At 43.5% G+C, this 57,671-nt stretch carries 49 protein-coding genes (2 of these 49 only partly in view); 17 read left to right on the forward strand and 32 right to left on the reverse strand.

Translation table 11 applies throughout. The annotated features are described in order from the left end of the window. From ubiA to AC0L46_RS08685, 7 genes are all read right to left on the reverse strand, one after another. Positions 1–191: the 5' portion of a 4-hydroxybenzoate octaprenyltransferase gene (gene ubiA, locus AC0L46_RS08655; RefSeq protein ID WP_473502962.1), read on the reverse strand. It extends 664 nt beyond the left edge of the window; 191 of the gene's 855 nt are visible here — the first part of the coding sequence; its start codon is at positions 189–191; the stop codon falls past the left edge of the window. Continuing rightward, a complete protein-coding gene (locus AC0L46_RS08660) occupies positions 188–739 on the reverse strand; it encodes a chorismate--pyruvate lyase family protein (protein WP_473502964.1) in 552 nt (183 codons plus the stop codon). The genes ubiA and AC0L46_RS08660 overlap by 4 nt, the downstream gene beginning before the upstream one ends. Before the next feature lie 15 nt (positions 740–754). Continuing rightward, positions 755–2,026 carry an HDOD domain-containing protein gene (locus tag AC0L46_RS08665; protein ID WP_473502966.1) on the reverse strand — a complete coding sequence of 424 codons (1,272 nt, stop codon included), beginning with the start codon at positions 2,024–2,026 and terminating at the stop codon, positions 755–757. A gap of 95 nt (positions 2,027–2,121) precedes the next feature. Then, positions 2,122–2,901, reverse strand: coding sequence for an amino acid ABC transporter ATP-binding protein (locus AC0L46_RS08670; protein ID WP_347983611.1), 780 nt, complete (start codon positions 2,899–2,901; stop codon positions 2,122–2,124). A gap of 22 nt (positions 2,902–2,923) precedes the next feature. Further along, the gene (locus AC0L46_RS08675) at positions 2,924–4,024 is read right to left on the reverse strand and encodes an amino acid ABC transporter permease (protein WP_414682137.1); all 1,101 of its coding nucleotides are present in this window, start codon (positions 4,022–4,024) and stop codon (positions 2,924–2,926) included. Positions 4,025–4,034: 10 nt separating this feature from the next. Then, positions 4,035–5,210, reverse strand: coding sequence for an amino acid ABC transporter permease (locus tag AC0L46_RS08680; RefSeq protein ID WP_473502968.1), 1,176 nt, complete (start codon positions 5,208–5,210; stop codon positions 4,035–4,037). A gap of 117 nt (positions 5,211–5,327) precedes the next feature. After that, a complete protein-coding gene (locus tag AC0L46_RS08685; protein ID WP_414682139.1) occupies positions 5,328–6,350 on the reverse strand; it encodes an amino acid ABC transporter substrate-binding protein in 1,023 nt (340 codons plus the stop codon). 534 nt (positions 6,351–6,884) lie between these two features. Here AC0L46_RS08685 and lrp point away from each other — a divergent pair. Then, positions 6,885–7,361, forward strand: a complete 477-nt coding sequence (gene lrp / locus AC0L46_RS08690; RefSeq protein WP_317005503.1) for a leucine-responsive transcriptional regulator Lrp — start codon at positions 6,885–6,887, stop codon at positions 7,359–7,361. A gap of 34 nt (positions 7,362–7,395) precedes the next feature. On the opposite strand, the gene AC0L46_RS08695 is transcribed toward lrp, so the two are convergent. From AC0L46_RS08695 to AC0L46_RS08705, 3 genes are all read right to left on the reverse strand, one after another. Then, entirely contained in the window at positions 7,396–8,070 is a 675-nt protein-coding gene (locus AC0L46_RS08695; protein ID WP_473502971.1) for a ComEA family DNA-binding protein, read from the reverse strand. A 153-nt stretch (positions 8,071–8,223) separates the two neighbouring features. Continuing rightward, complete coding sequence (recG, locus tag AC0L46_RS08700; protein ID WP_473502973.1) at positions 8,224–10,305, reverse strand: ATP-dependent DNA helicase RecG; 2,082 nt, start codon at positions 10,303–10,305, stop codon at positions 8,224–8,226. A gap of 9 nt (positions 10,306–10,314) precedes the next feature. Continuing rightward, entirely contained in the window at positions 10,315–11,220 is a 906-nt protein-coding gene (locus tag AC0L46_RS08705; protein WP_414682142.1) for a hydrogen peroxide-inducible genes activator, read from the reverse strand. A 161-nt stretch (positions 11,221–11,381) separates the two neighbouring features. Between AC0L46_RS08705 and AC0L46_RS08710 the strand changes: the two genes are divergently transcribed. Further along, positions 11,382–12,233: an NAD-dependent epimerase/dehydratase family protein gene (locus AC0L46_RS08710; protein WP_473502975.1), complete on the forward strand. Its 852-nt coding sequence runs from the start codon at positions 11,382–11,384 to the stop codon at positions 12,231–12,233. A 62-nt stretch (positions 12,234–12,295) separates the two neighbouring features. On the opposite strand, the gene AC0L46_RS08715 is transcribed toward AC0L46_RS08710, so the two are convergent. The 8 genes from AC0L46_RS08715 to AC0L46_RS08750 form a co-directional block, all read right to left on the reverse strand. After that, complete coding sequence (locus AC0L46_RS08715) at positions 12,296–12,682, reverse strand: RidA family protein (protein WP_347983602.1); 387 nt, start codon at positions 12,680–12,682, stop codon at positions 12,296–12,298. A gap of 42 nt (positions 12,683–12,724) precedes the next feature. Continuing rightward, entirely contained in the window at positions 12,725–14,842 is a 2,118-nt protein-coding gene (locus AC0L46_RS08720; protein WP_473502977.1) for a RelA/SpoT family protein, read from the reverse strand. Positions 14,843–14,903: 61 nt separating this feature from the next. After that, positions 14,904–15,128 (reverse strand): DNA-directed RNA polymerase subunit omega, encoded by a 225-nt coding sequence (gene rpoZ, locus AC0L46_RS08725; RefSeq protein WP_414682145.1) that lies wholly within the window; start codon positions 15,126–15,128, stop codon positions 14,904–14,906. Positions 15,129–15,185: 57 nt separating this feature from the next. Beyond that, positions 15,186–15,809 (reverse strand): guanylate kinase, encoded by a 624-nt coding sequence (gmk, locus tag AC0L46_RS08730; RefSeq protein ID WP_414682146.1) that lies wholly within the window; start codon positions 15,807–15,809, stop codon positions 15,186–15,188. Between the two features lie 319 nt (positions 15,810–16,128). Beyond that, on the reverse strand, positions 16,129–17,148 hold the full coding sequence (locus AC0L46_RS08735) for a TAXI family TRAP transporter solute-binding subunit (RefSeq protein WP_473502979.1): 1,020 nt from the start codon (positions 17,146–17,148) through the stop codon (positions 16,129–16,131). 44 nt (positions 17,149–17,192) lie between these two features. Next, entirely contained in the window at positions 17,193–19,055 is a 1,863-nt protein-coding gene (locus AC0L46_RS08740; protein ID WP_473502981.1) for a TRAP transporter permease, read from the reverse strand. A gap of 63 nt (positions 19,056–19,118) precedes the next feature. Next, positions 19,119–20,699, reverse strand: coding sequence for a sulfatase-like hydrolase/transferase (locus AC0L46_RS08745; RefSeq protein WP_473502983.1), 1,581 nt, complete (start codon positions 20,697–20,699; stop codon positions 19,119–19,121). Between the two features lie 183 nt (positions 20,700–20,882). Further along, positions 20,883–21,662, reverse strand: coding sequence for an IclR family transcriptional regulator domain-containing protein (locus tag AC0L46_RS08750; protein WP_473502985.1), 780 nt, complete (start codon positions 21,660–21,662; stop codon positions 20,883–20,885). A gap of 181 nt (positions 21,663–21,843) precedes the next feature. Here AC0L46_RS08750 and fahA point away from each other — a divergent pair, with 181 nt between their 5' ends. From fahA to AC0L46_RS08770, 4 genes are all read left to right on the forward strand, one after another. Beyond that, positions 21,844–23,160 carry a fumarylacetoacetase gene (gene fahA, locus AC0L46_RS08755; protein WP_473502987.1) on the forward strand — a complete coding sequence of 439 codons (1,317 nt, stop codon included), beginning with the start codon at positions 21,844–21,846 and terminating at the stop codon, positions 23,158–23,160. Between the two features lie 125 nt (positions 23,161–23,285). After that, entirely contained in the window at positions 23,286–23,816 is a 531-nt protein-coding gene (locus AC0L46_RS08760) for a VOC family protein (RefSeq protein ID WP_473502989.1), read from the forward strand. A 75-nt stretch (positions 23,817–23,891) separates the two neighbouring features. Beyond that, positions 23,892–24,530 (forward strand): maleylacetoacetate isomerase, encoded by a 639-nt coding sequence (gene maiA / locus AC0L46_RS08765; protein ID WP_473502991.1) that lies wholly within the window; start codon positions 23,892–23,894, stop codon positions 24,528–24,530. Between the two features lie 197 nt (positions 24,531–24,727). Beyond that, a complete protein-coding gene (locus tag AC0L46_RS08770; RefSeq protein ID WP_473502993.1) occupies positions 24,728–25,228 on the forward strand; it encodes a YbhB/YbcL family Raf kinase inhibitor-like protein in 501 nt (166 codons plus the stop codon). 33 nt (positions 25,229–25,261) lie between these two features. Here the strand turns inward: AC0L46_RS08770 and AC0L46_RS08775 are convergent, their stop codons facing one another. The 3 genes from AC0L46_RS08775 to AC0L46_RS08785 form a co-directional block, all read right to left on the reverse strand. Further along, positions 25,262–26,845 carry a diguanylate cyclase gene (locus AC0L46_RS08775; protein WP_473502995.1) on the reverse strand — a complete coding sequence of 528 codons (1,584 nt, stop codon included), beginning with the start codon at positions 26,843–26,845 and terminating at the stop codon, positions 25,262–25,264. Positions 26,846–27,075: 230 nt separating this feature from the next. Further along, positions 27,076–28,011, reverse strand: a complete 936-nt coding sequence (locus AC0L46_RS08780) for a hypothetical protein (RefSeq protein ID WP_473502997.1) — start codon at positions 28,009–28,011, stop codon at positions 27,076–27,078. Positions 28,012–28,076: 65 nt separating this feature from the next. Next, the gene (locus tag AC0L46_RS08785) at positions 28,077–28,982 is read right to left on the reverse strand and encodes an efflux RND transporter periplasmic adaptor subunit (protein WP_473502999.1); all 906 of its coding nucleotides are present in this window, start codon (positions 28,980–28,982) and stop codon (positions 28,077–28,079) included. Between the two features lie 143 nt (positions 28,983–29,125). Here AC0L46_RS08785 and AC0L46_RS08790 point away from each other — a divergent pair, with 143 nt between their 5' ends. Further along, the gene (locus AC0L46_RS08790) at positions 29,126–30,022 is read left to right on the forward strand and encodes a LysR family transcriptional regulator (protein ID WP_473503001.1); all 897 of its coding nucleotides are present in this window, start codon (positions 29,126–29,128) and stop codon (positions 30,020–30,022) included. Here the strand turns inward: AC0L46_RS08790 and AC0L46_RS08795 are convergent. Next, positions 30,004–32,862, reverse strand: coding sequence for a ligand-binding sensor domain-containing protein (locus tag AC0L46_RS08795; protein ID WP_473503003.1), 2,859 nt, complete (start codon positions 32,860–32,862; stop codon positions 30,004–30,006). The genes AC0L46_RS08790 and AC0L46_RS08795 overlap by 19 nt on opposite strands. A 292-nt stretch (positions 32,863–33,154) precedes the next feature. Here AC0L46_RS08795 and AC0L46_RS08800 point away from each other — a divergent pair, with 292 nt between their 5' ends. Beyond that, a complete protein-coding gene (locus AC0L46_RS08800; protein ID WP_473503005.1) occupies positions 33,155–33,817 on the forward strand; it encodes an NAD(P)H-binding protein in 663 nt (220 codons plus the stop codon). Positions 33,818–33,890: 73 nt separating this feature from the next. Here the strand turns inward: AC0L46_RS08800 and AC0L46_RS08805 are convergent, their stop codons facing one another. After that, positions 33,891–35,204 (reverse strand): ATP-binding protein, encoded by a 1,314-nt coding sequence (locus AC0L46_RS08805; protein WP_473503007.1) that lies wholly within the window; start codon positions 35,202–35,204, stop codon positions 33,891–33,893. Between the two features lie 284 nt (positions 35,205–35,488). Here AC0L46_RS08805 and AC0L46_RS08810 point away from each other — a divergent pair, with 284 nt between their 5' ends. The 5 genes from AC0L46_RS08810 (at position 35,489) to AC0L46_RS08830 (ending at position 42,293) form a co-directional block, all read left to right on the forward strand. Then, positions 35,489–36,649 carry a DNA cytosine methyltransferase gene (locus AC0L46_RS08810; protein WP_473503009.1) on the forward strand — a complete coding sequence of 387 codons (1,161 nt, stop codon included), beginning with the start codon at positions 35,489–35,491 and terminating at the stop codon, positions 36,647–36,649. Between the two features lie 69 nt (positions 36,650–36,718). Continuing rightward, a complete protein-coding gene (locus tag AC0L46_RS08815) occupies positions 36,719–39,688 on the forward strand; it encodes an ATP-binding protein (protein ID WP_473503011.1) in 2,970 nt (989 codons plus the stop codon). After that, a complete protein-coding gene (locus AC0L46_RS08820) occupies positions 39,681–39,833 on the forward strand; it encodes a hypothetical protein (RefSeq protein WP_473503013.1) in 153 nt (50 codons plus the stop codon). Before AC0L46_RS08815 ends, AC0L46_RS08820 begins: the two co-directional genes overlap by 8 nt. Positions 39,834–39,856: 23 nt before the next feature. Further along, the gene (locus tag AC0L46_RS08825; protein WP_473503015.1) at positions 39,857–41,464 is read left to right on the forward strand and encodes a response regulator receiver domain; all 1,608 of its coding nucleotides are present in this window, start codon (positions 39,857–39,859) and stop codon (positions 41,462–41,464) included. A 76-nt stretch (positions 41,465–41,540) separates the two neighbouring features. Beyond that, positions 41,541–42,293, forward strand: coding sequence for a DUF3800 domain-containing protein (locus AC0L46_RS08830; protein WP_473503017.1), 753 nt, complete (start codon positions 41,541–41,543; stop codon positions 42,291–42,293). Between the two features lie 177 nt (positions 42,294–42,470). Here the strand turns inward: AC0L46_RS08830 and AC0L46_RS08835 are convergent, their stop codons facing one another. Then, a complete protein-coding gene (locus AC0L46_RS08835) occupies positions 42,471–43,337 on the reverse strand; it encodes a YicC/YloC family endoribonuclease (RefSeq protein WP_473503019.1) in 867 nt (288 codons plus the stop codon). Positions 43,338–43,501: 164 nt separating this feature from the next. On the opposite strand from AC0L46_RS08835, the gene rph reads away from it, so the two are divergent. The 3 genes from rph (at position 43,502) to AC0L46_RS08850 (ending at position 47,440) form a co-directional block, all read left to right on the forward strand. After that, complete coding sequence (gene rph / locus AC0L46_RS08840; RefSeq protein WP_473503021.1) at positions 43,502–44,221, forward strand: ribonuclease PH; 720 nt, start codon at positions 43,502–43,504, stop codon at positions 44,219–44,221. 172 nt (positions 44,222–44,393) lie between these two features. Then, positions 44,394–46,799, forward strand: a complete 2,406-nt coding sequence (locus AC0L46_RS08845) for a bifunctional diguanylate cyclase/phosphodiesterase (RefSeq protein WP_473503023.1) — start codon at positions 44,394–44,396, stop codon at positions 46,797–46,799. Positions 46,800–46,930: 131 nt separating this feature from the next. After that, entirely contained in the window at positions 46,931–47,440 is a 510-nt protein-coding gene (locus AC0L46_RS08850) for a hypothetical protein (protein ID WP_473503025.1), read from the forward strand. A gap of 98 nt (positions 47,441–47,538) precedes the next feature. On the opposite strand, the gene ushA is transcribed toward AC0L46_RS08850, so the two are convergent. From ushA to AC0L46_RS08885, 7 genes are all read right to left on the reverse strand, one after another. Beyond that, positions 47,539–49,143, reverse strand: coding sequence for a bifunctional UDP-sugar hydrolase/5'-nucleotidase UshA (ushA, locus tag AC0L46_RS08855; protein WP_414682173.1), 1,605 nt, complete (start codon positions 49,141–49,143; stop codon positions 47,539–47,541). A 275-nt stretch (positions 49,144–49,418) separates the two neighbouring features. Beyond that, positions 49,419–50,528: an ABC transporter ATP-binding protein gene (locus AC0L46_RS08860; protein WP_414682174.1), complete on the reverse strand. Its 1,110-nt coding sequence runs from the start codon at positions 50,526–50,528 to the stop codon at positions 49,419–49,421. 83 nt (positions 50,529–50,611) lie between these two features. Beyond that, the gene (locus tag AC0L46_RS08865) at positions 50,612–51,514 is read right to left on the reverse strand and encodes a carbohydrate ABC transporter permease (RefSeq protein WP_473503027.1); all 903 of its coding nucleotides are present in this window, start codon (positions 51,512–51,514) and stop codon (positions 50,612–50,614) included. Then, positions 51,507–52,436, reverse strand: coding sequence for a carbohydrate ABC transporter permease (locus AC0L46_RS08870; protein ID WP_473503029.1), 930 nt, complete (start codon positions 52,434–52,436; stop codon positions 51,507–51,509). Before AC0L46_RS08870 ends, AC0L46_RS08865 begins: the two co-directional genes overlap by 8 nt. Before the next feature lie 90 nt (positions 52,437–52,526). Next, positions 52,527–53,774, reverse strand: coding sequence for an ABC transporter substrate-binding protein (locus tag AC0L46_RS08875; protein WP_473503031.1), 1,248 nt, complete (start codon positions 53,772–53,774; stop codon positions 52,527–52,529). Between the two features lie 217 nt (positions 53,775–53,991). After that, positions 53,992–55,458: an ATP-binding protein gene (locus AC0L46_RS08880; protein WP_414682178.1), complete on the reverse strand. Its 1,467-nt coding sequence runs from the start codon at positions 55,456–55,458 to the stop codon at positions 53,992–53,994. Then, entirely contained in the window at positions 55,448–56,182 is a 735-nt protein-coding gene (locus AC0L46_RS08885) for a response regulator (RefSeq protein WP_317005465.1), read from the reverse strand. The genes AC0L46_RS08880 and AC0L46_RS08885 overlap by 11 nt, the downstream gene beginning before the upstream one ends. Positions 56,183–56,421: 239 nt before the next feature. Here AC0L46_RS08885 and AC0L46_RS08890 point away from each other — a divergent pair, with 239 nt between their 5' ends. Then, the gene (locus AC0L46_RS08890; protein ID WP_414682179.1) at positions 56,422–57,393 is read left to right on the forward strand and encodes a carbohydrate kinase family protein; all 972 of its coding nucleotides are present in this window, start codon (positions 56,422–56,424) and stop codon (positions 57,391–57,393) included. Between the two features lie 53 nt (positions 57,394–57,446). On the opposite strand, the gene AC0L46_RS08895 is transcribed toward AC0L46_RS08890, so the two are convergent. Beyond that, on the reverse strand, positions 57,447–57,671 hold the 3' end of the coding sequence (locus AC0L46_RS08895) for a 3'-5' exonuclease (protein WP_473507127.1). The gene runs 513 nt beyond the window's last position; only the last 225 of its 738 coding nucleotides appear in the window; its start codon lies beyond the right edge, outside the window; it ends in the stop codon at positions 57,447–57,449.

The raw sequence follows: 57,671 nt of genomic DNA on the forward strand, positions 1-57,671 counted from the left end.
GCATAATCATTAATTACGCAGCCAGCAGAGCGCATACTAAATACGCCTAAAATGAATATAACAACGAGGTGCCAATCAGGCATACCATCAGAGGCGAGCCATAGCGCCCATAATGTTGGCCACATCAATAACAAAGACCCGATAGGGCGATCGAATCGCGTTAGCTCTAGGTAAACTTTCAATTTATTCATATAAAACCAAATGGTGATTTTAGTTGGTTGATATCATCAAAGAAGGCTTCGTTGACCAAGATTCCCGCACCGTATTGTTGGAAAACAGAACGTCTCGCCCATACGGTATTGGATTGATCTGGAAACATTTGTTTAGGCAGTTGTGTGACTTCGACACCGCTTCTAAAAAGCGCTCTGTGCTTAAATAAATATCCACCTAGCGGTTTGTTTTTAAGGTGCTTTACTTGTCGCCAATGACCTTTTAAGGACTTGGCTGGAATAATTGAACGCGCATAAATAACACTGACACCATCAACCTTTAATAAGACAGTGCGAATTCGAGCTGCTTCACGAGGGCGCAAGCCAAGCCGACGCCTTTCTCGTGCTGTTGGCGTTCCCCAAGTGTCTTCAAGTACTTCAACCGTTAGTGCTCCCAGCGTTTGTAGTTTGGCTGTCAAAGAGGCTTTGGTAATCAGCCAAGGCCAAAGAGTGGTTGGCACTTTTACCTTGTTGACCCTATGCACAGGCGCCCATCGATAGCCAAACTGCAAGGTCGCGGATTGATTCATCAAGGTCATAATAAGCTAGGCATTTATCTTGTTAATTAAAGACGCCATTTTATGCAACTCGGCTGATTTTTTGAAAACCTCTTTTTCGCAGTTTTCGACTTCTTCAAGTGTTAAGCCTATTTCATTGAGCACTTCAGGTTCAATATCGGCTTCGTGACGGAGCTGATAAGTCACGTAGAGCAGTTTGGCTAATATGGCGTGTTCTCCATAATAATGAGGCTTTTTGCTGTATCTGATGGCCATCCAAATATTGTCTGGCAAGCTCCAATAACGCAGTAGCCAAGACGCCAGTTGTTCCTTGCTAAAATGCAGTATGTGCATTTCGGTAAACTCTGCTGCCAGATGCGCGTTAGCTTCTTGGTAGCGAGATAGAATGGAAAAATGAGGTGGCAAAATAGCATTTATCGCAAGAAATCCGAAATTGTGTAGTAAGCCTGCTAAGTAAGCATGTCCAAGCTTTGGGCGATCTTTAATTGGCATCGCTTTTACTAAGGATTCCATAAGCACGGCATTTGAAACAGAATCTAACCAGAAATCTTCATAATGACGAGGCCCTTCTTCAGGCGTTTTAAAAGCGTTACCCATTGATAACCCAAGCGCTAAATTCATCACCATTTCAAAGCCGAGAACGCGAATAATGGCATCCTCTACAGACTCAATCGACCCCGGTGCTCCATAGTAAGGAGAAGACGCCCAGCTAACGACCTGTGCAGATAAACTTGGGTCTAATGCAATGACTTCGCATAGTTCGTCTGTTCCTGCGGACTTATCCGAGGAAAGTTTGATGATTCGATGGGAAGACGCGGGCAAAGGCGGAATCTCTAATGTTTCTTCCAAACGTTGCTTGAGTCGTATTGATTGAAATTTACCAAGCGCTTGAAGAATCTGCTCCTCGTCATTTTCGTGATTCTCGGTTGGTTTGTTGATCGCAGAAGTGTGAATAGAAATGCTTTCAAAGCGGTTAAGTGGGCCTGAAAACAGCTCTTTTAATTGGTTTCCTGTGATCTCTCGGTATTGTCCGCCGGCTTTGGTACGGATAAGGAAAGCTTGGTCATTTTCCAATATGCTGCTTTCTATAATCGTCATTACGCTGTTGGGTTTTATAAGAGCATCGCCCGATGGATGAAAGTGAGCCACGGGTTCCAAACGACGTTTTGTAATGCGTGATACAGCAGCTATATCGAGCATGTTGCTTTCAGGGAAAAGAACCTGCAAACGACCAGAGTGATCTGCTAAATGCACCACTCGTATTCTCTGACTTTGTTGGTGGTCTGGTAAGGCTTCCATAAAGGTTCTCGATTAAAACTATCAGACATAAAAAAGCCCCTCGTCGGGGCTTTTGCCAATATACCAGATTTTAAAACGAAGTTTCGAGTTTCGAATTAATGATTTAGGATTTGGCTTAGGAAGTTTTGAGTACGATCATGCTGAGGATTGTTGAAAAACTCATTTGGCTCATTGGCTTCAACGATTTCGCCGGCATCCATAAACACAACACGGTCGGCAACGGTTTTTGCGAAGCCCATTTCATGGGTCACACATACCATTGTCATACCTTCTTCTGCCAATTGGATCATAACGTCCAATACTTCCTTGATCATTTCAGGGTCAAGTGCAGAGGTTGGCTCATCAAACAACATGATACGAGGCTGCATACACAAGCCACGAGCAATCGCCACACGTTGCTGCTGACCACCAGAAAGCTGACCTGGGTATTTCAATGCTTGGTTAGCGATTTTTACACGCTCCAAGTAATGCATTGCCATTTCTTCAGCTTCTTTCTTTGGTGTTTTACGTACCCAAATTGGCGCCAAAGTTAGGTTTTCCAAAATGGTTAGGTGTGGAAACAGGTTGAAGTGCTGGAAAACCATACCAACATCTTTGCGGATCGCTTCGATGTTCTTCAGGTTATCGTTCATTTCAACGCCATCAACCAGAATGGTTCCTTTTTGGTGCTCTTCTAGACGGTTGATACAACGCGTCATAGTTGATTTACCTGAACCAGAAGGGCCACATACAACGATACGCTCACCCTTTTTAATGCTGAAATTGATGTTCTTTAATACGTGGAAGTCACCGTACCATTTGTTTACATCGTTAAATTCGATGATTGCTTCTTCGCCCTGCGCAAGCTGAGCACGAGCCATATTTGTATTTGACATTATATAGACCTCAAATTCTTAACTAATTTCGCTTGTGCCCAGTTTCTAACTTACGCTCGATTCTCATACTGTAGCGAGACATACCAAAACAGGCCGCCCAGTAAATGAATCCAGCAAAGGCATAACCTTCTATTGTTGTACCTAACCAGCTTGAGTCATGTGTTGCTGCTTGAATCCTACCAAGTAAGTCAAACATACCAACGATATAAACCAAGGTTGTATCTTTAAACAAACCAATAAAAGTGTTCACGATACCAGGGATAACGAGCTTCAGTGCTTGTGGCAAGATAACCAAAACCATTGACTGCCAGTAAGATAATCCCATTGCATCAGCGGCTTCATATTGACCTTTTGGAATAGCTTGCAAGCCACCACGGATTACCTCGGCCATGTAAGCGGCAGAGAACAAGGTAATGCCAATCAATACACGCATTAGCTTATTAAAGTTCATACCATCAGGTAGGAACAATGGAATCATAACGGAGGCCATGAATAAGATAGTGATCAGTGGAACCGCTCGAATGGTCTCGATAAATACAATACAAACCGACTTAGCAATCGGCATGTTTGATTGACGGCCTAAAGCCAGTAAGACACCCAGAGGAAGTGAAGCAACAATACCAATGACACCCAAAAGAGTCGTTAGGAATAAGCCACCCCATAGAGAAGTCTCAACAACTTCTAACCCAAGTACACCACCAGCAAACAAGAAGTAGGCAATGATAGGATAGACAACAATAATCCCAATGGATAAATAGAGTTTATTGACAGATTTAATGGCGAAAGCACCAACCATTACCACCAATAGAATCAAGGCAATATTAATACGCCATGTTTCTTCTGATGGGTATAACCCATACATAAACTGTTCGAAGTAAACCCCTATAAATGCCCAACAAGCACCGCCGCCAGTACAAGCTGCTTTTGATTCACCTGTCCATGTTGCATCGATAATGCCCCATTGAATAATTGGTGGAAGCAAGAGGTATAGAACATAAACACTAAACAGTGTCAGGAAAATATTAAGAGGGGACGACAATAAATTTTGACGAACCCATGCCACTGCACCGACCGAATTAACTGGTGGTGGGAGGCTTGGTGATGGTTTAAATATAATAGCCATGATTAGCCTCCTAGCGCTCTACTAATGACATTTTTTTGTTATACCAGTTCATGAACATAGAGATAGATAAACTCAATGAACCGTAAACAAGCATACAAAGACCAATGGTTTCTATCGCTTGACCTGTTTGGTTTAGCGTCGTACCCATAACAACAGCAACCAGTTCAGGGTAGGCAATAGCAGCACCTAACGAAGAGTTTTTCGCTAAGTTTAAATATTGGCTAGTTAATGGTGGGATGATAACGCGCAATGCTTGAGGCAATACAATTAAACGCTGAGTCAAATTGTCTTTTAAGCCTAAAGATCTTGCCGCTTCTGTTTGTCCCCAGTTAACAGACAAAATACCTGCACGGACGATTTCAGCAATGAAAGAGCCAGTGTAGGTGGATAAAGCCACAAGAACAGCGACAAACTCAGGAGGTAGAACCATACCGCCTGTGATATTGAAGCGACTCTTTTGTGGTAAATCGAACTCTATTGGAAAGCCTGCAATAGCAAGGGATAAAAAGGTAATCCCGATAATCAATCCTAAAGAAGTCCAGTAGGCTGGAAACCAAACGCCCGTTTTAGTTTGACGCTTCTTAGCCCAGATAATCACGGCGATAGAAGCAACGATAGACAAAATAAAGCCAGCGATTACAAGACCGAAGCCATCTTGAAAAATAGGGTTAGGAGAGTAAATACCGCGCTTATTTAATAGGAAGTCTGCAAACTCATAACTATTACGAGGTGCAGGTAGCGCCGCTAGTACCGCAAAGTACCAAAAGAACATTTGCAGTAGTAATGGAATATTACGCAAGGTTTCAACATAGACAGTTGCTAAACGTGCGACTAGCCAGTTTTTCGACAGTCGGGCAACACCCATGATGACACCAATGACAGTTGCTAACACAATCCCCATTAGGGAAATAACAACAGTGTTGATTAAAGCAACAACAAACGCACGACCATAAGAGTTTGCTTCTGTGTACTCAATCAAATGAATAAGGATGGGAAATCCGGCTGGCTGATTTAGAAATGTAAAACCAGTGGAAATACCTTGATTAGCTAGGTTGGCTTGTAAGTTACTGAATAGGTAATAACCTACGAAAACGACCACGGCTAGAAGCACTATTTGAAAGATCAAGGCACGGGTGCCTGCATCATGCAAAAGGCTTTTGTTACTTGAAGTTGTTTTATCGCTCATCTTAGTTCAGGCAAATGGAATGCTCGTCAGATGTGTAAGAAAGGGGGAGAAATTCAGCGGCGATGAAAGATCGCCGCTGAATAAATACCCGAAGCAGGTTGCTCTAGGTATTAATAATTAACGTACTGGTGGCGCGTACATTACACCGCCTTCAGTCCATAGGTTGTTAATACCACGTGGAAGACCAACTGGAGTAGATGGACCAACGTTACGTTCGAATACTTCACCGTAGTTACCTACTTGTGAAATAACGTTGTAAGCCCAGTCTGCAGGAAGACCAAGTTGAGCACCCATATCACCTTCAGAACCTAGAAGACGCTTGATGCCTGGATCGTTTGTTTCACTTTTGATTTTAGAAACGTTTTCAGAAGTGATACCCATTTCTTCAGCGTTAACCTGAACGAACATTGCCCAAGTTACGATATCTTTCCACTGGTTGTCGCCGTGACGAACAACAGGGCCTAGAGGCTCTTTAGAAATAGTTTCTGGAAGAATCATGTGAGCGCTTGGATCTGCAAGCTTAGAACGGTGAGCAGCAAGACCTGATTTATCTGTAGTGAATACATCACAACGGCCAGAAGCGTAAGCAGCTAGTGCTTCGTCTGCTTTTTGAACAACAACAGGAACGTAAGACAATTTGTGCTTACGGAAGAAGTCAGCCATGTTCAATTCAGTTGTAGTACCTTGCTCAGTACATACTGTTGCACCATCAAGATCCAAAGCAGACTCAACGCCTAGATCTTTACGAGCCATGAAACCTTGACCGTCATAGAAGTTAACAGCTGTGAAGTCTAAACCTAGAGATGAATCACGAGTGTAAGTCCAAGTCGTGTTACGAGCTAGAACGTCGATCTCACCAGATTGTAGAGCTGTAAAACGCTCTTTAGCAGATAGAGGAGTGAATTTTACTTTTTGAGCATCACCAAAAATGGCTGCAGCTGCTGCACGACAAGCGTCAACATCGATACCAGTCCAGTTACCTTCAGAATCTGCGTTGGAGAAGCCTGGAACACCTTGGCTAACACCACATTGGATAAAGCCTTTAGATTTAACGTCATCTAGTGTAGCTGCAGTCGCTGCTGTGCTTAGAGTCGCTGCAACAGCTGCAGTAGATAGTATTTTACTAACATTCGATTTCATTATATTAAGCCTCCCGGGCATTTTTTTACATATGTTGTTATATTGCTGAACTTAACGTCAGATTTATATTATCTGTAGTGTTTATTAAGCAAACTTAGTGCCAACATTCTATTCTTCTTATTGTCAGATATATGTAGATGATTCCTCTACAAAGGACACTACATGCATCTATAGAATTACTCTTTTTCGCCATAGTCAAGCAGAAAAAATTATATGCTACACGTAATCTGCACTTTTTTTGCGTATTTCTGAATGTAATTCTTATGTCTTTGATATTTATTTTTTCTGTAAAGCGTTAGTTTTCGGGGGATTAGGCTAATCGCTTAATTATTGTTCACAAGTGGTGCGAGATTTTTTTTTAAATGTTCCATTTTGTAGCAGAGACGACTTTTTGCTTAATTCTGGTGCTTGTTTTTGGATTTATTGCTATACCCTTACTAAATATATTGAATAAAGCTCTTTCCATAATTTGCAATCTGCATGATAGACTTAGGCATTAATTGAAGCTACGTTACGTAAGGAGATCCGTGTCAAATGGATAACTCAGTAAAACCACTCGATCGCTTAGACAAAAAAATACTTCGTGAATTACAGATAAATGGCCGTTTATCGAATGTAGAACTAGCGAGCCGTGTTGGGTTGAGTGCCACTCCTTGTTTGGAACGTGTTCGCCGTTTAGAGCGAACAGGTTACATTACGGGTTATTGTGCTTTGGTAAATCCGAAAAAGGTGGATGCTGGTTTGTTGGTCTTTGTTGAAATTAGACTGAAAACAACCTCCCCTGAAGGCTTTAATGAATTTAAAACAGCGGTTGCTGAAATTCCAGAGATTTTAGAATGTCACTTGATCGCGGGCGACTTTGAATATCTTTTAAAAGCACGCGTTTCAAATATGGACTCCTACCGTTTACTTTTAGGTGAAACATTGCTGACTCTGCCTCACGTTCGCGAGTCTCGAACTTATGTCGCAATGGAAGAAGTGAAAAGCACGACGGTTGTAAATATCCCATAATCCTGCCTGCGTGCTTTGCATTTCCTTAAACCTTTTAGCTTGAGAGCTGTTCTAGTAGTTTTTTCAGCATTTTTGGCCCCATTCCTTTGACGTTAATAATCGCTCTTTCAGATTGAAAAGGGCGCTCTGTAATAATCCTCTCTAGTGCTTTTTTGGGAATCCCTTTTACCGCTCTTAATTCTGCTTTTTTTATTTTATTGATAAGGCAATGTCCGTCGCCTGAATCTACAAACTTGGAGTGGGTAATGGATTCTTTTGGAGAGGTTATTTGAGGTTCTATTGTGTTAGTTTCATGCTCACTGCTGTAGGCATCTGCTGCATCAGACATGGCTTGGGTCTGATAGAGGAAGTCGAAAAACACTTCATCAATCAGTGCGTACTCTAAACCATCCCATTCCCTTAATTGTAATGAGAGCTGCCAAGTTCCCGTGGGAGGATGTTGAAAGAGCAGGTCGTAATAGCAGTCGCTCAGGAAGTGTTGCCCTCTTAATTCTCCTATCGTTGTGGAAGCTAGAAGTACGCTTTGAGATTCTCTGTTTTGTTGGTTCTGGGCACTAAAGGCGATTTGAATTGTGCCGCTCATGTTCAGTTCATCTCTATTGCTTCCAATAAAGTCTGCAGAAATCATCACTCGGTCGTTTTCTATTTTGTAACCGCATCCTTGTATTGATAATTCTGCACCTTGATTTGCTTGTTCTAAAAAAGACATACCAGCTCCTTGAGATGAATTGGCTTGAACAGAATGTAAGAAACTACCCAGTTCGATAGATTTTATGGGGATATCTTGAACATATCTAAGCAAATATAAAGCCAATAGCGACAGGGCTAGCGATGGGGAAAGGTGTGTATTTCAGAGTGAGTGTTATACGTTTAAATACTGGTCATGATTGGGTAGCCACCTCGACAGAAGTGGGGAAATACTTTCAGGATATTGAGCATATAGAATCGAAGCGGCACGTTGCACATCATCTAATAGACTCTTGTCTCTTTGCAAATCCGCTACTTTGAACTCCCACAAGCCAGTTTGTCTCGTGCCTAGAAGTTCTCCTGGTCCACGTAATTCAAGGTCTTTCTCAGCAATTTTGAATCCATCACTGGTTTCTCGCATAGTAGAAAGGCGCTCTTTCCCTTGCTGTCCTAATGGTGATTTATAGAGCAGAACACAATGGCTGGCGGCCTGGCCTCGGCCCACACGCCCTCGTAATTGATGAAGTTGCGCCAAGCCCAGACGCTCAGGGTTTTCTATGACCATTAAGCTCGAGTTTGGAACATCAACACCCACTTCAATGACAGTGGTTGCCACCAAAAGCTGAATCTCACCTGCTTTGAACTTGGCCATAATATCGGCCTTTTCTTGTGCTTTTAGTCTTCCGTGCACCAAACCAATGGACAAGCCTTGTAATTGCTCTTGCAGTAAGAGCGCTGTGTCCTCGGCTGCTTGGCATTGCAGGGCTTCTGACTCTTCGATCAAAGTACAGACCCAATAAGCTTGTTTGCCTTGCTCGCAGCCACTTTTCACTCGATCGATGACTTCTTGTCGGCGTTGGTCTGACACCACAATCGTGTTTACAGGTGTTCGTCCTGGCGGTAATTCATCGATGATTGAGCAATCCAAATCCGCATAAGCAGACATGGCTAATGTGCGAGGAATGGGCGTTGCCGTCATGATTAACTGATGAGGCTGAAATCCGTGTTTCATACCTTTTTCTCGCAATGCCATTCGTTGATGAACACCAAAGCGATGTTGTTCATCAATAATTGCTAAGGCTAAACGATCGAACTCAACAGTGTCTTGAAAGAGAGCATGGGTTCCAACAACAATTTGTGCTTCGCCAGAGGCAATATCTGCCAGCTCTTTTTCCCGCGCCTTTCCTTTTAGTTTGCCAATCATCCATGCCACTTTTAAACCTAAAGGCTCAAACCATTGGGAGAAGTTTATGTAATGCTGTTCTGCGAGGATTTCGGTTGGCGCCATAATGGCAACTTGATAACCGGCTTGCACGACGGAGGCGGCAGCTAAGGCTGCTACTAAAGTTTTGCCCGAACCTACGTCCCCTTGAACCAAGCGTAACATTGGATGGCCAGTATTTAAGTCCGCCAGTATTTCGTGAAAAACGCGTTGTTGGGCATTGGTTGGTGAAAAAGGCAGTTGATTCAAAAGAGCTTGGCTTAGTTCACCTGCATTTGGCACCTTGATTGAAACGTCTTGCTTTGCCTTGATACGTTTGCCGATGAGCGAGAGTTGATGCGCCATGAGTTCTTCAAAAGACAAACGATATTGAGCTGGATGAGAGCCGGAGCGTAGTTGTTCTAAGTCAGCTTCACGAGACGGATGATGCAGAAACAAGATTGCATCGCTCAATGGTGGCAAACTGAATTGTGAACGAATTTCTTCAGGAAGCCATTCTCGTAAATTGTAAGGCGTTAGGCGTTCTAACGCTTGCTCACAGAGTTGGCGGATCTTGGTTTGGGTCAAGCCTTCCGTAAGAGGGTAAATAGGCGTGAGCTGCGCGGACTCTTCCTGTGTTTCATCATCACCAATGACTTTGTATTCAGGGTGATAGATTTCAAAACCAGTGCTTCCTCTGCGAATTTCACCAAAGCAGCGAATGCGTTTGCCTGTCTCAAGCTGTTTTTTTTGCGCCGCAGAAAAGTGGAAAAAGCGTAAGCAAAGCGTGCCGGTGTGATCTTTGATCCGACAGAGCAAACTACGGCGTTTGCCCATTTTGATTTCGCAGCCAGTCATTTGGCCTTCGATAACGGCTTCGTCGCCAAAACGTAAATGGCCGATTGGCACCACACGGGTTCTGTCTTGGTAACGAATAGGCAAGTGGAACAGTAAATCCTGTACTGTGTGCAGATGCAATTTAGCCAGCTTTTCGGCCATTGCATCTCCCACTCCTTTTAGTTCTCGCACATCCTGTGCATCTAAACCGTCAATCATCTGAGCTTCCTACAGATTTAATTGTTTGCAAGCATCACGAATAGATTGGCTTACGGCTTCAATGGCCTTTGGACGAGGGAAACTCGCTCGCCATGCAAGTGCTACCGTGCGTTTCGGCGCTGGCGAAGCGAAAGGTCGAACTTCCAGCATTTCATGATCGATATTGGTGACAGCCGACTTTGGCAAAACGGTGACACCTAAGCCAGACGCCACCATGTAGCGGATGGTTTCTAGCGAGCTGCCATTGACGACAGTTCGGCCATCATCAAACTCACTTTCCGTCACAATAGGGCAGGCTTCTAAAACTTGCTCACTGAAGCAATGGCCTTTGCCTAGTAACAAAAGATTGTCTGTAGATAGCTGATCGGTTTCTATGTTCTCTAGCTTGGTCCAAGGATGTCCTTTCGGCATGAGCACAACAAACTCTTCTTCGTAAATAGGTTGTGTTACGACATCAGGCTCGCGGAAAGGCAAAGCGACGATAATGGCGTCTAACTCGCCGTTACGCAGTTTTGGTCGAAGGTTTTCTGTTAAATCTTCTTCAATTGACAACGGCATGCCAGACACAATCTTATGCAAAGACGGAATCATAAAAGGGAAAAGGTAAGGAGCGATAGTGAAAATAGCACCGACTTTTAATGGCCCTTTTAGCTGATTTTTACCAGACGCGGCCAGTTCTTTGATCATGTTTGCTTGATCGAGAACGCGCTTTGCTTGAGTAATGATTTGCTCGCCAAGTGGCGTGATGTACACCGAACTTTTACTGCGTTCGAAAATAGCGGTACCCAGCTCGTCTTCCAGCTTTTTTACCGCAACACTGAGCGTTGGCTGTGAAACATGGCAGCTCTCTGCTGCTTGTCCAAAATGCTTTTTCTCCGCCAGCATTACTATGTATTTCAATTCCGTTAATGTCATAACTCACCTTTTTAAAGTAGGCTGATTCATTGTTAATAGCTATGATAATACACCATTCAATAAAGTATACTCGTTGATTCTGTTATTACTGAACATTTCTTGATTCATCCCGTGTTATTAAATGTTACGCGAAGGCATCAATCATCACTCTGGAGGGGAAAATGGCAACAATACTGATCGCTGGTTGTGGTGATTTAGGTTCAGGGCTAGGTCATGAGCTTGTTTCGAAAGGTCATCATGTTATTGGTATTCGTCGAACAGGCGTGGAATTCCCTGCGGGCATGACAGGTATTACTGGTGACTTGGTGACGATGGAAGACAGTGTTCTCCCTGATGCCGATATCATCTTTTTGATCATGACGCCTAAAGGGCGAACGGAAGAAGCGTATCGAACCGCCTATTTGGATACCGCAAAGGTGTTGATTCGTAGATATCAATCACAAAGTAAGCCGCCGCAAGTATTGTTTGTTTCCAGTACAAGTGTTTATGGTGAAAGCCAAGGTGAGTGGATTGATGAAACAACGCTTGCGCAGCCTAAGTCAGCGACCTCGAGCGTTCTTCGAGAAACAGAGTTGGCGCTCACTTCGGTATTTCCGACTGTGGCCGTTCGCTGTTCAGGGATTTATGGCTCAGGGCGTTTTCGATTACTACAGAAAATAGAAAGTGGCGAAGACTGGGGGGCGAACAGTTGGACGAATCGCATTCATCGCGATGACGTTGTGTCTGCTTTGGTGACTTTGGCTCAATGTGCTGACGCTGGAAAAGCCTTACCTAATCAAGTAATTGTCACAGATCAAACGCCTGTTTCTATGTGGGAAGTGAAGTTATGGCTTGCAACCTGTTTAGGTGTTACGCCAGCGATCAAAAATAGTCATGATTTTATCCCAGCGTCAGGGAAGCGAATTCAAGGTCAGTATCTTTTGTCGCAGGGCTGGCGACCTCGTTATCCTAGCTATGTTTCTGGTTATCAAAGTCTATTGCTTGAATATAAAAACGAGAGCAACCTGTCTTAATAGACATAAAAAAAGAGGCCGATAAAAGGCCTCTCTTTATGGTTTTCAATAGGTTGAAGAGATTAGTCTTCTAGCACCATGATACCTTCGATTTCAACTTGTACGCCTTTTGGTAAAGCGCGAACACCCATAGCCGCACGAGCTGGGTATGGTTGTTTAACAAATTGAGTCATCACTTCGTTAACTGTTGCGAAATTGCCTAGATCTGTCATGAAAATATTGAACTTAACCACGTTTTCCAATGAACCGCCTGCTGCTTCACAAACTGCTTGTAGGTTTTTGAAAACTTGTGTTGTTTGCTCAACGATGTCTTCGCTGATGACTTCCATTGTTTCTGGAACCAAAGGAATTTGGCCAGAAAGGTAAACTGTGTTTCCGGCGCGAACGGCTTGAGAGTATGGACCGATAGCAGCAGGTGCGTTTTCTGTGTGAACAACTTGTTTTGGCATAATCAATATCCTATTTTGAAATGTTGAATAAGAGCGACTTGTTTAGCGCCCCACTATCGTCTCGCGTGATACTTTTTCGACACAACGTACGGCCTTGATTCGGCGCATAACATCGGCCAAACCAACACGGCTGGAAATGGTAATGTTCAAGCGTAAACGGCTGACTCGGCCACGTTCAATAATGTCTAAGTTTGAAACTTGGAAATCGGTATCGCTGATCGAGCTGGCAATTTTGGCGACGGCACCTCGTTCATTGATGTAACTTACGATCAAGCTGATATGCAACTCTTCTTCGATTTCCTTGCCCCATGCCATGTGAATAAAGCGCTCAGGGCTGGATAAGTGGTCTTGAACATTCGGGCAATTCAAATGGTGAATGATGATGCCTTTGTCCACTTGGACGTAACCGACAATTGGGTCACCTGGTATCGGCGCACAACATTTGGCATAAGAAATAAGCATGCCTTCGGAACCGTTTACCTTAAAGGATTTAGGCGTTACTAAGGTTTCTTCATCAAAATTTGGGAATAGCTCTCTGGCAACCAAGTAGCCCACATGGCGGCCTTTACCAATGGATTCTAATAAGTCGTCCATAGATGTCAGCTGGTGGTTTTCTAATACCTGCGTAATTTGCTCTGAGGTCAATTCGTCAATATTGGTTTTGAACGCATTCAATGAGCGAGTGAGTAGGCGACTACCAATAGAAATGGCGTTTTCACGCTGTTTGTCTTTCAAATAGTGACGAATGTTAGTGCGGGCTTTGCCTGTAATCGCAAAGCTTAGCCACGCCACATTTGGTTGAGCATTATTTGCGGTAATGATCTCAACTGTTTGGCCACTTTCAAGTTGAGTACTTAATGGCGCAAGGCGTCGATTAATGCGACAGGAGATACAGGTGTTGCCTATCTCAGTGTGAACGCCATAAGCGAAGTCCACCGGAGTGGCACCAGAAGGAAGCTCAATGATTTGTCCATTTGGCGTAAACACATACACTTCATCTGGGAACAGATCGCTTTTCACGTTATCGACAAACTCGACAGGGTTGCGCGCTTTTTGCTGAATTTCGAGTAGGCTTTTCACCCATTTTGTCGCACGGTCATGATTACTTGGCGTGTTGGAGGTGCCATTAGCTTTATAAGCCCAATGAGCCGCAATGCCGTTATTGGCGACGAGATCCATTTCTTCGGTGCGTATTTGCACTTCCATTGGAATACCATTCGTACCCAAAACAGTGGTATGAAGCGATTGGTAGCCATTGGATTTAGGGACAGCGATGTAATCTTTAAAGCGGCCTTCAATTGGTTTGAAGAGAGAATGGATAACGCCCAATATGCGGTAACAGCTATCGTGACGATCAGTCACAATGCGAACACCATTAACGTCCATGATTTCATTCAATGAACGGCGCTTTTTGTCCATTTTCTGGTAAATACTGTAAATGTGCTTTTCACGAACACTGATGCTGGCTTCGATATAATCTGCTGCCAACTCTGATCGAATCGTATCTTCAATCTTTTGAGTGTCTTTGATGCGTTGCTGGCCATACATTTTATGGATGGCCCGTTGTAGCATGCGAGCACGCATCGGGTAATAAGCTTGAAAGGCAAGAGACTCCAACTCAACACGCACATTGTACATACCTAAACGGTTTGCAATTGGCGCGTAAATCTCTAGGGTTTCGCGGGCGATACGACGCTTTTTATTGGCCGGCATGGCGTCCAATGTGCGCATATTATGTAAGCGGTCCGCTAATTTAACCAAGATCACTCGAATGTCATCTGCCATGGCCATGGCCATTTTTTGGAAGTTATGAGCTTGTTTTTCGAGCTGGTTATTGAACTCAAGGTGAGTCAGTTTACTAACGCCATCTACCAAGCTTGCGACACCTTCACCAAACTGTTCAGTGAGTGCTTCGCGGCTGATGCCGGTATCTTCTATGACGTCATGTAAAAGTGCTGCCGTCAGTCCATCACAATCCATTCGAAGTTCAGAGAGAATTTCGGCGACAGCGAGAGGATGGGTGACATAAGGTTCGCCACTTTTACGTCGTTGGCCATCATGGGCTTGTTCGGCGTAATAGTAAGCGCGTTTTACCTTGGCAACTTGGTCGTAAGGCAAGTACTGACTGAGTGTCAGTGCTAAATCTTCAATGGTATACATCGCTCACCTCACAAAGGCAAAGTAGAAGTGCGACGGTTGTGCTATGAGCGACACCATTGAATTAAAACTCGTGAACAGGGCGTTTTTGTTGATCAACGTTTTCTGCGTTAATCAAGTTGTCAGCAATTTCACGTAGTGCAATAACCGTTACTTTGTCGCCTTCTAAAGGCACTTTCGCTTCTTCACCACCTGTTGCTAGTTGGCGTGCACGTTTTGATGACACCATCACTAATTCAAAGCGGTTATCAACGTTTTCTAAACAATCTTCTACGGTAACTCGAGCCATTTTGACCTCTGTATTCAGTTATCTATTTTTCCAAGGGTAATTCTACTTAACGGCTTCTTACAATGACAAGAGATCATTTATAAGATTGCCATGTTTTTGCTCGATAATCGGGGTTTTTGAGCGCATAGCCTTAAAAATTGCCCCCATTTGAGAAAGAGCTTCATCTAAATCATCATTGACGATGACAAAATCGTATTCGTTGTAATGGGACATTTCATTAACGGCCTTTGCCATACGTCTTTGAATCACTTCTTCTGAGTCGGTTGCACGACCTTTTAAGCGTTCTTCTAAGGCTTGTAATGACGGCGGAAGAATGAAAATTCCTATGGCTTCAGGGTAAAGTTGACGGACTTGGCGAGCGCCTTGCCAATCAATTTCTAAAATCACATCTAAGCCTTGCTCCAACATATCGAAAATGGATGCTTTTGATGTGCCGTAGTAATTATCGAATACTTGAGCGTGTTCAAAAAAGGCGTCTTCCGCAATCATGTCCAAGAAAGATTCTGGGTCTGTGAAGAAGTACTCACGACCGTCTTCTTCACCTGTTCTTGGCGCTCTTGTGGTGTGAGAAATGGAAATGCGTACTTGCTGATCTTGCTTAAGCAAGGCTTTGTACAAGGTAGACTTACCCGCGCCAGAAGGAGCCGATAAAATGAATAAGTTGCCTTTGTGTTTATCCATGAGCTTTTTTTGAACCCGCCATTTAATGTTTTTTAATGACCCACCACTATAGCACAAAAATACTCTGTTCTTAGGAGGAGATTATTGTTTGTTTTTAGTGGATGGCATTCATTTTAATGGAGTGGGCTCTGGAGGGCGTTGCACTGTTTGATCTGCTATTTAATCAGCCGTTATGAACTATGCACTCTGACTCAGCTGGGTAGGCTTTTTGCTGAGCTTTCTTTAGGTAGGAAACGTAATCCGGCTACCTTTTAAACCTCAGCGGTGAAGTGTCACCGACTGAGGTTTAAGGCATAACAAGGTAGTGTTTGATGAGGGGTTATTTTATTAGCCCGACTTCACGGTAATAGCGCTCTGCACCAGGGTGTAAAGGCATATTTAAATCCAGTAAGGCTTTGTCTAGGGATATGTTGCTCAGCCAAGGGGCGCTATCGTATTGAGCGGTAATTTTCTCCCAGAAGGTTTTTGTCATGTTATAGATAGTCTCTTCAGGGATGTTTTTATTTGTACTGATACCAACCGTCACGGCTAAAGTGTACACATCATCAGAGTTGACTTGATTCTCTCCATAAGTGTTTTGTTTTAGTTGAGTAATACGGAACCCTGGATTTTTAGTTAATGCGGCCACACCTTCATTACCTTCCAAGTCATCTTTAGGAATACCTAGAAAACGAATTTTCTTGGTAAGAGCAATTTGGCTAATCGCAGGGCTAGGTGCGTTGGTTGGGTTAAAGTACACATCTAGATTGCCATCTTGAAAGGACTGGGCTGCGGCATCCCAACCTAATTTTACCGTTGTGTAATCTTCATCGGCTTTATAGCCAGTCACAGCTTCTATCATCTGTACCACCGTGCGGCGTGTGGCACTACCTGGAGGACCGACAAACACACGTTTTCCCTTTATCCCCTGCATGCTTTCAATGCCAGAATCTGCATAGACCACAGAGTGGTAGACTCCCATCGAAAAATTGAAAATGGTGCGAAGGTCTTTAGACAGCTCTTTCACCCCTTTAATTTTCTTATACATGGCAAGTTGATTGCTCATTAACTGATGAAGTATGGGAGAGCTCATGTAAAAGTCCGCTTTGCCTTTGGACACATCAAGTGCGTGCTTTGTCGCGGCTCCAGTTGCGTTAACCACAATGGAATATTCAGGCAAGTTTTTGTTGATGGTATTGGCAAAGGTTGTCATCACCATATAAGGGCTTGTTCCTGGTCCTAATGTGGACATTCGGAAAGTCTCTTTGGCAGCAGCATGGCCAGAATTTAGTGACAAAACAGCAGTACTGATTAAGCAAGTAAGAGTGAGTCCGACTTTTTTAGAAAATAAACGTTTCATAATCTAGGTTCTCCATTTTTTTATATTTATTTGGATCATTGGTTTTAGTTACGAGGTTTTTCTTTTCTCGCTTTTATAATAAGAAAAAGTGCCGTGATTCCGCCCACACTTTGAATCCACCAGAAAGGCAGAATTGTCCCGATACCTATTATGACAAGCAGCAAGCGCAGCCACCCTTTCGATGCAAACCCAGAAGCAATCAACACAATGGCAGCGGAAGTAGTCAGCAATGCTATTACTAAGCCGACGATACTAAAGCTATCAACAATAAGTAATAGAGAGGGTTGGTATACAAAAGCAAACGGAATTAAAAATCCGATTGTTGCTAAGCGAAGAGCAGTAACACTGAGCGCAAGTGGGTTGGCTTTTGCAATAGGCGCTGCCGCAAAGGCAGCTAATGCAACAGGCGGTGTGACGGAGGACAAAACAGCGTAATACACCACAAATAAGTGCGCAGCGATTGTATCCACACCAAGAGCAGTTACCGCCGGTCCCATAACCAAAATGATGATTAGGTAGGCTGGAACCGTAGGCATTCCCATGCCTAACACAAGACAGCCAATGGCCATAAGAACAAGAGATAAGAATAGGTTACCTTCTCCTACGACTTGAATGGCTTCAGCAAATCTTAACCCCAATCCTGTATTATTCATCACGGCAATAATAATGCCGACAGAAGCGACAGCGATGGTAATGGTTGCGCAAGATTTTGCACCATTAACCACCATTCCTAATAAGCGCTTAGGCTGGCGAAGCAAGTCTGGCTCAATAATAAGTCCTAGAAGCGTTGCACTAATCAATGCCCAGAAACCCGCCATGGCAGGGCTACTGCCTTGCACCATTAAGACAATAATAAGTATCAATGGGATCAAAAAAGGAAGGCACTTAAGCTTATCTTTTAAGGTCAAAGTAATAACCGTGTCTTCTTTCTGAGGTCGCATGCCCAAGTGTTTTGCTTCCGTAGAAATGAAAGCAAATAAACTTCCATAATAGAAAAGCGCAGGAATCAACGCAGCAAGGCAAATATTGAGATAAGAGATACCAGTAACGTCGGCCATGATGAAGGCAACAGCGCCCATAATAGGAGGCATTAGTTGACCACCGCTGGAAGCGGCGGCTTCTACCGCCCCTGCAAATTTGGCAGAGAATCCACGCTTTTTAATCATAGGGATAGTAATGACGCCAGTCCCCACAACATTGGCAACGGCACTGCCAGAAATAGTACCAAACAGACCACTTGCCAGAACGGCGGCATGAGCATCACCACCCGCAAAATGTCGTGTCACTTTAAAAGCGAATTTTAGTAAGATATCTCCAACACCCAGTGTTTCGAGCAAAGAACCAAACAAAATGAAGATAAGAATGGTGGAGGTGACAACCGCAAGAGGACGGCCAAAAACACCATCAAAACTATACCAAACGGTCGTAAGAAGCTCACTGAGATCAACGCCTGCGTGACCTATTACATCGGGGAAATAGTTTCCATATAAGGCATAAACGATAGAGGTCAAACACACGAGAACGAGAGGAAAGCCAACAACGCGCCTCATCATTTCGGCTAACACCAATAAGCCTGCTACAGCATACAGAATATCTATATTTTCCAGTTCGTATAAACCAGATTCAAGTTCTTCAGACACCCAGTAATAGCGATAAACTGCCGCTGATATCAGACCCACGAGACATAAATCCACTAATTTACTTATCAATGAACTTTTGTTTTTAATGAGTTTTGCCGCAATGAGGATGATCACGGAAAGACAAAAAGTGCCCACGCGAACGAGAGTGTCGTCATAAATACCCCAGCCAGCAGTATAAATAACGGAACCAACCATCAATAGAAATAATGGGGCGATGATATATTGCCCGAGGGTTATTTTAGTTTGAGACGATGTTGATGAATTCATAACCTTTGCCTTTTATATTTATTATGCAAATGCTTAATAACCAAACTGAGTGTGAAGTCGTGTTTACCAATAGCCAAACAAATAGCCTTTTTTATGGGCGCTATTGGTGACGCTTGCCACAAACTCATTACTGACAGTCGTGCGGTTTTTTCGCTGCCTAAACCATTCGTGGAGTGCTGTTTGCATTTCCTGCCGGATGGTCTCGTACGCCTGATCTGTACCTAAATCTGTTTGTTCTAATGGGTCGTTTAGCAAATCAAACAGTTGTGGTTTGAAATGTTCATAATGCACATACTTCCAACGTTGACTTGCAACCATGACAGCACGAGTTTGATCAGGTGCCATGTCCAGTGTTAGTCGTGCTTGTCGCCATGCAAAATCTGCTTCACTAAAGGCGTATTGGCGCCAATTATCAGCGTCGGGATTATCTCCACGTAGGATTGGGAGAAGAGATCGTCCTTCTAGTGTATGGTTGCTTGAGTTTGCATCAATTAGGTCAAGAAAAGTAGGCAGCAGATCTATGGCTTCTACCAATCGGTTATCTTCTAAACCTCTTGTGATATCGGCGCTTGGGCGAGGGTCATGAATAATCATGGGAATATGAGAGCTGGCTTCATGAAACAAATCTTTTTCACCAAGCCAGTGATCACCAAGGTAATCTCCATGATCAGATGTCAGGACGATAACAGTGTTATCGTATTCTCCTGTGCTTTTCAGAAACTCAATAAGGCGCTTTAAATGCGTGTCTAGCTGAGTAATCAAGCCCATATAGGTTGGCACGACGCGTTCGCGGACTTCATCCCGAGAAAAAGCGATGGACTCTTTATGACCCATAAAAGCGTCAATAACAGGGTGGACGTTTTCTTTTTCGGCCTCAGTCGCATTGCGCGGTAGCATGTCGTTGATACTGTACATACTGTTATAAGGGGCAGGCGCGATGTAAGGCCAGTGCGGTTTAATGTAGCTCAGGTGTAAGCACCAAGGAGCGCCTTTTGATTCTTGAATAAAGTCCATGGCTCTATTCGTTGTGAAAGCCGTTTCAGAATGCTCTTCTTTCACCCTAGCGGACAAATGAGCATTGCGCATGTACCAGCCACTTTGTATTTCACCCTGCTCATCTTCGCCTGAATTAGCGTATTCGTGCCATGGATTGTGTCCTTCATAACCGAGTTTCCGGAGGAAATTATTATATCCAAGGTCAGGGGAGACACTTTGATCAGGGTGTAATCCATCATCTCTTTCATAAGGCTCAAAGCCACATTCACTGACCAACACGCCTCTAGAGGAATCAGGGTCAACGCCAAGACGCTCCATGCCTTCGACATCTTTTCGCATGTGAGTTTTGCCAACCAGTCCAACACGATAGCCATGAGGGCGTAAGTAATCGCCAATTGTTTTTTCTGAAATTTTTAATGGCACATTGTTGTAGGTTGCGCCATGGGATAGTGCGTAACGGCCGGTGTAAAATGACATACGAGAAGGGCCGCAAACGGGAGCTTGGGTGTAGGCCCGTTTAAAGTTGACGCTTTCTTTTGCCAAAGCATCAATAGTGGGCGTTTTAATACTTGGGTGTCCATTACAGCCAAGATAATCGGCTCGTAATTGATCTGCCATGATAAATAGAATGTTCGGTTTTTCAGCCATGATGTTTCAGCCTCTTATTATTTTAATGAGTTTTCTTGTCTTCAGAACACAAGAAACAATGCTGCTGATGAAATCCAATGACTTAGATTGATCAGTAATAAGCTATTAGTGGTCATGGTATGGGTAATTTAGATAAATAAATTATGGGGTTTCACTAGGTGAAATAGAGTTGTTGGAAAAGCTTTATGACGGCAAACGATCTGATATCTGTTTGGCTGCCAGCTGTAAGCGAGGCAGAAAAAGGGAGCGTATTTTTGACGCTTCAACATTTCCTTCTGGCCAAGCAACCGTTAAAGAAGCAACGACTTTTTCTTGGTGAATAATAGGTACGGCAATCGCTTCTACGCGGCGACCATCTGTTGAGCCTATGCCCCAGTAATTGGCTTCCCGTTCCCCAAAACCTTGCGCTTTGGTTTTTTTCAAAAGTTGCTCAAGCCAAACAACATCATGGGCGAGGCGGCCTTCTTTGCCTCCAGCGGCTTTGATTCCTTTGATAATTTCGTCTTGCTCTGCTTTCGAACAAAATGCCAAGTAAGCGCGTCCCAAGGCCGAGAAAAGCATCGCAGGCTTAATGCCTATTTGCTCTCTATTAAGAATAAAAGTGGCTTGTGGGCGGCTAGATTCAACGACTCGCATGGTTAAATTGTCTCGTACGGCAATATCTGAGGGCCATTGGAGATCGCGTTGCAGGTCTTTAATAATAGGGGAGGCCAGTTCGGCTAACGCGACAGAAGGCTTTTGTATTTCTTTGACTTGTTGTAGTGAGTAAGACAAGCGATATTGTGAATCGCCTAAAGACCGATAGACCCAGCCTGCTTCTTGAAGAGTTTTGAGTATACGTAAAAGAGTGGCTTTGCTAATGCCCGTTTCGTGATGAAGATTAGCCAATGACATCGGAGACTTGTCTCTAAGCTTGTCTAGAACTTGAATGCCTCTTGCTAGAGCTTCGATTGACTTCACCATGCTATGTCCCTTTATTTATTTTTATTAGGAGCCATTGAGTTTTCTCAACGTACTTTTCAGCTTTAATTCATAAGATAACTGAAAGTTTCACCAAGTGAAATGATAAAAACGTATTCGTATTTTGAGCTATAGAATCTTTTCCATTGTTAGAACGTAACCGTTACGTAAAGGAAAAATAATTATGACTCAACTTAACGAAACGCACGATCCTAGTCTTACGAGTTGGGTGCTCAGCGCCAACGAAGATGCCTGTGATTTCCCAATCCAAAATTTACCTTTTGCGGTATTTCGTCGACGAGAGAGTGACGAAGCCTTCCGTGGTGGCGTCGCCATTGGCGACCAAGTCGTTGACCTATCAGCAGCACTGACAAGCGGTGTCTTTTCTGGCTTGGCAGAGCGTGCGGCAAAAGCCTGCTCTCAGGCAACATTAAATGAGTTTATGGAAATGGGGACAGAAGCTTGGTCGGCTTTACGTCTTGCTCTATCGAAAGCGTTACGTGAGGGTGCTGAAGCTCAGAATATCCTCGAAAACTGCCTTATTCCACAGGCCGATGTAGAGTTCACCGTGCCTTGTAAAATCGGTGATTACACGGACTTTTACACTTCGATTCATCATGCCACAACAGTTGGCTCTTTATTTCGCCCGGATAATCCATTATTGCCTAACTATAAATGGGTTCCTATTGGCTACCACGGTCGGGCCTCGTCTATTGGTGTGTCGGGGCAGAATTTCCACCGCCCAATGGGGCAAATCAAAGCTCCGGATGCGTTAGAGCCCATTCTCGCACCTTGTAAACGTTTAGATTACGAACTGGAAGTAGGTATTTACATCGGTTCTGGTAATGACATGGGCGAACCTATTTCCATTGATAATGTGGATGAGCATGTTTTTGGGTTATGCCTTTTTAATGATTGGTCAGCCCGTGATATTCAAGCCTGGGAATACCAGCCTTTGGGACCATTTCTTTCGAAGAGTTTTGCTTCCTCTGTTTCTCCATGGATTATCACAACCGAAGCTCTAGCACCATTTAGAGCCGAGTGGACGCGAGACAGTGAAGACCCTCAGCCACTCCCTTATTTGGACTCAGAACAAAACCGTGCGAAAGGTGCATACGATATTCAGCTAGAAGTGTTGCTTAAGTCAGAAAAAATGCGATCTGAAAATACTCCTGCCGTGAAATTGTCTGAATCTAGCTTTATTTATTCCTATTGGACGGTTGGGCAAATGCTCGCTCATCACACTGTCAATGGTTGTAACTTACAGCCGGGAGACTTCCTCGGTAGTGGCACACAGTCTGGGCCGAACCATGAAGAAGCAGGCTCACTGCTTGAACTTTCTATGGGTGGAAAACAGCCCCTAGAGCTGAAAAACGGAGAAACGAGAACATTCTTACAAGATGGTGACTCCGTCATTATGCGAGGCCGTTGTGAAAAAGAAGGCGCTAAAGCGATTGGTTTTGGTGAAGTCGTTGCAACCGTTTTGCCCGCTAAAGGTTAATTTGTTGTAAGAAGCGTTTATCGACAGATGAGCGTTTTGACTCGAAATGAAGTGTCATGATCAGCGTTTTGGCTGTCATGATTCAATTACAAAAATAAAATGACTGAAATTAAGAGAATATAATCATGATAAATATTAAGCAGATTCACCATGTTGCCTACCGCTGCCATGACGCGAAAGAAACTGTGGAGTTCTATCAAGAATACTTGAATATGGACTTTTTGGTGGCCATTGCTGAAGACCGTGTTCCTTCTACAAAAGCGCCTGATCCTTATATGCACCTTTTCTTAGATGCAGGGCAAGGCAACATTCTTGCTTTTTTTGAATTGCCTAACTCACCCAAAATGGGCCGTGATGAGAATACGCCTGAATGGGTTCAACATATCGCTTTTGAAGTGGCTGATCGTGAAGCTCTTATTGCTGCGAAAGAAGAATTAGAAGCCAAAGGGCTTGATGTTCTTGGTGTGACCAATCATGGCATCATTCACTCAATCTACTTCTTTGACCCAAATGGGCACCGTTTGGAATTAACCTATCGTTCAGGTACACCAGAGCAAATGAAGCAACTAGCAGACGTCGCGCCTCTTATGTTGGAAGAATGGTCGAAAACCAAGAAAGCACCAAAGCATGCAGCGTGGTTGCACGAAGAAAATTAAACACCACAACATGTCATTTGGCGACTTGTTGCGTCTTACCATTCTTGAATACATATTTTAGCCGGAGTTAAGCGGATGATTCTTTATGATTACTGTCGTTCATCGGCAGCTTACAGAGTGAGAATAGCATTAAATCTTAAAGGGTTAGCTTACAGTCAGCTCCCCGTTAACTTGCTGAAAAATGAGCAACAAGGTGAGGCGCATTTGGCTCGTAACCCACAAGGTCTTGTTCCTGCGTTTGAAGATCAAGGAATGCTCTTTAATCAATCTCTTGCTGTCTGTGAGTATTTGGATGAGGCTTACCCAAATACTCACAGATTATTGCCAGATAATATTATTGAAAAAGCCCATGTTCGCAGTCTTGCTCAAGTCATTGCGTGCGATATCCATCCAGTAAACAATTTGCGAATACTTAAGTACCTTGTTGGTGAATTTGGTCTGACGGAGGAGCAAAAAATTGCATGGTATCAACATTGGATTCATGAAGGTTTTCGAGCATTAGAGACTCAGCTTTCTGGGTCTGTAAAAGCAGGCGACTTTTGTTATGGGAACACGCCATCCTTGGCAGACTTATGTTTGGTACCACAGGTGTTTAATGCGATTCGCTTTAAAACGGACTTAAGCGCATACCCAACTGTTGTCCGAATTTACGAAGCCTTAGAAGCGCTGCCAGCATTCAAAAATGCTCACCCATCTTGTCAGCCAGACGCTTAATTTTGCCGTAGTACCTGAAGAATAAATTAAGTGATGGTTGTTTTGGTTAGCAGACGAATATGTAAAAAGTAGTTCACTTTGAGTTTTTACTATTTCTTTTTTGTCATCATAGAGTGATACTTTTTCTGTCATCTAACGTAACAGCTTCTTTATTAAGTCAATAATGTCATTTAAATGGAACAAAAGGGATCACAGTTATGAAACTTAAAGTATTAGCTATATCACTTGGTTTGTCGGCGATCAGCACTGGCGCATTGGCGTTTGATGCTAAGTTAACGGATGCATTTTGGGACGGCTCAACTGTACCAGCTGCTGAGCAATGTCAAAAATTTGGTGGGATGAGTCCTGCGACGCCAGCTTTAACGCTTAGCAAGTTGCCAAAAGGCACAGACGTTATTGTTATGGAATACAGCGACCGTGACTCTCAAAATATGAATAATGGTGGTCATGGGCAGATCAGCTACACGTTAGCGTCTTATGTATCGGAAGTAGAAATCCCTTCTGTTTTAGGTCACACATACGCTTTGCCAGCGCCTTTCAAAATGATTGCAGAACACCGTGGTCCAGGTTGGGATAAAGCGGGTGCTTATATGCCACCTTGCTCTGGCGGTAAAGATCATGCGTATTACGTGACGATTAAAGCAATGGACGGCAGCAAAGTCCTTGAGCAAACTGTACTGGAATTAGGTAAGTACTAAGTTATCAGTAAAACGGGGCTTATCGCCCCGTTTTTATTCCTGCATTTCTTCAGAGTAAACCTTCGTTTGATCTTTCCCCTGCTTCTTCGCCACGTACAAGGCTTTATCTGCGTTGTTTAAACAGGTATCTAAGTCTGACTCTTGAGTATTTATTTCGCACAGACCAATACTAACCGTTAGGTTGAGTGCTTTATGCTCTTCTGTGGAGAACGGAGTTTTTAAGGCCTCGTGTATATTTTGGCTTAATTCGAGAGCCTGACTCTGTGTGGTATTAGGCATGAAGATGACAAATTCCTCACCACCATAACGGGCAACAATGTCGTTTTTTCGGCTGGTTTCTTTTAATACATTTGCTGTGGCAATGATGGCTTTATCACCAAAGGCGTGGCCATAGGTGTCGTTAATGTTCTTGAAAAAGTCGATATCTATAATGGCGACATAGCTGCTCGTTTTTAAGCTTTTTGTTTTGCTAATCATACTTCTAACTTGTTGGTTAAAGTAACCTCGGTTGAAAAGCTGAGTCATAGAATCCGTCGTTGCTTGGATTTTTAATTGCTCTTGAGAGGCTTTTATCGCTTCTAATTTGCGAATGCGATACGCAATGATAAAAGCCAACACCAAACCTTCTAAGAGAATGCCGATGCCAACGCCGTGACTATTTATATAGGTAAAGTCAGCGCGGCCACTATAGAAGAGTAGGGCTTTTACGCTAAAGATAAGAAATAAGCTGTGCCCTAATAAGAAGAACGGGGCAATAGGATGGCGGCGTATGATCATAGAAACAGAAACCGCGAGGCTGACTATCATCATGATGGCCGCCAGCATATTTGAATGCTTCAGCGAAGTGATGATATCGACCGCACCATACATAAAGTTGAGGGTGATTAAGGTAGCGGTAATCGCCAGCGCTTTGTGTTCTATCGGGTACTTTTTCTTGGTTTCAAAAATTTCCATCATGAATAAAAGTAAGAACACGGGCATGGCACCTAACGAGATATGCCAGTTAACCGTGATGCTTCCATACACTTCAAATAGATCCGCAAGTAAGCCGTAAGATAAGGCGGCCCAGAAGCCACCACTGATCAAATATAAAGCGTAAAACAAATGTTCTCTTTGCGCTGAGAAAGCAAACAAACTTAGGTTATAAACGACCAGCGCCAAGAGCATTCCAATCAGAATAGCGATCTCTGTAAATTGCCCTAAGAGAACGCGTCGAGATTGCTCTTCACCATACAAATTCAAGGCAAACCATTGATGGGAAAAGGAAACGCTTTTTACATAAAGTGTGGTGTGTTGCTGTGGTAAGAGTGAAATGTCGTAGGCTGCGCTGCCTTTGAACATCCAAATTAAACTGTCTTTATCATCCATGTCCATGCTTTGGGAGCGGATCAGTTTGCCTTCTACAATCTGATGTAACGCAATGGATTTGTTGTGGTAAGCGTAAGGGTGATGTAGGAAGACTGGAATCGCGTCATTTGAGTCATTATAAAGCGCTATTTTCGCCCAAGTTGTTTTTGCGGATGTGCCCAAAGAAACGGTGTTTGGAGAAAGAGAGAATTCCTGTTGCTGAACTTCTTGCAGTGTCATTTCTTCGGATTGGTCGACAAAATACCCCATTTGGTATTCTTCGAGCGTGAAATCAGGTGAGGAAATGGTAACAGTAGGAACCTCTGCGATAGCGAGGCAGGAAACCATCAATAAACAAAGAATAAGACATACTTGTCGTAGAGAATAAAAGCAAAAAGCCATTTTAAATTGTCTTCCAGTACAAAGGGCTAAAGGTAGCCTAATTTCAATGTTTTCGCTACATTTAGGTCGTTTTTAGCCTCTTTTGCTGTGGAATACTTTTACTTAATAGCTTCCTCTTTTAGTTTGGGCTTTGATAGCGCATCTAACCAATGCCCAATCATGTAAATCACAGCCAGAGCAATAAATAGCTCAACCGCTCGTAAAGAGATCGAGTTTAGGCCGAAGTTGTTGCCGTATTGTGCGATATAGAGTTGGTAGGGAATCAAAAATCCCATCAGAGCGTCGGCATGAATGGCTCGGTCTTCTACGGCCGAATGATGTGTCCAAAAGATCATCAGGAAAATCAGCAATGAAGAGATGATGAAGTAAGAGAAGATATTTATCTCTGTTCCTGAATAAAACAAAGACATCAAGACAGCCAAGCTACAGCCACCGATTTGTGTCAGCATTTTTTCCCTAGAATGGCTCTTCATTTGGTCGTGAGAAGGCTGCATCGCAGAGGTCACCAATGGCACGAGACAAAACACCGCGCTGGTGACTTCGTTGATCATGATGAAGGCTAACCCACCACCGACCAAGATCAGCAGCTTCAATCTATCTATGCCAGTGACTTCTTGGAATACCACTGTTGGCATGACAGGTTTGGCTTTGACCGGCATGACATGGTTTATAAAACTGGTCACCAAAACCGCCACGCCAGCACTGATCATCATGTCCCAGAAAAAGCCAACAATCGCGGAATTGTATGTTGTGCTGTTTTGGTATGTGGTGATGAAGATAATCATAAACAAAGGCAGGGTCGCCATTGTGATACGAATATTATTGTTTGCTCGACGGCGTACCGAATCGAAAAACACGATGCAGCAGGTCCAAATGATAAAAGGGTGACCTGCAAACAGCTGATTCACAATGACGGCGACAAAAGTAATAAACAACGACGGCAGCAAAGGTTTGAGCAAATCTACTATGTGTTTTGAGAAGCTGAAGTTTGCCAGCACGATGGCAAACAGCACCATATACACACTAACTGTCATGTGAAGTACCTTACTCAACATAAGGCAGATCACGACAATAAGGGTTTTACGTATGATCTCGTACATTAGTAAAGGTATCTCATCCAGCTCAAGATCGTCATCCAAATGTCAGAGACATGACCTTTGTCATCCATCATGACACTGGCTCGGCTGCCTGCGATGATGTGTTCAGGAGCTTCATCAAGTTGAATGCGCACACGGGCTTTTTGCTGGGCACGAATCCAGCGGCTTTCATCTGTGACTTGTGCGAGTTGGCTTGAATCTGCAACGCCAGACAAGATTGCGGAGTCGATGGCAAAAATATGGCCGGAATAGACTTCATTGGGTTGTGCATCAAACACCACGTTTACGGCTTTATTCTCTCTTAACGCTGGCAAGCCTTTTTCTGTAAAGTCGGCATCAAGCCATAGGTTGTCCTCATCGATAAGATGCAAAACAGGAGAGCTAGTGCTGATGCGCATGCCCACTCGATAAGCGAGGTTTGTCACTACACCGGATTGTTTGGCGACAACTAAAGTGTGATCTAAGTTTCGTTGTGCTGTTTCGGCGTCGGATTGAGCGGATAGTAAAGCGGCTTTCGCGCTTTGGTCTGCCGCTTCGGCTTCATCTAAAGACTCTTTGCTAACGGATTTGGATTGATACAAAGACTTTACGCGACTGAGGTGGCTTTGTGTCTGCTGCCATTGGCTTTCAGCTTGCATCACACTGGCTTGCGCTTTCTTCTGGGCAATCTTGTAGTCGGTCGGATCGACTCTTAATAAAGGCGTACCAAGAGTGACGTTTTGGCCTTCGGTCACCATGATGTCACTGATGTAACCTTGTACTTCTGGAACCACTTCAATGGCAGAGGTTTTTACCGTCGCTTGAGTCGTGAAGGGAATAGCGTTGTCACTAATGATTAAAAAAGCACTGAATGCGATAGCAAAAATTAGAACAATGGTCGTGAAGAGGGCGTAAATATCTCGTTTCATAATCTCTGGTTTAGCGTCTTTGTGTTCGTTGGCTCGCGGGTAAAATCGTCGGGCGAGTATGGAGAAAGGATCTTAAGGGAGGTTGGCCATCAATAGGTAACAATGGTATTTTCTATAGGGTATAAATAAATTTATGGCCTCTTATGTCTTTATCCAGAATGCGCACTTTTATCGAGGTGTATCGCCAGCGTTCCATTAGCAGCGCGGCACGCTCTTTGAACCTAACTCAACCGGCTGTATCCCAGCATATATCAGGGCTTGAAGTCGTTATCGGTCGTCCGCTTTTTGAGCGTTCCCCAAGTGGCGTGAAGCCAACTTCCGCTGCAGATGAATTGGCGGCAGACATAGGCGACAAACTGGATGTCGCCGAGGCAGCGTTATCGTCAGCCAGAGCGCGTTCAATGGACATAGAAGGCGTGCTGCAAATTGTTGGATATGGCGGATTTCTAGAGGAAATCTTGAGCGAGCAGCTTTTGCCCTTGTTGGAATCCGGAATAAAAGTGCGCTTGCATACAGGCAATAACGATTTGATTACCAGTTTGCTTCTAGAAGGCCATTGCGATTTAGGCGTGTCAGCTCAGCCTGTGTTCGATACTCGTTTAAAAAGCGAAGTTATTTTTACCAATAAAGTGTTGCCGGTTGCTTCTCCAAGTGTGGCGGAAAGGTTACTTGCTGCTGAGAAGTATGATGAGGCGATTCGCTCGGAGCCTTTGTTGGCTTATAACTTAGAGCTGTCTTTGATCGACCATTGGCTGGTGAAAAACCGCATCAGTGTCGAAGGACTTGTGCCTGCTATGGTCAGTCAAGATTTACGCTCTCAACGAAAGTTATTAGTAAAAGGTTTTGGTTGGTCTGTGATGCCTGAATTTCTCTGTCGAGAGCAGATTTCCAAAGGCGAGTTAGTCGAATTACCTTCGCCTATTGGCACACGCGAGATTCAATATTACTTGCTCTGGTTGCCGAGTGCTCTGCGCCAAGCGCGAGTCGCTCACGCTCGACAGAGCTTGTTGAGTCAACTGGGTTATGATGCAGGGTCTTGATAAAACTCGACTCTATTTCGGCCATTATGTTTGGCATTCAACAAGGCGTTATCTGCTTGTTTTAAAGTAGTTTCGTAATCGTCTAGTTGGGTGCCGCCAGCCACACCAATACTCGCGGTAATCTTGATGCCTTTTTCGATGTGATCATAGTTATTTTGTTCAATGCGTTGATGAACATTATCGAAGAACTGTTTTGGATTATCGCCCAAGTAAAGCATGGTGAACTCTTCTCCTCCCCAGCGAGCCACATGATCTTTACTGGTCGCCAGTTCATTTAGAATATTCGCAAAGCAAATCAGCGCCTTATCACCCACTAAGTGAGAGTATTGGTCATTAATATTCTTGAAGTAGTCTATGTCTAAAATCGCCAAATACAGGGCTTGTTTGTCTGCTTTGGCTGTCTCGTAAAGCCTTTTTAAATTCGCATCGAAGGCTCGGCGATTCGCTAATCCTGTTAAAGCATCTTCTTGGGAGAGCGCTTCAAACATCTTGGATTGTAAACGCAGAGTTTGGGTTTGCTCCTCCACTTGCTCTTTTAGTCTTAGCTCACTCTTTTTAAGAATATTCACTCGCCAAATAACGATAGATGCGATGAGTAAGATGATGGATAAAAAGGTGATGCCTATAATGTCTTTGCGTTGCCAGAGTAAAGGCTCTAGCGTGAATTCATACAAGAGAACGCTCTTGTTCCATTCTCCGTATGGGTAGCGAACACTGACGTAAAACTGATAGTGACCAGGAGGAAGGTTGGTGTAGTCTGCAGTAGCTTTGTTGCCGCGATATACCCATTCGTCATCAAAACCTTCTAGTTTGGTACGGTATTGTAAGCGCTGAGACATAATGTAGCTCAAGCCTACATATGCAATGGAAACTCGGTTTGTGCCTGCAGGGGCAATAACGACGTCTTCTGGATTGATGTCACGTAAGTCGAAACTCACCGATTCGAGTATTAAAGGTAAGGGCGTATTTGCTTGTTGGATTAAGCTGTTGGGCTGAATAGAAGCCACTCCATCTGCGGTGGCAAAGTGTACTCGGCCATCTTTGGTTTTTATTGCAGCTGGATTTGAACCGCCATTTGCTTGGCTGCTCGACATACCGTCATTTTCATCATAATGTTCAAAGTTAATGCTTGTTTGACGTCCGTCTGCGACAGCATGAGCATCAGGGTAATTTATCTTCCAAATACCACGGTTACTGGAGAGCCAAAAGTGTTCTTCATTATCTTTTACTATCTGAAAAAACTTATCAATTAATAAGCCTTGAGGTCTTCCGATGAGGGCTAAACTCTTATCGGATTGTCTATATCGAACAATGCCACGGTCTGTGGCAAGCCAGACATAACCAGATTCGAGATAGAATCCAAACACATACTGGGCGCCTTCCTGTGAGCTTAAATCCAGAGGATGGAACTGATTGTCTTTCCAGTAGCCCGCTCCCAAACCCGTACCAACCCATATTTGGCCTAGCTCATCTTCTGCTAATGCCATTACATAATCATCGTATAAGCCGTGAGTAAGCTTGGTGATATGTTCTAATTGGCCATCTGGCGACTTTTTAACGACACCTAAAGTGGTCCCAACCCAAAGGTTATCATTGCTGTCTTCTAAAATGGCTCTGACTTGATTGGTCGGAAGACCAGACTTATCGTCTAGTTCTGTTTGTAAGACGCCATTTTTCCAGCTAAGAAGACCTTTTTGATAGGTTCCAACCCAAGCTCCGCCGCCTTTTTTCTTCGCTAGGCTTAAGGTAGATAAACCTTCAGAAGGCGGTATTGTGAGATCAACATGACCATCTTTCATTACGGTTAAACCGCTGTTGGTCCCAACCAACAAATGATTGTCACTTGTTTCGAGTAGCGTTCTAGCGTAATTGCCAACGAGCCCTGATACACGGCTAGTTGTATTGAAAAGTGATTTTCTTAACCGAATAACTCCGCCATTGGTTCCGATCCAAATACTGTGTTCTATGTCTTCGAACCAAGAGAGGACACGGTTGTGTGGCAAGCCATCCTCTACACTAATAAATTCTAGCTCGTCGTCGCTTAAACGAGCGACACCTTTGTTGATGGTGCCAAACCAATAGGAACCATTGTGGTCTTGTTCAACCATAGTGATTTTTTGGTTATTGAGCTCGCTTGTGAAAGAGTGAACAGACTCACCATCCCAACGCCATGCTCCATTCTCTGCACCTATTAGGATGTCACCATTATTGCCAGTCGATATGTAAGTTGCGCGGTTGAAGTGATCGGTATCGATTTTATCTGCAGAAGTGGGGGTTAACTGATAGAGCCCGTTTGCTGTGCCAGCGTAAACGCCATGGCTGTTTTTTGCCAAGCGATAAGCGCTAGTGTCCTTGATTAGCCATTTATCTTCGCCATATTGGCCTTCTTGGATAAAGGGGCGAAAGATCACGCCTAAGCTTTCAATGGCAATCCATACGTTCTTATTATTGTCGATAAGTACATGGTTGATTAAACCGGGCACACTCGCATTTGACCGCCAAACTTTCCCTTGTCGTGTCACTAAGCTGCCACGGGCACCACCAACCCAAAGCTGATTATTCTCATCAGCGACTAATGTTTTGCTTCCTGAGTCTTGCATGTGTGTTTGTTCATTGCGATCAAACAAGGTAAAGCTTCGGCCATTATAACGAGCGACACCTTCCCATGTTGCGAACCAAAGGTAGCCATCTTCTGTTTGAGCTATGGCGCTGATGCTGTTGTGAGGTAATCCATCGTGAGAAGTCCAAAGATCGACAAAATACGCAGACAGAGGGTCTTCATGCGCATAAGACAGAGGAACACAAAAAAAGAGTAAGCTGAAAAATAGTCTTTGGAACATTTTCATTAACCGATGAGAATCCCTGAAAAATAGATAGCGAGCGTCATGCCTTTATATGCTAACTGTTCAAAACTCATAAAGTGGATGAATTTTAAACAATCATGCCTGATTTTAGAACGAAACGATAGTTACTAAAACAAAGCTTACCTTCTTAACTTTATTCGTACTTATCTGAATCTGCAATTTTTTACTTATATAATATTAAGATTGTCTCAGTGATATAGAGAAACTGAATACAAGAGCCGTTGTTCTTTTGTTTTAATATTAAAAACGACCGAGTGCAGGATTTACCATGAAGCAAAAGATAGCCTTGATAATTGGCTCAACTGGATTAGTGGGTAAGCAGCTGACGCAACAGCTTTTACTTGATGAGAAATATAAGACTGTTCATATTTTTGTGCGACGAGAAATCGCGGCTGATACATATCAAGACCCAGAAAATAAGCTGCAAATACATCTGGTTGACTTCGACGATATTGCTCAATGGCAAAGCTTGTTGCACGGCGATGAGCTTTTTTGTTGCATAGGCACAACACTCAAACAGGCTGGCAGTAAGTCTGCGCAGCGCAAAGTGGACCTTGAAATACCAACAAAGATTGCTCAATACGCCAACCAAAATGGCGTACAAAAAGTCGCGTTAATCTCCTCTGCTGGCGCTAATCCTGAATCGGCTTCTTTTTATCTGCGCTTAAAAGGCCAACTGGAACAAAATCTACAAGCCTTGAATTGGAAACAGATAGCCATTGTTCGCCCTTCTTTCCTTGAGGGTAAACGCGACAACCTTAGATTCGGTGAACAACTCGCCATTTCTTTGTACTCAGTATTGAAGTACATCCCCATCATAAAACGCTACCGTCCAATCAAAGCAGAACAAGTTGCAAAACGCATGCGAGAACTGCTCAGCCGTGAACGAGCTGAGACTCTAATCATTGAAGAGCTTGAGCAATTGTTTTAGGTGGAGCGTTAGTAAGCTTCTTACTTTTTCAGAATAACTTAGAGCCCAGAAATGTTTATTAATATAAAGGCTGTTACCATCTCTGTGGCAAATACTGTGTGAAATATAATGGCATCACAATATTAGTGTGTTCTAGTGCAGAGGAGCCTTGTGTGCCTGTGAGTTTGAAGGTCTTACTTGGCGAGCATTTTTCAATGTAGGACGCTAGCGACTTAGCTCGTGTGCGCTTGCCGCTTTTCACCTCGACCGGGATGATGTTTCCCTCATCTGTTGCTAGTACAAATTCAATTTCAGCACGAGCATCATTCCACGAGTAACTTGGGTCAATACCAATGGCTGTGAGCTCTTGTTGTACAAAGTTCTCGGCTATGTAGCCTTTGTACTCATAGTTTTGTTGTTTAATTTCTTTATAGCCACTGCCCAACATGTGATTGAGCAAACCCACATCTAACAGAAACAGTTTAACCATATTTTCTTTTTTATAGGCCGCTAGAGGCGATTTTGGTTGTCCTTCAATAGGATAGTTTGCCAATGCCAAGCGGCAGCATTTTAGCCAATGAATCGCTGTTTCAAAATCACTGTAACGAGACTTACGCTCATGCACATTTTTAAATTTAAAGCGTTTAACAGACTCATCAGCAACCAAAGATAATTGTGCAGGAATACCATTGAATACAGATTCAATCAGCGTTGCGTCTATTTTGCCTGCGTACTTACCAAAATCACGGCGATAGCCTTCGACTAAATCAGCATGAATTTTAGAGACCTTTTCAACGCGTTCTAAAATGCTCGATTCTTTATATTGATTCCAAGCCGAAACTGCCTCAGGCATGCCTCCAGTGAAAAAGTAATCTGTCAGCTTATCCATTAATTTCGCATGTGCAGCCGAAGAGTCTGTTTGATTATCAAACGCTTTGATCAGAGCTTGTTCATTAGAAGCATAAAGAAACTCTTGGAAAGTTAATGGGCGCAAATTGTATTGCTCTACTTTGCCAACAGGAAAGGTACCCAATAAACCAATGTTCGAGCCGCTGGCTGCGACAAAATAGGATGGCGCTTTTTCGGCAAAATACTTTAATGAAGTAACAGCCCGCTCACATTCACCAATTTCATCTAAGATCAGCAGGTCAGTTTCTGGGTTGAACGCCTGATTGGTCAGCAACTCAATGTTCATTAACAACTCATCTGGCGAAAGTGAACCATCGAAAGCTACTTTGTAATCAGGGTTTTCCAGAAAGTCGATACGAAGGACGTTGGCAAAAGTGCTGCCAAACAGGGTTTGTAACAGATACGTTTTACCTGTTTGCCTAGCCCCATCAATCAATAAGGGTTTGCGTGTAGGTTGGTTTTTCCATGCCATTAAAGAGTCGAGTAAAGTGCGCTGCATTGTTTTGTCCGCCTATCAAGATCATAAAACTGCTTATATAATAATCTGAATTACACTTTTGTGCGCATAAAATTGTTACGTTTTACATTTTTATGCGCGTAAAAGTGTGACTGTTCGCTGATGTAGTTAAAAACCTAACAGTAGACTACAAAAATACCGATTAACTTAATTAGGGAAAATATTTTCCTATAGAAAAGTTAACTTATAGGTAATAGCGTTATTAAGTTATGACAATAAGCTGACCTTACGTATAATTGCGGTATTTTTAGATTTGCGAATTTACGATGGCACGAAAATTAACGGCAATTGATTTATTCTCAGGAGCGGGCGGCTTTTCACTTGCTGCACATAACGTCGGTATTGATGTACTTGCTGCCATAGAGTTTGATCAAAATGCCGCTGAAACTTATCAAAAGAACCTAGTTGAACGGCTAGGTGCTCCGACTCAAGTATTTGCTCAAGATATAACGAAAGTCGATATCGACTCGATTATGCGCTACCAAGGTATTAAAACTGGCCATTTAGATATTCTGTTAGGCGGCCCCCCATGCCAAGGATTCTCATCTCATCGCATTAAAGACTCAGGTAAAAACGACCCAAGAAACGCTTTACTCATTCGTTATTTTGATTTTGTAGAGCTCTTTAAACCTAAAGTATTTTTAGTCGAAAATGTCCCCGGCTTATTATGGCCTCGCCATGAAAAATACCTTAATGATTTCCTCAACCTTTCTAAAAAACATGGCTATCAGGTCATTACTGGTGCGCCATTGATTTTAAACGCTCGAGATTATGGTGTTCCTCAGAATCGCAGACGCGCTTTCATTTTTGCTGTCCGGAATGACGTTATAGAAAACGACATTGAATGGCCACCGAAGCCGACACATTACAAATTAGGCAGCTCTCAATGGTTAACATCCTCATCTGTTTTTGAAGAACCGAATGTCTCTACGCTTAATAAATTCAAACGCCGCTTAGAAGAAAAGTTTGGTTATTCTAAAGAAGAGTCTGATAAAACAATGACATCTTTAGAGTGGGGTGAAAGTATAGACTCAAAAGATCCATGTAATTTAAATATGGTTCATTCTGCAGCATTGACTCAAGTTTTTAAAAATACACCATTATTGGGTGGTAGGGACGAGTCGGGGCGAGAGTTAGATTGTCATAAAGACTACAAAGGTCATAAGGATGTATATGGTCGTATATTTCCACATCAGCCTTCCAACACAATTACGACAGGATGCAACAACCCTTCAAAAGGGCGTTTTGTGCATCCTTGGTTGCCACATGGAATAACGTTACGTCATGCTGCTCGCCTACAAACCTTTCCAGATGATTACATTTTTACAGGTGGGTCAATGGCGATGGCGAAACAGATAGGCAATGCAGTACCTATTAAACTAGGGGAAGCCCTCTTATCAGAAATTACTAAGTTGTTAGCAACTTAATAAACCCTATACTTTCTTTGATTGTAAGATAGAGGTATTTTTAAAGGATTATATTCAGGAAGATGAGCAATGGCATCACCAGTTACGTTTCAAACAAGAGCAAGAACCATAGACCATTTAGGTCGTGAACAGATAGCAGATTGTCCTACCGCTATATCTGAGCTTTGGAAAAATGCCTATGACGCTTATGCCAAGCATGTTGAACTGCATTTATTTGATAGTGATATCAAAGTAGCTGCTATTCTTGATGATGGTCATGGGATGAACCGTCAAGAGTTCGAAAGTAAGTGGTTAACCGTTGGTACAGAATCTAAAACCAATGGTTTTGAAATTCCTATAGAAGACCGTAATGGATTACCTATTAGGCCTAAGCAAGGGCAAAAAGGCATTGGTCGTCTTTCCTCGGCAGCATTAGGCCCACTTTTATTATTAGTTTCAAAACGTAAAAACGAAGACTTTGTAGCCGCTTTGATTGACTGGCGGTTATTTGAAAACCCCTTTCTTTATCTTCACGATATTCGTATTCCTATTACTGAGTTTTCTAAAGCGTCAGCTCTTATAGAAGAGTTGCCTGCATTATTTGATCAAATGATGGGCAACATATGGGGCGATGTAGACGATTCAGCCCGAAACCAGAGATTGGCTGAAGCTTGGAAAGCCTTTTCCGAGCAGGAAGAAAAAGATGGAAAAGACGAAACAACTCAAAAGCAGATTGAAAATACCTTAATAAAAGAGGTTTTTTCTGAAGAGCAGCTAAATAAATGGTCTGTTTATCAAGGTGAATCTGAGCATGGAACTGCCATGTTCATCGCAGATATTATCTATGATCTTGAAGTGCAGCTTTCGACTATTCCACTTTTAGAAGCGGATGAATCTGAAAAATTAACAAGAGAGCGCTTTTTCCAAACTTTATCTAATTTTACCGATCCTTTTTCTCAAGGTTCAGAACCTATCGCCAGTGACTTTAGCTGCTTAGTGCGCGGTTGGCGTCAAGGTGTGCCATTTGATCTGGTCAGTGAAGACCGAGAGTTTGACTTAAAGAACCTCGAAGACCTTGAACACATTCTAGAAGGTCATGTAGATGAAGAAGGCTATTTTCATGGTCGCCTTAAAGTGTTTGGGGAATGGATTGAAAATTATACGGTGAAACCAAGAACCGCTTACAAGGTTCGTGCAGATTCATCATTTGGGCCATTTTATTTAAGAGCTGGAACGTTTGAGCTACAGATTGGTAGTACTTCTTTGTCTGAACAACAACATGCATTTTTCAAAGAACAAGCTGAGAAGTATGGAGGCTTTCGCGTATATCGTGATGGCTTGCGCGTTATGCCTTATGGAAGGGCGGATAGTGACTATTTCTCAATAGAGGAACGCCGGTCAAAAAATGCAGGGCGCTATTTTTGGGCAAATCGACGTATGTTTGGAAGGGTGTCAATATCAAGAGAAAATAACCCAAACCTGAAGGATAAAGCTGGGCGTGAAGGTATTATTGAAAACCGTGCAGCTAAACTCTTCCGTGAAATCGTTGAAAATATTTTAGAAGATTCTGCCTTGAAGCATTTCGGTAGAGAGTCTGATAATAGAAAAGCAACTATAGACAATATAAAAGAGCAAAAAGCTTTAGAAAAAGCGGATGCAGACCGTAAAAAGATTCAATCCAAAGAGCGTTCTCGAATTCGTAACTCCATTAAGAAGAACCTTAACCAGCTCATTTCACATGTTGATAAGCTAGCTGAGTTAAAAGAAACATTTGAAAGTCGTTTATCGCTTAATTCGATTGATGAAATTCAAAAACTAAAATCTGAAGTTGATGATTTTAATGACACAACACATGCATTTTCATTAAGCCCTATTCCTACTAATTTAGGGCGTTTGGAGGATGATTATCGTGGCTATCGTAAACATGAGCTGGCTGCGAAAGATTTAGTGAAAGAATTAACTTTTGTTGTGAATAAAGCATTAGCGGAATCTACTCAAAAGTCCGATTATGAAAAAGCCTCTGAAGTATATCGCAGTAAAGTAGCCAGCCTTAATAGCAGCATTACTCGTTATGCTGCACAGGGTAAGGCGATGCTGGCAAAGCAGCAGCAAGAGTTTGATGAGTTGATCAAGCACTGTCGTGAGCAATATAAGCTTGCTGTAGAAGAGGACTTAGAGGACTTAAAGCTTGAAAAAGGCTCTTTGAACCTAGTGCTCGAAAAGCTGGATGATACTCAAGCCAAAGTAGAAATTGAGAATGCCCAGAAACTCTCTCCATATGTCACAGCGCTGGAGCGTATTAGCGAAGAGATAGATTTAGAGAATCTTGCTGTTCATAGTATGAACCAGACAGAAAAGTACCGAGAAGAGGTAACACGGCTTCACTCACTAGCTCAGCTCGGTATTACTGTTGAAATCATCGGTCACGAGTTAGAAGGGTTAGATCAAACCATCGAGTACGGTTTGAGAAACCTTAGCTCGGATGGTTTAACGGAGAGGCAAACCGCATTGCTAGAGAGTGCCTCTCATGCTCATCAGTCTCTCACCGAACGCTTACGCTTCTTATCGCCACTCAAGCTGTCAGGAAGAAAAACCATTGAAAGAATTAAAGGTTCTAAGATAACGGAATACCTGCAATTGTATTTTGGTGAAAACTTTGAAAAAGCGAATATTACCTTCGAGACGTCAAAAGCTTTTGATTCGATAGTTATTCAAGAAGTGCCTGCGCGCATCTATCCTGTCTTTATGAACTTGATTAACAATTCCCTCTATTGGTGTCAGCGTGGTGATAGGGGTGACAGAAAAATTGTTTTAGATATTAAAGATGGTGAGGTTTACATCTCAGATACAGGTCAAGGTGTTGATCAAGACGATTATGATCAGCTTTTCACTCTTTTCTTTACCCGCAAGCAGCGAGGTGGCCGTGGAGTGGGGCTATATCTATCGAAGCAAAACTTACAAGCTGGCGGCCATAAAATCCGCTATGAAACACGCCCTGAAAAAAAACTATTATCAGGTGCTAATTTTGCTATTGAGTTTAAGGGACTAACGCATGAGTGATACGGCAATAACTTATCAAGATCTAATCAAAGAAGCATTTGTTGATCCTATTCGGAATGTCACAGTTATTGATGATGAATACCCTACGTTAAAGGAGTTATTAGATAATTCAGGTGGTAGTAAAGTTGCGAAAAAAATAATATAGACCGGTTAAAAAAAATATCTGAAATGTGTCATAACACACACAATTGGAGCTTAGATGTTTTTGATGGGAAGTCACCCAAAATTGGAGATGATAATTATATACCTGAACATTTGAATCACAGTGATTTGCTCATACTTGACTATCACTTAGATGGAGAAGCAACCTCAGACAATGGGGAGAGGGCAAGGAATATAATTAAGAAACTGGATTCAAATAACCATTTTAATATTATTCTTGTTCATACAAAGGGTGTGGGTGAGAGTGATATAAAAGAGGTTTATGAAGACATTCTCTTTGATTTACACGAAGTCAAGCAACCGGAATTTCTTACTGTTGAAGCTGGAGTTGTAGACAATATAGAGAGTTGGCTAGATGATAATGGTGATGGTACTGGTTATAGCTGGTTAAATCGTGATATAGCATTTGATAAAGCTGAAATTTTGAAATTATTAGAATGTCAGAATAGTAGAGCAGCTCTTAGCATTCGAAACCCAAATCATATTTTTCATTCGAGCCTAAGAGAAATAGAAGCAATAGGTAGAGACTCAGGTATAAGCTCAGATAACTGGGTTAAGTGGCGTTTATTAGAAATTTGTAAGAGTCTAAGCATAGAGTTTAGTGATACATCCAGAGACAACCTTTCTTGGGACTGGGGCGGCATAGAATCAGGAGTTAATTTTATAGCAACCGGAAGGGTTTTTGTTTCTGTTATTCGTAAGGTGTCGGATGATCCAGAAGAAGAGCTTCACCAAGCAATGTGTGACGCCTTGAATAAGTACAATGCTTCTCCTATGCATTTGTTGATGGCTAAAATTCGTCATGAGATTGATGAACGAGGCTTTGAACAAGCCCAAAGTATTCTTTCTAACAGGCCTGCTCAGGCTGGGTGGTTATATACTTTGTTATCTCAGCAAGCAGATACTGTAATCCATGATAAAGCGATCGACCTTCATTGGGAACAACTGGGAAGGGCATCTAAAGATTCGTTAAGAGCCTTTTCTCAAAAAATATCAGGGGCTTTATCGAGTCAATATGATGCTAAAAGTGCGGTTAAAAACTTTTTTAGGGAATGTATAAAGAGTTCTGATGAGTCTTGTGGGCACCTAAATGCTTTCACGTGCTCTATGCCTGTTGTTGGAAGTCACCTGAATACAGGCAGCATATTATCTTTTGATGGTGAGTATTGGATCTGTTTGACTCCTGCATGTGATTTAGTTCCAGACCAAAAAGCGAAACGATGGCAAGATAGAATAGGTAAAGACCCCCTTGCACTGAAAGCGGTAAAGTTACATGACGTCACATTATCTACTGCAAATGGAAAGGCAAATTCTAATGAATATATTTACCTCAATTTAGACGACTCTACTGCATTGAAAGTGTTTTCATTTTTTGATGGTGGTAGCCCAACATGGGACACATTTTATGCGCTTAATCAGGGGCGTTTTGCAGACGGCACTACGCTAGACTTAGCGCAAGTTAGAGAGAAAGAGGGCGTTTTAAGCATCAATAATGTTAAAGCTCAGGTCGTTTCCGAGCTTCGTTATGAATACGCGCTTAATCTTTTACAACGATTTGGCGCTAACCAAACAAGAGTTGGCCTAGATTTTATCGAGAAAAAGAGTTTGTGGTGATTTTCTGATTTACTCTAGATAAATCAGGTCAGGAGGCAATGTAATAAATCGAACCATATAAAGAAAGGATTCTATTATGCCAAAGTTCAGTGATTTTGTTGTTTATGTTGACGAGAGTGGAGACCATAGTCTCACCTCGGTTAACCAAGATTACCCTGTATTTGTGCTGGCTTTTTGTATCTTCTATAAAGAGCATTATCTCTCTAATGTGGTTCCTCAGTTACAGCGTTTGAAGTTTGATTATTTTGGACATGATTCTGTGATCTTACATGAACACGAGATCCGTAAGGAGAAAGGCGATTTTACTGTGTTCAGTAATCGTTCAGAAAAGAATGCATTTTTAGAACGTTTGAGTAATATCATCGACCATAGTAATTTCATTCTAGCCTCTTGTGTGATTGAAAAGCATAAAATTCACACTCATGAAGAATCAGAGAATCCCTACCATAAGGCATTGAAGCACTGCTTGGAGACCCTTTACGATCTTGTTATAGAGAAAGGGCAGGCAGAGCGAGAAACGCACGTTATTGTAGAGTGCCGAGGTGCCAAAGAAGACGATGAGCTTGAATTAGAATTTCGTCGTATTTGTGATGGAGAAAATAAATATCAGCGTGATTTGCCCTTTAAAATTCGCATGGTTTCGAAAGCATCAAATTCAGCAGGGTTACAATTAGCGGATTTAGTGGCAAGGCCAATAGGGCGATATGTCATTAATCCCCAGCAACCAAATAGAGCTTTTGATGTATTACGTTCTAAGTTTTATTGTGAAGGCGGTCGAGAAGAGGTTGGTCAGGGTTATGATCAATGGGGGTTAAAGCATTTCCCATAAAGAAAGAAGCGTTAATTGGAATTTTTCAGACTCCAGATAGCGAAAAACCCCGATGCACTCACCGAGGTTTAGACGCCGATCGGGCACTCCCAATCCACTTGATGTGATTATAGTCAAAGGTATATTAATACATCAAGGTATACCGCAATGTTTTTGAATCAAACTTCTTATTTGAAATCACTCAATATTCTGAATCTGTTCTCTCATTTGTTCGATTAAGACCTTCAATTCCACGGCGCTTTGTGTGGTTTCCACTACGATGGATTTGGATGAAAGTGTGTTGGCTTCGCGGTTGAGTTCTTGCATGAGGAAGTCGAGGCGGCGGCCGATTGGGCCTTTTTGTTGTAGCTGTCGGCGGACTTCTTTGGTGTGAGTCGCTAGGCGATCCAGTTCTTCGGCCACGTCGGCTTTTTGTGCCAGTAAGACGATTTCTGCTTCCACGCGCATTGGGTCGAGTTCCACTTTCGCGGCTTCCAATTTGTCTTGTAAGTTGGCTTTTTGCGCGGCGATGATCTCAGGCAGTTTGGCTTGGACGTCTACGACAATTGCGTCGATAGAATCTAAGCGTTGCTCGATGATGTCTTTTAGTTGTGCGCCTTCTCGCAAACGCATGTCGATCAATTCATCAACACTCTTTTGGAAGAGGTCTTTGACAGCTTTTTTCATAATCTCTGCGTCTGTGCCTGTGTCACTCAATATGCCGGGCCATTTTAAAATATCGAGAGGATTCACTGGATCAAGGTCTTTGAACCAAGTGCCTAGAGTGTTGACTGCGTTAGCAAGGGCTTGGGCGTTTTCGGCATTGATGTTTAGGCTGGTGGCGGCTTTGTCTACAGCTTGGAAGCGTAGTTGGCATTCTAGTTTGCCTCGGTTGAGTTTTTTGCGCAGCACATCACGAAAGGCGAATTCTAGCTCGCGGAAGTTATCTGGTAAACGAAAGTTGGGTTCCAAATAACGTTGGTTGACTGAGCGAACTTCCCAGCTAATGGTGCCCCAGTCGTATGTGGCTTCTTGGCGTGAAAAGGCGGTCATGCTTGCTGTCATATCGAATACCTAAATAGAAAAAATAAGCGACATTGTAACGTATTGGAAAAGGCGACGACACTTTCCCTTATTGCGAGGTTTTCCGGTGGCTTGGGGGCGCAATTTTGTGTGGCTTCGTTATAATGACGGCTTTACAACTCGGTTAATAAATAGAGAGAAGAACTATGCGCCCAAGCGGAAGAGCGGTCGACCAATTACGTCCATTGAAAATCACACGCAATTTTACTAAACACGCAGAAGGATCTGTGCTTATTGAGTGCGGTGACACTAAGGTGATTTGTACGGCGACGGTTGTTCCTGGTGTGCCGCGTTTTTTGAGAGGCAAAGGCCAAGGTTGGATTACAGCGGAATACGGCATGTTGCCTCGTTCAACTGGCAACCGTATGGATCGTGAAGCGATGCGCGGTAAGCAAGGTGGTCGCACGGTTGAGATTCAGCGTTTGATTGGTCGTTCTTTGCGCGCTGCTGTCGACTTAAAGAAACTTGGTGAAAACACAATCACGATTGACTGTGATGTGATTCAAGCTGACGGCGGCACGCGTACTGCGTCTATTACGGGCGGTTTTGTGGCCTTGGCGGATGCGATGCGAACTTTGGTTGAGAACAAGAAGATCAAAGCGAACCCAATTGTGTCTCAAATCGCTGCGATTTCCGTAGGGGTTTATAAAGGTGAGCCAGTATTGGATTTGGATTACCCAGAAGATTCTAATGCCGAAACGGACATGAACGTGATTATGAATGACAAAGGCGGTTTCATCGAGATTCAAGGCACCGCAGAAGGCGAAGCCTTCAGTGATCAGCACATGATGGGTATGTTGGCTGTGGCGCGTAAAGGCATTGCTGAAATCATCGAAGTACAGCGTGCGGCCTTGTTTGAAAAGTAACGAAAGAGCATTAACTAATTAGTTCGTATAGAAAATCTAGCTTCGGCTAGATTTTTTTGCCTGTTGGTTTGCTTCTTGCTTATGAAAGAATATTAAACCAAACGACTTTTCCGAGGTATGCTAGATTTAAGTAGGGTGGCGAGTTACTTCTACAAAAAATAAATGGAGTACTATGACAGCGCATCGAAAAAGCCTTTTCTACAGTCAAATTAAAAAGGCCTTGTTGTTTCTATGTTTGATACTTTTAGCGATTAGCGGGTTGTCTATTGGAGACGATTGGCAAAAGCGAAAGGTTGCCTTGCAGAAGCAGATTTTGTCCTCTCTGCACAGTGTTGAGTACTTTGCATCGGAAGCTGTGGTGTTTTCCGATGTCACTGCGGCTGAAAACGTTCTAAAAGGCTTAATGTTCCATCGTGGATATTATGAAACCAAACTAGAAGACGCGGAAGGCAAGGTTTTAGCTAGCACTTATCGGCCATTGGCTGAGGTCTCTACTCGTTGGATATCCGATGCGCTCCTAAGAGGCCTGCCGAAAGTTTTTGCCATGGAGTTGATCGTTGATGACTACTCTGTGGGTCGGCTTGTGGTGCATGTTGATACGGCAGAGCTCGTGACTGGCTTTGTACAACGCAATATTCGTGGTTCAGTGGTGGCGTTCTTTTCAGCTATTCTATTGGGCGGAATGATCTTTCTGTTGGTGTACTTTCAACTTTCTCGACCTCTATTCCGACTAACCAACCAGCTGAGCGTGCTGGATGAAGCTGAAGTCGAGCCAGAACAATTTCAGTTTAAAGAGGCCGCCCGAAAAGATGAATTAGGTATTTTGGCGCAAACCATAACGGCTTTGTGGCATAAGCGACGAAAAGTAGAAGTGGAGCTAGAGAAAAGTGAAGCCTATTTCAAGGCGGTTGTGCACCAATCCAGTGAATCTATGCTGCTGACTGACTTGAAAGGCAGAATTTTAGACACCAATGACCAAGCTTCCCGTTTATTGGGTTACGACACAGACACACTGCTCACGCTTAATATCCAAGACATTGATCCAAAGCAGACACCAGATTTGCTTAAACAATGGTCTGAATCCCCAACCGAAGAAGCAAGCACTTATGAAGCTGATTACTTTAGGAAAGATGGAGAGAGCTTCCCGGTTGAGGTATGCGGAAATATCATCATTTTAGATCAAGAAGAGTGCTTTTTAGCGTCTTTTAGGGACATTACACGACGTCGGAAAAGCGAAGAGAAAGTAAAGTTTTTAGCCTATTACGATACGTTGACCAGCTTGCCAAATCGCCGTTTTCTGAATCAGAACTTAGAAACAGTGATTACCGATGCGCGTATAAAAGGCCATATTGGTGGCTTAATGTTTCTCGACTTAGATCGCTTTAAGAGCATTAATGATTCCATGGGGCATCATGTCGGCGACTCGCTTTTAGAGGAAGTTGCCAAGCGTATTGTTTCTTGTCTTACCGAGCCTGAAATAGCAGTGCGAATTGGTGGAGATGAGTTTGTTCTTTTACTTCCTGTTTTGGGGAAAAGCCATGAAGAAGCTCAGCATCAAGTCTCGCAGCTGGCAGAAACCTTGCTCTTTAAACTGTCGCAGATATACCGTTTAGACGAAACCGATGTGTTTATCTCCGCGAGTATTGGTATCAGCTTGTTTCCTGCTGAAAATGAAAACGATACGCACATACTTCGCCAAGCGGATACCGCCATGTACGACGCCAAGGTAAAAGGGCGTAATCAGTACTGCTTTTATCGACAAGAAATGCAACAGGAAGTGGCGGAAAAGCTGGCGCTTGAAAAAGCATTACACGGAGCGATCAGTAAAAATGAATTCTATTTGGTGTATCAGCCGCAGGTTAACTCAAATGGGCAATTGATCGGTTTCGAGACACTTTTACGTTGGTTTAATGATGAACTTGGGCAAGTGCCGCCAAGTCGCTTTATTCCCGTCGCAGAAGAAACCGGTGTGATTGATGAAATCGGTGGTTGGGTTTTAGACCGTGCTTGTCAGCAATTGAAAAGATGGCAGGAACAAGGCTTACCGCCGCTGTTTGAAAGTATTGCGATTAATATCAGCCCTTATCAATTTGCCAAAGAAAGCTTTGTCGATACGGTAAGTAGCACCATCGAGAAATACCAAATTGATGCCAGCTTGTTGGATCTCGAAATTACCGAAGGCATGCTGGTGGAAAACATGTCTTCTGTGACGGAAAAAATGAGGCAGCTTAAGGCATTGAATATTCGTTTCTCCATCGATGATTTCGGCACAGGTTATTCGTCATTGCGTTATATTCAGCATTTCCCATTGACTCAATTGAAAATTGATCAATCTTTCGTCCGAGATCTCACTGGTAGCAGCAGTAATAGCTCCATTATTAACACCATCGTTTCTATGGCGTCTCACATGCAGCTCTCTGTTTTGGCGGAAGGCGTAGAAAGTTTGGAAGAGAAAGTCCTTCTCGATCAAACGGGTTGCTCTCGCTATCAAGGTTATTATTTCTCCGTTCCTCTTAAAGAAGACGCCGTAAGCCAGTGCTTAGGCGCGGATATTCGCTTCCCTTTAACGAGTTCATAATTCCGCTCTGTGGCGCTAAATGTCAGTCATTGTGATTGTTTTTGCGCCTCACAACTCTCCTTTTGTTTGCGATTATTTGTCTGTTACTTCGTAGAAAGTCTCTATTCATAATAAAAATAAGGAGAAACAGAGTGAAGAAGCAGGTGAGTATTGGGCTAATAGGTTTTGGGTTAAGCCTTGGTGTGCAGGCTGCGGAGCTTGACGGTAAGTGGGTTTTGCAAGATGCGGGCAATACGCAAGCAACCTTAGATGAAGCCGTTGAGAAAGTAGCACAAGAGATGAATTTCTTTATTCGTGCTTTGGCTCGCCCCGTATTGAAAAAGCAAACACAGATTTGTGAGTCGTGGACATTTGGCGTGCAAGCCGATCAATTCCAATGGCAATGCGATGACGCCGAAATGGATGAAATACCGCTTACAGCGCAAGGTGAGGTGGTTGAGGTTGACGAAGAAGGTATAGAGATCTCCGGTACTTTCCAGCAAACGGATGATGCTGTCGTGATTGTGCTTGAGTCAGAACGCGGTAAACGAACGAGCACTTGGCAGAAAGTCTCAGACCACGAATTGTTGTATACCGTGAAGTTAGAGTCTGAAAAGTTGCCCACGCCATTAACTTGGACGTTGAATTACCAAAAAGACTAGCGAGATTTATACGGTTTAACTTTTTCTAGACATAAAAAAATCCCCCAACAGAGTGTCCTCTGTTGGGGGATTTTTATGAGCGAAATGCTCGTTTGCTATTAACGCTTAACAGCACCTGTAGGAGCGAATTTCGCGCCATCAAGTGGGTAGTTATTTTTGATGTATTCCACCAAAAGATCTGCATCAACATAACCAGAGTTTACATAGTTAGGGTGATCGATCACTTTAGGGTAACCATCGCCACCTGTTGCTACATAGCTGTTGATCGCAATGCGGTACGTTTTAGCAGCATCTAGTGGGCTTCCATCAACAAGGATGTCTGTTGCTTTGCCGTCTTTCAATGTGAGTGAAACACCACTGAATTGAGCGAATGCGCCTGTACCAGCTTGTTTAGCGGCAACGGCAGAAAGGTAATCTGTTAATTCAGCTGCGGTGAAATCAACATAAGAAACCATGTTGCCGAAAGGTTGTACTTGCAGAACACTCTTGTAAGTGATGATGCCTTTTGGCATGTCGTCACGGATACCACCAGAGTTCATGATGCCGATATCAGCGTTCACTTTTTCCTGCATTGCAACGGCAATCAAGTTACCTAGGTTGGTTTCTTGGTTACGAACAACGCTACGCTCACCAATGAAATCTGCGTTAGAGAAGCCAATTTCTACGTTAAGCTCTTCCTGACCTTTTTCTTGGAAAGGTGTTAGCATTTTTAGCATTTCAGCGTCTTGTGCGATTTCGTCTTGAATGTAAACGCGAACTGAGTTGCCTTCAGCGTCTTTTACTTTTTTCTTCAAGTTCACAGGAATCAGTTCGTAAGTGGAATCTACGATGTCACCGTTTTTGTAGACGAAGTCTAAACGGCCAACGTATTTACCCCATTCGTGTGCTTGCAAAATAAGCGTGCCATTTTGCTCATCAGGCTCGAACAATGGGTTTTGAGAGTGACCACCAACAACCACATCAATACCAGGAACAGCGCGGGCTAGCGCAACATCACCAGGCGCGTTACCGCCGTGGTTACCATTTGCGTAGTGACCCATATGGGTTACAGCAATAACAAGATCCGCTTTTTTGCGTAGTTCAGGAACCAATGTTGAAGCAACTTCGATTGGAGATTCAATTTTGATGCCTTCTAGGTATTCAGGGTTACCTAGTTTTACTGTGTCGTCTGTTGTGAAACCAACAACCGCTACTTTTAGGTCGTCTACTTGGAAAATCTTGTAAGCATCAAATAATGGCTTACCTGTTTTTTCATCAAGAATGTTTGCTGATAGGAAAGGGAAGCCAGCCCATTCTTGCTGTTGTTTAAGAACAGAAAGAGGGTTGTCGAATTCGTGGTTACCCAATGCCATTGCGTCGTACTTAAGCATGTTCATGCCGCGGAAGTCTGGCTCTGCGTCTTGAAGATCAGACTCAGGAACACCTGTGTTGATGTCACCACCAGAAAGTAATAAAGAGTTGCCATCATTTAATGCGACTTCTTCACGAATGTTATCGATCAAGGTTTTACGAGCAGCCATGCCGTATTCGCCATTGCTGTTTTGCCAGAAACGACCGTGGTGGTCATTGGTGTGCAAAATTGTCACACGGTATTCTTTGTCTTCTTCCCAGCCTTGTTGAGGTCCCATGACCGAACAAGCTGTAACAGACAGGGCAACACCCGTCAGTGCAAGGTTAGTGATAAAACGCTTTGTTACTTTCATATTTAGGGTTCCTTATCGTATCTAAAAATCGATAACTTTTTGTTTAGCCAGTTCCATAGCGGCATTTTCACAGTCATGTAAACGGCAGTTGTATAGAAATGTATCTTATATTTGTTACAAGTTCGAGAGACTGTGCATAAATTTTGACCATTTGTGCAGCAATATATGCTTTTTTGAGTAAAAAAATGCCCGCTTACAACATGATTGTCGCAAACAGGCATCTTTTGTTTTGATTTAACGTGTCGTAAAAGTGCTTTTATAAAAACACGTCTTAATCACTTATCAAGGCGTTGTCCTGTGCTCTGGTCGAATACCACTGCTTTAGACGTATCGAACATCATTTTGATAATGGCGCCAGCCTCGGCAGGATACATAGGATTAGAGCGACAGTTAATTTCAGCATCACTGACACGAGTCAAAATCATAGTATCGGCGCCCATAGGTTCTGTGACTTCTACTTCGATCTCTGTTGTCGTCACAAAAGGTTGGCCTTCCTTGTGCGGCTGAGGTTCGGTAATCATTTCTGGACGCAAGCCCAATAACACTGTTTTGCCGACGTAATCTTCCAATGCTTCGGCTTTTGGAAATGGCAAAGCGACATTTGATGTAGTGGCTAGTTCTAACATTGGCTTGCCGTCTTGAGAGATGACTTTTGCCGGAATAAAGTTCATCGCAGGTGACCCCATGAAGCCGGCAACAAACAAGTTAGCCGGGTTGTCGTAAATTTCCTGAGGTGTGCCTAATTGCTGAACTTCACCGTCTTTCATAACCGCAATACGATCGGCCAAGGTCATGGCTTCGATTTGATCGTGAGTCACATAAACTATGGTTGTACCAAGTTTTTGGTGAAGTTTTTTGATCTCTGTGCGCATCTCAACACGCAACTTGGCATCAAGATTGGAAAGGGGTTCGTCAAACAAATAAAGCTGAGGACGACGAGCCAAAGCGCGCCCCATGGCAACACGCTGACGCTGGCCACCAGATAATTGCGCTGGTTTGCGATTCAGAAGATGGCTGATTTGCAGCATTTCAGCAACCCGTTGTACTTCTGCTTGGCGTTCTTCTTTTGGCACTTTGCGCATTTCCAAGCCAAACGAGATGTTTTGCTCGACCGTCATGTTTGGGTACAAGGCATAAGATTGAAACACCATGGCGATGTCACGATCTTTTGGCGTTGTATAAGTCACATCTTTATCGGCGATTAAAATACGACCTTCTGTTACATCTTCAAGCCCTGCGATTGAGTTCATCAAGGTGGATTTACCACAGCCTGATGGACCAACGAGAATCAAGAACTCTCCAGTTTTAATAGAGATATTAATGCCTTTTAAAATCTCTGTGTTGCCGTAGCTTTTTTTAACATTTTCAATGACGAGGTTTGCCATGTTATTACTCCAAATTTTGTCTTTGGCTTACGCTGTGAAAGCGAAAAGGCGTAAGCGCTTATTATTCTTATTCGTTGGTGGAATTAACCTTTCACTGCGCCTGCTGTTAAGCCACGGACAAAGTACTTTCCTGCAAAGATGTAAACGAGCAAGGTGGGCAGTGCGGCGATAATGGCAGCGGCCATGTCCACGTTATATTCCTTGCCACCAAAGCTAGTGTTCACCAAGTTATTCAACGCGACGGTAACCGGCTGAGTTTCAAACCCTGAGAAAGCCACGCCAAATAGAAAGTCGTTCCAAATTTGCGTGAACTGCCAAATCACAGTAACGACAATAATCGGTGTCGAGACAGGCAAAATAATGCGATAGAAAATCGTGAAGAAGCCTGCGCCATCAAGACGAGCAGCTTTTACTAATTCCCCTGGAATGGATTGATAAAAGTTACGGAAGAACAGGGTGGTAAAAGCCACACCGTAAACCACATGCACAAACACCAAACCGGTTGTTGTATTCGCAATGCCTAACCAACCCAATGTGCGCGCCATTGGTAGCAAAATTACTTGGAAAGGAATGAAGCAACCAATCAACAAAGCAGCAAAGAACAAGTCGCTACCACGGAATTTCCACAGGGAAATCACGTAACCATTGATCGCGCCCAGCAAGGTTGAAATCAATACTGCTGGAATAACGATTTGGAACGAGTTCAAAAAATAAGGAGAAATACCGCCGCAGCTACTGCCAGTACAAGCGCCAGACCAAGCTTTTACCCAAGAGTCGAAATTCAAGGAACTTGGCAAGGAAAGTAAGGTGCTAGTTCGAATTTCTTCCACGTCTTTTAACGAAGTGATTAACATGACGATAAAAGGTACGAGATAGAAAGCCGCCACCGTGATTAATACTGTGTACAAGGCGACACGTAATACTTTATCCAGAGCCGATGTTTTGCGGCCAATAGGTTTTATATTCACAGAATTAACCTTACTCATGGCGTTCACCTCGTAATTCTGAGTACAAATAAGGAATCAATATCGCTAATACACATCCGAGCATCACCATTGCCGAGGCCGAGCCTAAGCCCACTTGGCTGCGAGTAAAGGTGTGCGCATACATGAAGTTAGCTGGCAAATCAGACGAGTAACCTGGGCCGCCATTGGTGAGCGCAGCAACCAAGTCGAAACTCTTAATGGCAATGTGCGACAGAATCACCAAAGCACTGAAGAAGACAGGTTTCAGCGAGGGTAAAATAATTCGGCGATAGGTAGTGAAAGTACTCGCACCATCAAGGTGAGCGGCTTTAATTAAGTCGCCATCCACACCGCGTAATCCCGCAAGGAATAGCGCCATGACAAAGCCTGACGCTTGCCAAACCGCTGCGATAACCAAGCAGTAAACCACCATGTCGGGATCGGCAAGCCAGTTAAATTTGAAATCTTCGAAGCCCAAATCCACCATCATTTTTTCGATGCCATTGGTTGGGTTTAATAGCCACTTCCATGCCGTACCTGTCACGATGAAGGAAATCGCCATTGGGTAAAGGTAAATGGTTCGGATAGCACCTTCGGCACGAATTTTTTGATCGAGAAAAATGGCTAATACAACGCCAAGAAACAAACAAATGATAATAAACAAACTGCCGAAGACACCCAGATTGGTCAGTGCCACTATCCAGCGGTCGTTGTTGAATAAACGCTCGTATTGATCGAAACCGACGAATTTATAAGACGGCAACATACGAGAGTTGGTGAAAGAAAGAATGGCGGTCCAAATCATATAACCGTACATGCAGACCAAGGTGATGATCACCGTCGGCGCCATGACAATTTTCGGCATCCAGTCCGCTAAGCTTAGGCGCGCAGGGCGTCCTGACCTAGTCTGATTTGGCTCAGAATGGGTGGCTTTACTATTCATAATCGATGCTTCACTACAGGGAGAAACGAGGAGGCTGGCGAGAGGGCCAGCCTCATGAGCTTACTGCAAACTAATGTTGCAGGTTTCGAGCTACATGCTTGCTTTAATTGCGCGAGCTAGCTTGTCTACGGCTTCTTCAGATGTCATGGACTCATCGTTGAAGAAGTTCGTTACAACGTCAAAGATGGCGCCTTGAACCATAGAGTTCACAGCCATGCCGTGCGCCATACTTGGCACCAAGTTGCCAGTCGCAGAGCTTGCTAAGAAAGAATCCATTGCTGAATGAGCGCAAGTATCGAACTTATCGCGAGGCATGTTCAAGCGAGTCGGGATAGAGCCTTTGTTCAAGTTGAAGGTTTCTTGGAACTTAGGTTCAAGAATCAAACGAGCAAGGTCTTTTTGAGCGGCTTGCTTTTCTTTTCCATCAACCTGAAACATAGCCAGTGAGTCGATGTTAAAGGTGAAGGCATCGCTGGTGCCTGGTGCTGGGTAACAAACGTAATCTATGCCTGCTTTTTTACCTGCAGCCGTAAATTCACCTTTCGCCCAATCGCCCATGATTTGGATGGCGGCATCACCATTGATAACCATAGAGGTTGCAATGTTCCAATCACGGCCAGAGAAGCCTGGGTCAACGAATTCACGCATTTGCTTGAAGGTATCAAACACATTGATCATGTCTTTGCTGCGTAAGGTGTCTTCTGTCAAATCAATGAAAGCATCGCTATAGAACTTAGAACCTTTGGAAAGCGCAATGGCTTCAAAAAGCGTCGCGTCTTGCCAAGCTTGGCCACCGTGAGCCAGCGGAGTGAAACCAGCGGCTTTGATTTTCTTTGCTTCAACGATGAATTGTTCCCAAGAGGTTGGGATAGACGCGCCAGATTTGCGGAAGACTTCAGGGTTTGCCCACATCCAGTTTACGCGGTGAACGTTTACAGGCGCAGCAACATAATGACCGTCGTATTTCATGGTGTCGCTGACAACACGAGGCAATACTTGATCCCATTGGCTTGCTTTAGCGACATCATCAAGATTGGTTAGGAAACCGAGGTCGCCCCACTCTTGAATAGTTGGGCCTTTAATTTGAGCAGCAGAAGGAGGGTTGCCAGCAATGGCGCGGGATTTAAGAACTGTCATTGCGGATTCACCGCCACCACCTGCGACTGCGAAGTCTTTCCAAGTGTGACCAGCTTCCACCATTTCTTCTTTAAGTACATTGATCGCAGCGGCTTCACCACCAGATGTCCACCAATGTAGAACTTCTACTTCACCTGCGTGACTTGTTGACGCAGCGATAGAAAGAGCAACAGCGCTTAAACCGAAAGCAATTTTTTTCATGATAGTGACCTTTTTTATTGTTATGTCGTCTAGCCAATGACATAGAGTGCATTGACGTTGCGTTAATCATTTCGATGCAGCAAGTTGAATATCAACATAAGCATACAGTCGAGTTACAGAATTTAGCAAAGGATTGATTGGTACGGGGTAAAGTAGAGCAACCTAATGTAACGAAGTCTTGCATTGGCTGTATTAATGCAAGACTTCACAACAAAGCTTAATGGCGAGGCAGTTTAATTGTGGCTTCTAAACCTTGCTGAGGATGATTGCTTAGGGTTACTTCGCCGCCGTGAGCGCGAGCAATGTTGCGTGCGATGCTCAACCCTAATCCCATGCCGCCAGGATGGCCGGAATGATCGGGTGTGAGGCGCGTATAAGGCTGGAAAACCTTATCTATCTTGTCGCTCGGAATGCCGGGGCCTTGGTCACAAATTCGGATACAGACTTCATCTTCGTTATCTTCAATGAAGACCGTGGCGGTTTTGCCGTAATACAAGGCATTGTCCACGAGATTGCCTAAGCAGCGTTTAATCGCCAGAGGTTTGCCGATAAAGCTGTGTTCCAATTCGCCAATAACGGTAAGCCTTTCGCCGTTAATATTGACCGCATATTGCATGTCTTTCAGCATTCTCGAAATATTCACTTCGATACGATTTTCATGAATATCCGTTTCTTTTACGCTTTGTAGCGCCCCTTTTACCAGCATGTCCAAATCTTCTAAATCACGAATCATGGCTTCTCGGACGGTATCGTCGTCGAGCATTTCAGCTCGCAGGTGTAAGCGTGTGATAGGTGTTTTGAGATCGTGGGAAATGGACGCAAACAACCTTTCTCGGTCGTTTAAATAACGCTGAATACGTCGCTGCATGTCATTAAAGGCTTTTGCAGTATTACGCACTTCCACGCTGCCGACTTCTTGGATGGGTTCGGAATCGCCTTGTCCAAAACGCTCAGCCGCACGAGCCAAGGACGCTAATGGACGAGTGACGCGGCGCAAAATCAGAATGCTTAGCAACAACACTGTGATGACAGACATGGCCATGGAAAACAGGCGTTCGCCACTCAGGGCAGACGTGCCATCGAGGAAATAAGGGTCGGGCATTAAGCTGGCAAGATACAGCCAATCCGTTTCATTGATGGGAATTTGAATCACAATAATCGGCGGTGTAAGCGGTTTGACCAATAAACTGTGATGTCCCCATCGTTCAGGTAAATCCGCAAGGCGAGTGTGATTGTTGATAACGTGCAAATCACTTGGGCTCGAAAAGGCGATTTGCGCATTTTGAATACCAAGTTGTTTGATTAAGGTAGATTGCACTTCGTTTTTCACAATGTCTTTAAGTGGTGAATCTGGAATCTGATTAATCAAGATTTCTTCTTTGTTTAAAGTAACAAAGAAGCGAGTTCCGCCCATGTCTTGCAGCTGATCAATGACAATATGACGATAGTTGGTTGGTAAGGATTTGAAGTAACTGACGGTTGCTGCGATACGAAACGCCATGTGCTTGGACACTTCTCGGACATTTTCTTCAGTGTCGGATTCTAATTGGCGTAACCAAATGGTGGAGCTGATGAATTGCGCGCTGGCCACACCTAACGCCATGATGATGAGAAGCTGCCCAGTTAATGACTGCGACCAGCGCTTTATGCGCGAAATTTGGCTTTCTGGCCCGTTAGCTGACATGGTTAATGGCTTCAACATCAGACGTTAAAATATAACCTTGGCCACGAACGGTTTTAATCAATTGCGGGTGGCGCGCGTCTTCTCGTAAACGCTGACGCAGTCGGCTGACATGAACATCAATAAAACGGTCGAGCGGGGCGCTGTCTCTTCCTCGGGTATTTTCCGCGATGTGTTCTCGTGTCAGCACTTCTCCCGGATGGCTTAAAAACAACATGAGCAAGTTGTAATCCGCGCCCGACAAGGACTCTTTTTCATCGCCTATGTGTAATTCTCTGGAAATCGTGTCTAAGGTGAATTGAGCGAAATGATAAAAGCGATGGGCAACAGAAGGGGCTTCAATGACTTCTGTGTGTTCCATACGTCTGAGAATGGCTTTGATTCTGGCCAATAATTCGCGAGGGTTAAAAGGCTTGGCAAGGTAATCGTCTGCGCCAATTTCCAAACCAATAATACGATCGGTTTCATCGGAATTTGCTGTCAGCATAATCACAGGAACTTGAGATTGTGTGCGCAGCGAATGACATACAGAAAAGCCATCTTGCCCCGGAAGCATGATGTCTAGGATAACCAGATCAATCTGCTGCGACGCTTTGAAATTCTCTAAAAACGCTTCGCCTGAATCGGCTGTGAATACTGTGAATTGATGTTTCTCTAGATAAGTCTTGAGCAGAGAGCGAATCTCATCGTCATCGTCCACAACATAGATGCATTTGGATTGGGTCATACGTTTTCTCAAAAAGTTTTAATTATTATGTGTCTTTGAGTCTAGCAATAAAGAAACTGAGGGTGAACCACATGCCTCTATATAGTTTGCATTACGAAAAAGTGGCTCATGGCTTTAAAAAGACACAAAACTTTAAATAAATTAAATTGATTTAATATCTCTTGCCCTGCATAATTTTTAGCCTAACCTTATTTATACTTGCACGGCATGCGGCTGTGTACCAAACAGAGAGCAAAACAATGACAACAAAAGTGATGGCATTTGGCGAAGCCTTAATCGATTTCCTATCTAATGGCGCGACTCAGGCCGGAGAGCTTGAATCTTTTACGAAGTTTCCTGGTGGCGCACCAGCCAATGTCGCCGTTGCTGTGGCACGTTTAGGCGGTAACAGCCATTTTGTTGGGCAAGTAGGCGATGACGCCTTTGGTCACTTTTTGAAAACATCTTTAGACAGCTACGGTGTGAATACTGACAACATGCTGATGACAACAGAAGCCAAAACCGCTTTGGCGTTTGTTAGTTTGGATCAAACGGGTGAGCGTAGCTTCGAATTCTACCGCAGCCCTTCTGCCGATATTCTATTCCGTGAAGAAGACTTTAACGACGCTTGGTTCACTCAAGGCCAAGGTGTTTTCCACACTTGCTCGAACACATTGACAGACGCTGACATCACTAAAGCTACGTTGGCTGGTGTTCGTATGGCGCGCGCGGCGAATTGGATTGTGAGTGTCGATGTAAACCTTCGCACCAACCTTTGGCCAAATGGCCAAGTAGACACTCAACGTGTTATCGATTGGATGCAAAGTGGTGATGTTGTCAAAGCCAGCTTAGAAGAATTGGAAGTGTTGGCGGAAGACCCATTTGCTCTTATTGACCAATCATTGGCGGCGGGCGTGACATTGTTTGTCTTAACTGACGGTGGTAACTCGATTCGTTTCTACACGGCAGAGCAGGGCGAAAACACAGTTGTCACACCAAAAGTAGAAGTGAAAGACACAACGGCTGCAGGCGATGCATTTGTTGGTGGTTTGCTTTACAAACTGGCGGCACAAGGCGGTGACCAAGCTTCTTTGGCTGCGTTATCGAATCAAGCTTTGATTGATATCGTGCGCTTCGCGGCCGCATGTGGCGCAGATGCTGTCACCAAACTTGGCGCGTACCCATCTTTGCCATCATTGGCAGAAGCGGAAGCACAATTAAGTCGTTTTTAAGATTCGGCGCATGAACAAGCCAATCATTGTGATCAAGCAGTGGTTGGCTTTTTTTATACCCAATAATCGGATATATCGGCGCTTGGGTCGAGATGATAAGCGATTTGAGCCTGCAGTAACTCCGCAGATGACAAAGCGTCAGTTAATGCGTGATGCGCTTTGTAACGAGGCAAGCGATAACGCTGACGGCAGGCATCTAAACGCAATGAAGGTTGTTTTCCAAAGCGCTGCCACCAAGGTTTATGGATGACTTGGTGTTCAATTCCCATCGTGTCTAG

It is taken from the genome of Marinomonas sp. 15G6-16 (assembly GCF_055809555.1).

Bases quoted from the DNA above. Each gene is read 5' to 3' on its own strand.
- fahA (WP_473502987.1), top strand. From the start codon at position 21,844: ATGACTCAACTTAACGAAACGCACGATCCTAGTCTTACGAGTTGGGTG.
- AC0L46_RS08665 (WP_473502966.1), bottom strand. From the start codon at position 2,026: ATGGAAGCCTTACCAGACCACCAACAAAGTCAGAGAATACGAGTGGTG.
- AC0L46_RS08750 (WP_473502985.1), bottom strand. From the start codon at position 21,662: ATGGTGAAGTCAATCGAAGCTCTAGCAAGAGGCATTCAAGTTCTAGAC.
- ushA (WP_414682173.1), bottom strand. From the start codon at position 49,143: ATGAAAGTAACAAAGCGTTTTATCACTAACCTTGCACTGACGGGTGTT.
- AC0L46_RS08800 (WP_473503005.1), top strand. From the start codon at position 33,155: ATGAAGCAAAAGATAGCCTTGATAATTGGCTCAACTGGATTAGTGGGT.
- AC0L46_RS08770 (WP_473502993.1), top strand. From the start codon at position 24,728: ATGAAACTTAAAGTATTAGCTATATCACTTGGTTTGTCGGCGATCAGC.
- AC0L46_RS08675 (WP_414682137.1), bottom strand. From the start codon at position 4,024: ATGGCTATTATATTTAAACCATCACCAAGCCTCCCACCACCAGTTAAT.
- AC0L46_RS08720 (WP_473502977.1), bottom strand. From the start codon at position 14,842: ATGTATACCATTGAAGATTTAGCACTGACACTCAGTCAGTACTTGCCT.
- AC0L46_RS08885 (WP_317005465.1), bottom strand. From the start codon at position 56,182: ATGACCCAATCCAAATGCATCTATGTTGTGGACGATGACGATGAGATT.
- AC0L46_RS08790 (WP_473503001.1), top strand. From the start codon at position 29,126: ATGTCTTTATCCAGAATGCGCACTTTTATCGAGGTGTATCGCCAGCGT.
- AC0L46_RS08760 (WP_473502989.1), top strand. From the start codon at position 23,286: ATGATAAATATTAAGCAGATTCACCATGTTGCCTACCGCTGCCATGAC.
- AC0L46_RS08680 (WP_473502968.1), bottom strand. From the start codon at position 5,210: ATGAGCGATAAAACAACTTCAAGTAACAAAAGCCTTTTGCATGATGCA.
- gmk (WP_414682146.1), bottom strand. From the start codon at position 15,809: ATGGATAAACACAAAGGCAACTTATTCATTTTATCGGCTCCTTCTGGC.
- AC0L46_RS08795 (WP_473503003.1), bottom strand. From the start codon at position 32,862: ATGTTCCAAAGACTATTTTTCAGCTTACTCTTTTTTTGTGTTCCTCTG.
- rph (WP_473503021.1), top strand. From the start codon at position 43,502: ATGCGCCCAAGCGGAAGAGCGGTCGACCAATTACGTCCATTGAAAATC.
- AC0L46_RS08825 (WP_473503015.1), top strand. From the start codon at position 39,857: ATGTGTCATAACACACACAATTGGAGCTTAGATGTTTTTGATGGGAAG.
- AC0L46_RS08735 (WP_473502979.1), bottom strand. From the start codon at position 17,148: ATGAAACGTTTATTTTCTAAAAAAGTCGGACTCACTCTTACTTGCTTA.
- AC0L46_RS08745 (WP_473502983.1), bottom strand. From the start codon at position 20,699: ATGGCTGAAAAACCGAACATTCTATTTATCATGGCAGATCAATTACGA.
- AC0L46_RS08860 (WP_414682174.1), bottom strand. From the start codon at position 50,528: ATGGCAAACCTCGTCATTGAAAATGTTAAAAAAAGCTACGGCAACACA.
- AC0L46_RS08835 (WP_473503019.1), bottom strand. From the start codon at position 43,337: ATGACAGCAAGCATGACCGCCTTTTCACGCCAAGAAGCCACATACGAC.
- maiA (WP_473502991.1), top strand. From the start codon at position 23,892: ATGATTCTTTATGATTACTGTCGTTCATCGGCAGCTTACAGAGTGAGA.
- lrp (WP_317005503.1), top strand. From the start codon at position 6,885: ATGGATAACTCAGTAAAACCACTCGATCGCTTAGACAAAAAAATACTT.
- AC0L46_RS08685 (WP_414682139.1), bottom strand. From the start codon at position 6,350: ATGAAATCGAATGTTAGTAAAATACTATCTACTGCAGCTGTTGCAGCG.
- AC0L46_RS08780 (WP_473502997.1), bottom strand. From the start codon at position 28,011: ATGACAGTTAGTGTGTATATGGTGCTGTTTGCCATCGTGCTGGCAAAC.
- AC0L46_RS08660 (WP_473502964.1), bottom strand. From the start codon at position 739: ATGAATCAATCCGCGACCTTGCAGTTTGGCTATCGATGGGCGCCTGTG.
- AC0L46_RS08705 (WP_414682142.1), bottom strand. From the start codon at position 11,220: ATGACATTAACGGAATTGAAATACATAGTAATGCTGGCGGAGAAAAAG.
- AC0L46_RS08875 (WP_473503031.1), bottom strand. From the start codon at position 53,774: ATGAAAAAAATTGCTTTCGGTTTAAGCGCTGTTGCTCTTTCTATCGCT.
- AC0L46_RS08715 (WP_347983602.1), bottom strand. From the start codon at position 12,682: ATGCCAAAACAAGTTGTTCACACAGAAAACGCACCTGCTGCTATCGGT.
- AC0L46_RS08865 (WP_473503027.1), bottom strand. From the start codon at position 51,514: ATGAGTAAGGTTAATTCTGTGAATATAAAACCTATTGGCCGCAAAACA.
- AC0L46_RS08810 (WP_473503009.1), top strand. From the start codon at position 35,489: ATGGCACGAAAATTAACGGCAATTGATTTATTCTCAGGAGCGGGCGGC.
- AC0L46_RS08710 (WP_473502975.1), top strand. From the start codon at position 11,382: ATGGCAACAATACTGATCGCTGGTTGTGGTGATTTAGGTTCAGGGCTA.
- recG (WP_473502973.1), bottom strand. From the start codon at position 10,305: ATGATTGACGGTTTAGATGCACAGGATGTGCGAGAACTAAAAGGAGTG.
- AC0L46_RS08740 (WP_473502981.1), bottom strand. From the start codon at position 19,055: ATGAATTCATCAACATCGTCTCAAACTAAAATAACCCTCGGGCAATAT.
- AC0L46_RS08695 (WP_473502971.1), bottom strand. From the start codon at position 8,070: ATGTCTTTTTTAGAACAAGCAAATCAAGGTGCAGAATTATCAATACAA.
- AC0L46_RS08890 (WP_414682179.1), top strand. From the start codon at position 56,422: ATGACAACAAAAGTGATGGCATTTGGCGAAGCCTTAATCGATTTCCTA.
- AC0L46_RS08805 (WP_473503007.1), bottom strand. From the start codon at position 35,204: ATGCAGCGCACTTTACTCGACTCTTTAATGGCATGGAAAAACCAACCT.
- AC0L46_RS08870 (WP_473503029.1), bottom strand. From the start codon at position 52,436: ATGAATAGTAAAGCCACCCATTCTGAGCCAAATCAGACTAGGTCAGGA.
- AC0L46_RS08830 (WP_473503017.1), top strand. From the start codon at position 41,541: ATGCCAAAGTTCAGTGATTTTGTTGTTTATGTTGACGAGAGTGGAGAC.
- AC0L46_RS08820 (WP_473503013.1), top strand. From the start codon at position 39,681: ATGAGTGATACGGCAATAACTTATCAAGATCTAATCAAAGAAGCATTT.
- AC0L46_RS08775 (WP_473502995.1), bottom strand. From the start codon at position 26,845: ATGGGGTATTTTGTCGACCAATCCGAAGAAATGACACTGCAAGAAGTT.
- AC0L46_RS08815 (WP_473503011.1), top strand. From the start codon at position 36,719: ATGGCATCACCAGTTACGTTTCAAACAAGAGCAAGAACCATAGACCAT.
- AC0L46_RS08880 (WP_414682178.1), bottom strand. From the start codon at position 55,458: ATGTCAGCTAACGGGCCAGAAAGCCAAATTTCGCGCATAAAGCGCTGG.
- AC0L46_RS08845 (WP_473503023.1), top strand. From the start codon at position 44,394: ATGACAGCGCATCGAAAAAGCCTTTTCTACAGTCAAATTAAAAAGGCC.
- AC0L46_RS08785 (WP_473502999.1), bottom strand. From the start codon at position 28,982: ATGAAACGAGATATTTACGCCCTCTTCACGACCATTGTTCTAATTTTT.
- rpoZ (WP_414682145.1), bottom strand. From the start codon at position 15,128: ATGGCTCGAGTTACCGTAGAAGATTGTTTAGAAAACGTTGATAACCGC.
- AC0L46_RS08670 (WP_347983611.1), bottom strand. From the start codon at position 2,901: ATGTCAAATACAAATATGGCTCGTGCTCAGCTTGCGCAGGGCGAAGAA.